Origin of the sequence: Tenacibaculum piscium (assembly GCF_021390715.1) — a bacterium.
In the GTDB taxonomy this organism is placed as follows: domain Bacteria; phylum Bacteroidota; class Bacteroidia; order Flavobacteriales; family Flavobacteriaceae; genus Polaribacter; species Polaribacter piscius.
In genome coordinates this window covers 1-57671 of the sequence record NZ_JAJGWT010000012.1, presented here as the reverse complement: position 1 = coordinate 57671, position 57671 = coordinate 1, and the positions used below count along the sequence as shown (strand labels likewise).

Annotated in this window: 58 protein-coding genes (1 of these 58 running past the window's edge); 36 read left to right on the top strand and 22 right to left on the bottom strand. The window is 29.9% G+C overall.

Annotated features, from left to right (window positions below; all coding sequences use genetic code 11):
* Both L0U77_RS10950 and L0U77_RS10945 read right to left on the bottom strand, forming a co-directional pair.
* On the bottom strand, nt 1-212 hold the 5' portion of the coding sequence (locus tag L0U77_RS10950; protein ID WP_233901184.1) for a hybrid sensor histidine kinase/response regulator transcription factor. Its footprint begins 1516 nt before the window's first position; only the first 212 of its 1728 coding nucleotides appear in the window; it begins with the start codon at nt 210-212; its stop codon lies beyond the left edge, outside the window.
* 169 nt (nt 213-381) lie between these two features.
* Nucleotides 382-618, bottom strand: a complete 237-nt coding sequence (locus tag L0U77_RS10945; RefSeq protein WP_233901183.1) for a hypothetical protein — start codon at nt 616-618, stop codon at nt 382-384.
* Nucleotides 619-838: 220 nt separating this feature from the next.
* Between L0U77_RS10945 and L0U77_RS10940 the strand changes: the two genes are divergently transcribed.
* From L0U77_RS10940 to L0U77_RS10930, 3 genes are all read left to right on the top strand, one after another.
* Nucleotides 839-5134, top strand: a complete 4296-nt coding sequence (locus L0U77_RS10940) for a T9SS type A sorting domain-containing protein (protein WP_233901182.1) — start codon at nt 839-841, stop codon at nt 5132-5134.
* Between the two features lie 46 nt (nt 5135-5180).
* Complete coding sequence (locus L0U77_RS10935; protein ID WP_193699777.1) at nt 5181-5357, top strand: hypothetical protein; 177 nt, start codon at nt 5181-5183, stop codon at nt 5355-5357.
* Nucleotides 5358-5492: 135 nt separating this feature from the next.
* Entirely contained in the window at nt 5493-6023 is a 531-nt protein-coding gene (locus L0U77_RS10930) for a hypothetical protein (RefSeq protein ID WP_233901181.1), read from the top strand.
* A gap of 32 nt (nt 6024-6055) precedes the next feature.
* On the opposite strand, the gene L0U77_RS10925 is transcribed toward L0U77_RS10930, so the two are convergent.
* Entirely contained in the window at nt 6056-6520 is a 465-nt protein-coding gene (locus tag L0U77_RS10925) for a DUF7738 domain-containing protein (RefSeq protein ID WP_233900459.1), read from the bottom strand.
* Nucleotides 6521-6636: 116 nt separating this feature from the next.
* Between L0U77_RS10925 and L0U77_RS10920 the strand changes: the two genes are divergently transcribed.
* Nucleotides 6637-6945, top strand: coding sequence for a hypothetical protein (locus L0U77_RS10920; protein WP_101916552.1), 309 nt, complete (start codon nt 6637-6639; stop codon nt 6943-6945).
* Nucleotides 6946-6958: 13 nt separating this feature from the next.
* Nucleotides 6959-7333: a hypothetical protein gene (locus L0U77_RS10915; RefSeq protein ID WP_233883459.1), complete on the top strand. Its 375-nt coding sequence runs from the start codon at nt 6959-6961 to the stop codon at nt 7331-7333.
* A 15-nt stretch (nt 7334-7348) separates the two neighbouring features.
* On the opposite strand, the gene L0U77_RS10910 is transcribed toward L0U77_RS10915, so the two are convergent.
* Complete coding sequence (locus tag L0U77_RS10910; protein WP_233901180.1) at nt 7349-8071, bottom strand: AAA family ATPase; 723 nt, start codon at nt 8069-8071, stop codon at nt 7349-7351.
* A gap of 151 nt (nt 8072-8222) precedes the next feature.
* Between L0U77_RS10910 and L0U77_RS10905 the strand changes: the two genes are divergently transcribed.
* The 3 genes from L0U77_RS10905 to L0U77_RS10895 all read left to right on the top strand — a co-directional run bounded on the left by L0U77_RS10905 (nt 8223) and on the right by L0U77_RS10895 (nt 12651).
* Nucleotides 8223-9050 carry a 3'-5' exonuclease gene (locus L0U77_RS10905; protein ID WP_233883456.1) on the top strand — a complete coding sequence of 276 codons (828 nt, stop codon included), beginning with the start codon at nt 8223-8225 and terminating at the stop codon, nt 9048-9050.
* Nucleotides 9051-9104: 54 nt separating this feature from the next.
* Nucleotides 9105-9590 carry an ABC transporter ATPase gene (locus L0U77_RS10900; protein WP_233901179.1) on the top strand — a complete coding sequence of 162 codons (486 nt, stop codon included), beginning with the start codon at nt 9105-9107 and terminating at the stop codon, nt 9588-9590.
* A gap of 112 nt (nt 9591-9702) precedes the next feature.
* Nucleotides 9703-12651, top strand: coding sequence for a serine hydrolase domain-containing protein (locus tag L0U77_RS10895; RefSeq protein WP_233897455.1), 2949 nt, complete (start codon nt 9703-9705; stop codon nt 12649-12651).
* A gap of 44 nt (nt 12652-12695) precedes the next feature.
* On the opposite strand, the gene L0U77_RS10890 is transcribed toward L0U77_RS10895, so the two are convergent.
* The 5 genes from L0U77_RS10890 to L0U77_RS10870 all read right to left on the bottom strand — a co-directional run bounded on the left by L0U77_RS10890 (nt 12696) and on the right by L0U77_RS10870 (nt 18123).
* Entirely contained in the window at nt 12696-13346 is a 651-nt protein-coding gene (locus L0U77_RS10890) for a DUF4159 domain-containing protein (protein WP_233897456.1), read from the bottom strand.
* Between the two features lie 250 nt (nt 13347-13596).
* Nucleotides 13597-14850: a helix-turn-helix domain-containing protein gene (locus tag L0U77_RS10885; protein ID WP_233897457.1), complete on the bottom strand. Its 1254-nt coding sequence runs from the start codon at nt 14848-14850 to the stop codon at nt 13597-13599.
* Between the two features lie 27 nt (nt 14851-14877).
* A complete protein-coding gene (locus tag L0U77_RS10880) occupies nt 14878-15591 on the bottom strand; it encodes a 16S rRNA (uracil(1498)-N(3))-methyltransferase (RefSeq protein WP_233897458.1) in 714 nt (237 codons plus the stop codon).
* Complete coding sequence (locus L0U77_RS10875; protein ID WP_233897459.1) at nt 15591-16709, bottom strand: GTP cyclohydrolase; 1119 nt, start codon at nt 16707-16709, stop codon at nt 15591-15593. Before L0U77_RS10875 ends, L0U77_RS10880 begins: the two co-directional genes overlap by 1 nt.
* Before the next feature lie 22 nt (nt 16710-16731).
* On the bottom strand, nt 16732-18123 hold the full coding sequence (locus L0U77_RS10870) for a transporter (RefSeq protein WP_233901178.1): 1392 nt from the start codon (nt 18121-18123) through the stop codon (nt 16732-16734).
* Nucleotides 18124-18268: 145 nt separating this feature from the next.
* Between L0U77_RS10870 and L0U77_RS10865 the strand changes: the two genes are divergently transcribed.
* The 8 genes from L0U77_RS10865 (at nt 18269) to L0U77_RS10830 (ending at nt 30693) form a co-directional block, all read left to right on the top strand.
* A complete protein-coding gene (locus tag L0U77_RS10865; protein ID WP_233901177.1) occupies nt 18269-18598 on the top strand; it encodes a DUF4834 family protein in 330 nt (109 codons plus the stop codon).
* 42 nt (nt 18599-18640) lie between these two features.
* Nucleotides 18641-21061 carry a YfhO family protein gene (locus L0U77_RS10860; protein WP_233897462.1) on the top strand — a complete coding sequence of 807 codons (2421 nt, stop codon included), beginning with the start codon at nt 18641-18643 and terminating at the stop codon, nt 21059-21061.
* A 28-nt stretch (nt 21062-21089) separates the two neighbouring features.
* The gene (locus L0U77_RS10855; protein ID WP_233897463.1) at nt 21090-21611 is read left to right on the top strand and encodes a class I SAM-dependent methyltransferase; all 522 of its coding nucleotides are present in this window, start codon (nt 21090-21092) and stop codon (nt 21609-21611) included.
* Nucleotides 21612-21615: 4 nt separating this feature from the next.
* Nucleotides 21616-22803, top strand: a complete 1188-nt coding sequence (locus L0U77_RS10850) for a glycosyltransferase family 4 protein (RefSeq protein ID WP_233897464.1) — start codon at nt 21616-21618, stop codon at nt 22801-22803.
* A 216-nt stretch (nt 22804-23019) separates the two neighbouring features.
* Nucleotides 23020-24312: a glycosyltransferase gene (locus L0U77_RS10845; RefSeq protein ID WP_233897465.1), complete on the top strand. Its 1293-nt coding sequence runs from the start codon at nt 23020-23022 to the stop codon at nt 24310-24312.
* Nucleotides 24313-24315: 3 nt separating this feature from the next.
* On the top strand, nt 24316-25401 hold the full coding sequence (gene wecB / locus L0U77_RS10840; RefSeq protein ID WP_233901176.1) for a non-hydrolyzing UDP-N-acetylglucosamine 2-epimerase: 1086 nt from the start codon (nt 24316-24318) through the stop codon (nt 25399-25401).
* A 1-nt stretch (nt 25402) separates the two neighbouring features.
* Entirely contained in the window at nt 25403-26917 is a 1515-nt protein-coding gene (locus L0U77_RS10835) for a lipopolysaccharide biosynthesis protein (RefSeq protein WP_233881983.1), read from the top strand.
* Between the two features lie 131 nt (nt 26918-27048).
* Nucleotides 27049-30693: a type IIG restriction enzyme/methyltransferase gene (locus L0U77_RS10830; protein ID WP_233901175.1), complete on the top strand. Its 3645-nt coding sequence runs from the start codon at nt 27049-27051 to the stop codon at nt 30691-30693.
* A 53-nt stretch (nt 30694-30746) separates the two neighbouring features.
* Here L0U77_RS10830 and L0U77_RS10825 read toward each other — a convergent pair whose 3' ends face one another.
* From L0U77_RS10825 to htpG, 3 genes are all read right to left on the bottom strand, one after another.
* Nucleotides 30747-31475: a DUF2927 domain-containing protein gene (locus tag L0U77_RS10825; RefSeq protein ID WP_101916534.1), complete on the bottom strand. Its 729-nt coding sequence runs from the start codon at nt 31473-31475 to the stop codon at nt 30747-30749.
* 222 nt (nt 31476-31697) lie between these two features.
* The gene (locus L0U77_RS10820; RefSeq protein WP_233881967.1) at nt 31698-32516 is read right to left on the bottom strand and encodes a zinc metalloprotease; all 819 of its coding nucleotides are present in this window, start codon (nt 32514-32516) and stop codon (nt 31698-31700) included.
* An 89-nt stretch (nt 32517-32605) separates the two neighbouring features.
* The gene (gene htpG / locus L0U77_RS10815; protein WP_233898695.1) at nt 32606-34519 is read right to left on the bottom strand and encodes a molecular chaperone HtpG; all 1914 of its coding nucleotides are present in this window, start codon (nt 34517-34519) and stop codon (nt 32606-32608) included.
* A 184-nt stretch (nt 34520-34703) separates the two neighbouring features.
* Here htpG and L0U77_RS10810 point away from each other — a divergent pair, with 184 nt between their 5' ends.
* On the top strand, nt 34704-35711 hold the full coding sequence (locus L0U77_RS10810) for a 3-oxoacyl-ACP synthase III family protein (protein WP_233901174.1): 1008 nt from the start codon (nt 34704-34706) through the stop codon (nt 35709-35711).
* A gap of 103 nt (nt 35712-35814) precedes the next feature.
* On the opposite strand, the gene L0U77_RS10805 is transcribed toward L0U77_RS10810, so the two are convergent.
* A complete protein-coding gene (locus L0U77_RS10805; RefSeq protein ID WP_233901173.1) occupies nt 35815-38292 on the bottom strand; it encodes a TonB-dependent receptor in 2478 nt (825 codons plus the stop codon).
* A 126-nt stretch (nt 38293-38418) separates the two neighbouring features.
* On the opposite strand from L0U77_RS10805, the gene L0U77_RS10800 reads away from it, so the two are divergent.
* Entirely contained in the window at nt 38419-38781 is a 363-nt protein-coding gene (locus L0U77_RS10800; RefSeq protein ID WP_233900443.1) for a CoA-binding protein, read from the top strand.
* On the opposite strand, the gene L0U77_RS10795 is transcribed toward L0U77_RS10800, so the two are convergent.
* The 5 genes from L0U77_RS10795 to pyrR are packed head-to-tail and all read right to left on the bottom strand — an operon-like array spanning nt 38778 to nt 41990.
* Nucleotides 38778-39701 (bottom strand): ribonuclease Z, encoded by a 924-nt coding sequence (locus tag L0U77_RS10795; protein ID WP_233883427.1) that lies wholly within the window; start codon nt 39699-39701, stop codon nt 38778-38780. The genes L0U77_RS10800 and L0U77_RS10795 overlap by 4 nt on opposite strands.
* Nucleotides 39702-39739: 38 nt before the next feature.
* A complete protein-coding gene (locus tag L0U77_RS10790; RefSeq protein WP_193699792.1) occupies nt 39740-40078 on the bottom strand; it encodes a T9SS type A sorting domain-containing protein in 339 nt (112 codons plus the stop codon).
* A gap of 44 nt (nt 40079-40122) precedes the next feature.
* A complete protein-coding gene (locus L0U77_RS10785) occupies nt 40123-40455 on the bottom strand; it encodes a ribonuclease Z (RefSeq protein ID WP_233901172.1) in 333 nt (110 codons plus the stop codon).
* Nucleotides 40456-40474: 19 nt separating this feature from the next.
* Nucleotides 40475-41410 (bottom strand): aspartate carbamoyltransferase catalytic subunit, encoded by a 936-nt coding sequence (locus L0U77_RS10780; RefSeq protein WP_101916814.1) that lies wholly within the window; start codon nt 41408-41410, stop codon nt 40475-40477.
* 25 nt (nt 41411-41435) lie between these two features.
* Complete coding sequence (pyrR, locus tag L0U77_RS10775; protein WP_101916525.1) at nt 41436-41990, bottom strand: bifunctional pyr operon transcriptional regulator/uracil phosphoribosyltransferase PyrR; 555 nt, start codon at nt 41988-41990, stop codon at nt 41436-41438.
* A 173-nt stretch (nt 41991-42163) separates the two neighbouring features.
* Here pyrR and L0U77_RS10770 point away from each other — a divergent pair, with 173 nt between their 5' ends.
* Nucleotides 42164-44056: a SulP family inorganic anion transporter gene (locus L0U77_RS10770; RefSeq protein WP_193699812.1), complete on the top strand. Its 1893-nt coding sequence runs from the start codon at nt 42164-42166 to the stop codon at nt 44054-44056.
* A 60-nt stretch (nt 44057-44116) separates the two neighbouring features.
* Here the strand turns inward: L0U77_RS10770 and L0U77_RS10765 are convergent, their stop codons facing one another.
* Both L0U77_RS10765 and L0U77_RS10760 read right to left on the bottom strand, forming a co-directional pair.
* Nucleotides 44117-45064: a LysR family transcriptional regulator gene (locus L0U77_RS10765; protein ID WP_101916523.1), complete on the bottom strand. Its 948-nt coding sequence runs from the start codon at nt 45062-45064 to the stop codon at nt 44117-44119.
* An 866-nt stretch (nt 45065-45930) separates the two neighbouring features.
* On the bottom strand, nt 45931-46329 hold the full coding sequence (locus tag L0U77_RS10760; protein ID WP_233901171.1) for a helix-turn-helix domain-containing protein: 399 nt from the start codon (nt 46327-46329) through the stop codon (nt 45931-45933).
* Nucleotides 46330-46390: 61 nt separating this feature from the next.
* On the opposite strand from L0U77_RS10760, the gene L0U77_RS10755 reads away from it, so the two are divergent.
* From L0U77_RS10755 to L0U77_RS10675, 17 genes are all read left to right on the top strand, one after another.
* The gene (locus L0U77_RS10755) at nt 46391-46594 is read left to right on the top strand and encodes a hypothetical protein (protein ID WP_058884420.1); all 204 of its coding nucleotides are present in this window, start codon (nt 46391-46393) and stop codon (nt 46592-46594) included.
* Nucleotides 46595-46676: 82 nt separating this feature from the next.
* Nucleotides 46677-48698, top strand: coding sequence for a hypothetical protein (locus L0U77_RS10750; RefSeq protein WP_233901170.1), 2022 nt, complete (start codon nt 46677-46679; stop codon nt 48696-48698).
* Nucleotides 48699-48723: 25 nt separating this feature from the next.
* Nucleotides 48724-49593: an AAA family ATPase gene (locus L0U77_RS10745; RefSeq protein ID WP_144430014.1), complete on the top strand. Its 870-nt coding sequence runs from the start codon at nt 48724-48726 to the stop codon at nt 49591-49593.
* Nucleotides 49593-50243 carry an AAA family ATPase gene (locus L0U77_RS10740; protein ID WP_101917422.1) on the top strand — a complete coding sequence of 217 codons (651 nt, stop codon included), beginning with the start codon at nt 49593-49595 and terminating at the stop codon, nt 50241-50243. Before L0U77_RS10745 ends, L0U77_RS10740 begins: the two co-directional genes overlap by 1 nt.
* A 1-nt stretch (nt 50244) precedes the next feature.
* Nucleotides 50245-50556, top strand: a complete 312-nt coding sequence (locus L0U77_RS10735; protein WP_101917424.1) for a hypothetical protein — start codon at nt 50245-50247, stop codon at nt 50554-50556.
* Nucleotides 50553-50723 carry a hypothetical protein gene (locus L0U77_RS10730; protein WP_159459583.1) on the top strand — a complete coding sequence of 57 codons (171 nt, stop codon included), beginning with the start codon at nt 50553-50555 and terminating at the stop codon, nt 50721-50723. Before L0U77_RS10735 ends, L0U77_RS10730 begins: the two co-directional genes overlap by 4 nt.
* Nucleotides 50724-50728: 5 nt before the next feature.
* Nucleotides 50729-51367, top strand: coding sequence for a hypothetical protein (locus tag L0U77_RS10725; protein ID WP_193700608.1), 639 nt, complete (start codon nt 50729-50731; stop codon nt 51365-51367).
* Between the two features lie 99 nt (nt 51368-51466).
* Nucleotides 51467-51934: a hypothetical protein gene (locus L0U77_RS10720; protein ID WP_233901169.1), complete on the top strand. Its 468-nt coding sequence runs from the start codon at nt 51467-51469 to the stop codon at nt 51932-51934.
* Nucleotides 51935-52009: 75 nt separating this feature from the next.
* Nucleotides 52010-52267 carry a hypothetical protein gene (locus tag L0U77_RS10715; RefSeq protein ID WP_101903554.1) on the top strand — a complete coding sequence of 86 codons (258 nt, stop codon included), beginning with the start codon at nt 52010-52012 and terminating at the stop codon, nt 52265-52267.
* A complete protein-coding gene (locus tag L0U77_RS10710; protein WP_233901168.1) occupies nt 52267-52860 on the top strand; it encodes an N-acetylmuramidase family protein in 594 nt (197 codons plus the stop codon). Before L0U77_RS10715 ends, L0U77_RS10710 begins: the two co-directional genes overlap by 1 nt.
* 7 nt (nt 52861-52867) lie before the next feature.
* Nucleotides 52868-53401 (top strand): hypothetical protein, encoded by a 534-nt coding sequence (locus L0U77_RS10705; RefSeq protein ID WP_193707880.1) that lies wholly within the window; start codon nt 52868-52870, stop codon nt 53399-53401.
* On the top strand, nt 53304-54029 hold the full coding sequence (locus L0U77_RS10700; protein ID WP_233901167.1) for a hypothetical protein: 726 nt from the start codon (nt 53304-53306) through the stop codon (nt 54027-54029). The genes L0U77_RS10705 and L0U77_RS10700 overlap by 98 nt, the downstream gene beginning before the upstream one ends.
* A 72-nt stretch (nt 54030-54101) precedes the next feature.
* Entirely contained in the window at nt 54102-54662 is a 561-nt protein-coding gene (locus L0U77_RS10695; RefSeq protein WP_233901166.1) for a GIY-YIG nuclease family protein, read from the top strand.
* A gap of 18 nt (nt 54663-54680) precedes the next feature.
* Nucleotides 54681-55730 carry a nucleoid-associated protein gene (locus tag L0U77_RS10690; protein ID WP_233901165.1) on the top strand — a complete coding sequence of 350 codons (1050 nt, stop codon included), beginning with the start codon at nt 54681-54683 and terminating at the stop codon, nt 55728-55730.
* Between the two features lie 39 nt (nt 55731-55769).
* Entirely contained in the window at nt 55770-56003 is a 234-nt protein-coding gene (locus L0U77_RS10685) for a hypothetical protein (protein ID WP_232113477.1), read from the top strand.
* Nucleotides 56004-56057: 54 nt separating this feature from the next.
* Entirely contained in the window at nt 56058-56564 is a 507-nt protein-coding gene (locus L0U77_RS10680) for a hypothetical protein (RefSeq protein WP_193702704.1), read from the top strand.
* Between the two features lie 2 nt (nt 56565-56566).
* Nucleotides 56567-56872 (top strand): hypothetical protein, encoded by a 306-nt coding sequence (locus L0U77_RS10675; RefSeq protein WP_233901164.1) that lies wholly within the window; start codon nt 56567-56569, stop codon nt 56870-56872.
* Here the strand turns inward: L0U77_RS10675 and L0U77_RS10670 are convergent.
* Together L0U77_RS10670 and L0U77_RS10665 are read right to left on the bottom strand one after the other, a co-directional pair.
* Nucleotides 56869-57393, bottom strand: coding sequence for a hypothetical protein (locus L0U77_RS10670; RefSeq protein ID WP_193707875.1), 525 nt, complete (start codon nt 57391-57393; stop codon nt 56869-56871). The two genes, L0U77_RS10675 and L0U77_RS10670, sit on opposite strands and share 4 nt — an antisense overlap.
* Nucleotides 57390-57671 (bottom strand): phage virion morphogenesis family protein (locus L0U77_RS10665; RefSeq protein WP_233901163.1); only part of this gene is annotated, 282 nt, incomplete at its 5' end. The genes L0U77_RS10665 and L0U77_RS10670, both read right to left, overlap by 4 nt.

Genomic DNA, 57671 nt, shown 5'->3' with positions numbered 1-57671 from the left:
TCTTTTAATGCTATTTGTTGCTCTTCTAATAAAACTTTATCTTCTAAAACCTTATTTTTTTCAATTTCAAGTAATCGTTCGTTTTTGTTATTTAATTTTTTGAAAAATTGAACAATCAGAAAAACTCCCAAAAATAATACCAACGCATTTAGATAACCAAAATATTGATCAGGATATAACTTCCAATAAAGATTAGGCAGGTAAAAAGCCATTACAGATAGAATTAAGGATCCATAATGAATGTACTTATTATCAAAAAAGAAAAGTGTAAACAATGGAATTACAATATATTGATATTCGCCATAATACCCTATAAAAGCATAATTACAATGATAAAAGAGTACTGAAAAAACACTTAATGTAAAAATGATTCTGGATATTTTAGAGTATCCTTTGTGTTGAAAAAAAAACAATAGCGATATAAATTGTTATCTCAAAAAGTAACGTAATTGTTTTTTCTGTATTTAAAGAATTAGTTAAATAATCAAAAAATAAAAAGAAAATAGCATCAATAGAAGAAATATAACTAGCTAAATTAAGAACGCGTACCCGCTTTTTTTCTTTGACAGAACTAACTTTTTCAACACCAATATTTACTAAACTAGTATATAATTTCATAAAAATAAATTAAAATGCTATTTAAATATTTAATCAAATATAAAAGATAGCAACTTAAAAATATTAAAAAAAGTTGCTATTTCTGTAAGATGACACTATTAAAAGGTTTTGACACAAATAGAAGTTTAATTACTTGATTTTGATATGTATAAATTTTTTATGAGACTGCTGAAAACAACAATTAAAGTAGTTTTGTTGTAAGAATTTAAATTATTTAACTATGAAAACAAAACTATTTTTAGTATTACTCTTTATAAGTAATATTACTTTTTCACAAATTACGAACCCTGTTCAGAACAATCTTGAGCGTTCGTATGAGTTTGTAAATGGAACTTTAACAGATACTAAAAACGGAGTTGATTTAGTGCAAGGAGCACAATCAACAGTAACTTTAGTTCCAGATAGGCACGGAGTTCCAAATGATGCCGTGCAATTTAGTAACTATCCTACTACTTCGTATTCTCAATTAACAGCGACACCTGTTGGAGGAGCAAGAAAAAAATCATTTAGTTTTTGGATGAAAACAAGTACGAATGATAATACTTCTAGACATATCGTAAATAATGGAACTGCTATGGTTTTTTTAAGAGATGGTAAAATAGGAGCACATATTTCAGGGTATCATAAAGCAACAGGAAAATCAAAAACTACGGTAGCTATTTCAAAAGCATCAACAAGAACTATTGATGATGGGAATTGGCATCATATTGTTGTGAATTTAGAAGTACATGTACCTAGTATTGCATCTAACTACAGAACATTAACTTATTTATATGATTTTTATATAGACGGTGTTCATGAAACACAACAAGCACACACACAAAGTTTTTATATTGGAGGAACTCAACCACCTTATGGCTATGGGTTTAACACGGCTTCTTCTTTAAATATTGGTAGAAATTATGAAGATATTGTGGATGATATTTCTGTTTACAATGGAATTTTAACACAAGCTGAGGTTAGTACTTTATACAATCCTACAGTAACTATTCCTGATGCTAATTTTAAAAATGAATTAATAAATTTAGTAGATACTAATTTTGATGGAGAAATACAAGTTTCAGAAGCAGCAAGTTATATAGGAACAATTAATGTAAATGGTAAAAATATTGCTGATTTAACAGGAATTGAAGCTTTCAGGAAAGTAACAGTTTTAAATTGTTCAAATAATCAATTAACAAGTTTAGATTTAAGTAGAAACATCGCTTTAACAACTGTTGATTGTAGTGCAAATCAAATTACAGGAAATATAGATATAAGTGAAAATAAAGCATTAACATCATTTAATATTAGTAGTAATAATGTGATAACACTTAATGTTGCGAATACTAATAATACTAATTTAACAATATTAAATACAACAACAAATGCTAATTTAGTTTGTATCAATCCTGATGCTGGTTTTACGCCAACGGCATCTTGGTTAAAAGATGCTACGGCTTTTTATAGTGATACTTGTTTTCCAAAATTAACAACAAATGTTGTTGGTGATGGTAGTATAACGATCAATCCTATATCAGCAGATAGTACGTATACTTATGCTACAGCTGTTGCATTAACCCCAAATCCAGCATCAGCAAATCATCAATTTACAGGTTGGAGTGGCGATGCTACGGGAACTACAAATCCATTAAATATAACAATTAATTCGGATACTAATATTACGGCAAATTTTTCATTTATCCCAACAACTTTTTACGTAAATAAAAATGTAACTGGCGGAAATAACGATGGTAGTTCTTGGGCAAATGCTTTTTCTACGATTCAAGGAGCAATAAATGCTGCAGGAGCTTATGGAGATGAAATTTGGATTGCAAAAGGAACATATACACCTCACGCCTCTAATAGAAACACTTCTTTTTATATCAATAAAGATAAGTTAAAAGTTTACGGAGGTTTTACAGGAACTGAAACGCAATTATCACAAAGAGATATGACCAAAATTCATACGGATAATGCGACCATTTTATCAGGAGATTTAAACAATGATGATACTGGTCTTTCTTTTGCAGCAGCAAATAGAACGGAAAACAGTTATCATGTTGTTGAAGTATCAAAAGAAAATACCATGTTAGATGGTTTAATTATTTCTGATGGTCAGGGAGATTTCGTAGCTGCATCTGGAGATAATACTTATGGTGCTGGAATTTTTAAAGCTTTTAAAATAAGAGCCTTTACGATGAGAAATACTATTATTGAAAATAACGTAGCACCATCTGCTGCTGGGCTTATGTTAAAATATGATGCGTATCAAGAAATAATTACAGATGCTGTTTATACAATTGATAAATGTGTTTTTAAAAATAATTTAGCACAATCAGCTTCAGCGTTACATGTTTCTCCTTATATTAATACAGCAAATACTATTAATTTATCAATAACAAACTCATTATTTGATAGCAATAAAACAGTAGATTATCTTACAAAAAAAGCTATTGGAAGTAGTAATGGTTATATAGAGTCAATGACTCAAGGAACAATAAGTGTTGTTATTGTTAACAATACTTTTGTAAATAGTATGAATAATGGTACTGGAGGAGGAGAGTATGCTAGTTTAATAGTATCAAGAAGAAATCCTGGAGTTTTAAATGGCGTAGTTGCTAATAATATTTTTTGGGGAAATAAAAGTAATGGAGCAACCGCAAAAGCAATAGGAAATAAACCACATAATTCTTATGTTAGTATCGCAGGAAGTTTAATTTCTAATTCAATTGATGAAGATAATTTTTCAAACCTAACAGGAACGGTAAATACAAATAATACAAATCCTAATTTAGATGCTGATTTTAAATTACAAGCAACTTCTTTAAGTGCTTTAAATTCGGGTTCAAATAGTAAATTACCAAGCAATTTAACAAAAGATTTATCAGGAAATGACCGTGTTTATAACGGCGTTATCGATTTAGGAGCGTATGAGTTTTTATCAGGAGCAATAACTTCTACTGCTTGGACAGGAGCAACTGATACTTCTTGGAATACAGCAAGTAACTGGAATAATGGCGTTCCAACAAATACGTTAAATGCGTTTGTTTTTAATGGTGTAACAAATTATCCTGTAATTTCAAATAGTGTAAGTGCAAAAGATATTACTATTGAAAATTCAGCAAGTTTAACAATTTCGCCATCGGCAAATTTAACGGCTGAAAATATTATTACAAATGATAATTTAATCATTGAATCTGATGTAAATAATTATGGAAGTTTAAAAGTTACCAATTCTGTAACAGGAAAAGCAACCTATAAAAGTTATGTTTCTGACAAATGGAACTTAGTAGGTTCGCCAGTTGTTGGGCAAGATGTTGCATCTTTTGTAACAAATAGTTCATTGGTAAGCGGAACGGTAAACCCGAATCATAAAGGATTAGGAATTTATGAAAATGCAAATGCTGCTCCTTGGACATATTATAAAAATACGTTATCGTGGGGAAATTTTGATACTGCAAAAGCGTATGCCATCAAAAAAACTACGGCAGGAACAGTTGATTTTACAGGAACAATAACTACTGATAATGTTCAATATATCGCAACAGGAAACGCAAATAATACATTTGAAATGATTTCGAATCCATACACGGCATATCTTAATGCTAATAGTGGAGCAAATAGTATTTTATCTGAAAATTCATCAAATTTAAAAAGTACGAATGCTGCATTGTATTTTTGGAATGATACCACAAAAAATTATGATGTTGTAAATAATACAAGTTCACCAAGTCGATTAAAACCAGGACAAGGATTTTTTGTGCAAATGGCAACGACAAATGGTGTTGTTAATTTTACGCCCGCGATGTTATTACATCAACAATCATCAAGTTCAAGGCAAGCAGTTCAAACGTCGGTAGCCTTAACAATTTCTGATGAAAAATCAAAAGGAAATACTAGTAAAACTACTCAAATTAAATATTTATCAAACACAAATGATGGTTTAGATGTTGGTTACGATGCAGGATATTTTGATGGTGGACAATCAAAAGTGGGTGTTTACACTAAATTAGCAGACGGAACTTATAACGATACCGATTTTATGTTACAATGTGTAAATAAAGAAAAAATTTCAGGAACAATAATTCCAGTAGGAATTAAAACTTCGGAAGCTAGGGAAGTTGTTTTTTCAGCAAAAGCGATGAATTTACCAGAAAATTTAAACGTTTATTTAGAAGATAAAGAAACGAATAAAGTAACGGAATTAAGCAACGGTGGCGAATATAAAGCGACAGTTTTTGGAGGTTCAGGACGTTTTTATGTACACACGAAAACTTCATCAAACTTAAATCCTGATACGATTGTTTTAAAATCAAAATTGAGTGTTTATAAAGCTAATAATTCACTTGTTATAAGTGGTTTAGAAGAAAAATCAACGGTTATTTTATACAATATGATTGGAAAACAAGTATTCAGAGAAGAAATAAAAAGTACAACAAAAATAGTTTCGTTACCAAGTTTAGCATCAGGAATTTATATTGTAAAAGTGCAATCTGGAGCAACTCAAATTAGTAAAAAAATTAGTATTCAATAAAATTAAAATTAATCCAAAATAGTTGAAATTTTAAAAATAAAAAAAGATGAAAGAAATTAATAAGGAGTCAAACATAGACCGTAAAGAAGCCTTGAAAAAAATCGGTAAATACGGAAAATACACCGCATTAACGGCTTTAGGAACGTATTTAATTTTGAATCCGCAAAAAGCACAAGCTCAAAGCCCTGTAAATGCTCCTGAAAATCCAGGTTCAGGGTTTTAAAAAATAATAGTTTTTATTTTTAGTTTGTTTGAAGGGAGAATTGCTATTACTAAAACGAGTTGTCATTTTGACAACTCGTTTTTATTTTCACTTTATAGGTTCTTAAAATTAAATGACTTTGTGTATTTTTGATAAATGAAATATCATAAATTTAATTTTTTCAGATACACCTATTGTGAGTTCGAATCGAAAGAAATCACTTTTTTTGAAGGAAAATCGGCTCATTATCAAAGTAAATCGGGAAGTTTGTATTTTTATACTGATAAAGGCGTATTTCGATATTCAAATCATTGGGGAAGAGTCGCTAATTGTCGCTGGAAAATTCAAGGAATTGAACACTATAAAAGCCAAGATTATTATGTCGGTTTTGCCAATTGGAATGATTTTTATCCGCTAAATAATACCGATAAAGTTTTTTATCTAGAAGTAGATTATCCTGAAAAACAAGCTAAAATTCAACGTTTAAAAAAAGAAGAAACAAATAATTGTTTTTTAATGACTTCTGAATTTGCACATCAACGTTTAAAACAAATTCAAATCCTATTTAAAGAATATAAATGGGCAACTTATTTTGAGCAAGATATCGATATTTTAAGAGAAATTATCATCGATAAATTAAGTACAACTAATAAAACAATTCAAGAGCTAAAACAAGAATTAAAATAGATTTAAAAGAAGCGTTAAAAAAAGACTTAAAATTATTTTTTAGCATAAATTTTATTAATACCGACATTAAAACCCAACCTAAAATCAGTTTCTTTTCCTAATCGATGAATGGCAACCTTTCCTAACGAAATTTTACCAAATTCACTATAAGTAATACGTTCATCATTTAAATATAATTCACCGCTAAATAATTTTTTAGTAGCATAGATACTGTTATTTTTGATGTTATTATTCGTATATTGATAGGCGTTTATAGATAAAATATACTGGCTATTTGTATAGCTACAATAAATGCCATGAACATCCCAAAACATATAGTAATTTGTCTTTTTTATTTCTCTATCAGGCTTGCCTAAAATGTGTACTAAAGTCGTATAATTGGTAGGAAAAACAAGGAGTGTTTCGTTTATGGTAATAAAATCAATATCACATTTAATGATTATTTTTTCAGCTTTTTTCTTTTTAAAGAAATCAAGTAACTTAGAAGTTTTTATCAAGCTAATAAAGTTGTTTAGTTAAGTAATTTGCGAATTTAAAGAATAAATTTTAACTTTTAATTAAATTTATTCTTCAGATATAAAATCATTCAAAATCATTTAAAAATAGTTGAAAAATGAGTATTACAAGAAACATTAAATGCCCTAATTGTGGCGTATTTAATACAAATAAAGAGTATTGTGAAAATTGTAATACTTTAATTTCTTATCAAAAAAAGAGAGCTTTAAAAGAAGAGGAATTTGTTGCCAATCAGGTTAAAGAAGCAAAAAAAGCATTGGAAAATCCGAATTTAGCAACACGTTTAAAAAAACATCCATTCTTTTTATACAGAGTTGCAGGCTGGATTTTATATGCCGCTTTTTTAGTCGTCAGTTTAATAGGAGCAGGCTTGGCTTGGGCAATCGCAATGCTCGCCGCAGGATAATTATGAAAAAAACATGAAAAATCTACTTGAAATATATGTAATATTTTCTGCAATTCTTGGAAGTAGTATTTATATTGCTCAAAAAAAAGCCGTTAAATTACCCGAAATTATTAATTTTTATGTCAATGATTTTTTAATAATTCCTATCGTTTTAATGATTAGTTTATATGTTTTACGTTGGAGTAAAAATGATAAAAAATATCAACTTCCTCTTTGGATTATACTGTATTGTAGTGGTTTATATGCCGTTATTTTTGAATATTTTTTACCCAAAACACATCCACGATATACAGCAGATAGCGTAGATGTGTTATTGTATTTTTTAAGTGGATTTTTGTTTTTTATGCTTCAAAAAATAGACGAAAATAATCAGAAAAAAAATAATTAAAAAACACGTGCTTTTTTAAATTTGAAGCTTCTTTTTTTCTTTTTCTAAACGAATAATATTTCTTTTTATTTGCTGATAAATAACATCTTTAACTTCAGCATACGAAATATTGTAACGACGTTTTACAGTGTTAATATTCGAAGGGAAATTAGCTAAAATACTATCATAATACGCGTTTAATTTCTGTTTTGAAGGAAGTTTATAGTGCAATCGAATTTGAAAACGACGCAATAAAGCAGTGTCAATAATATCAATATGATTGGTCGCTCCAAGCAACATTGCGCTGTCCGATAAATTATCAATTTGTTGAATTAACGTATTAACCAAACGCTTCATTTCTCCCGAATCTTTGGTGTCGTAATCGCGAGTTTTACCAATGAAATCAAATTCATCAATAAATAAAATAGCATTTTCGTAAGAGGCATTTTTGAAAACATCAGCAATGTTTTTTGCCGTTTCTCCTAATTTAGAAGATACAAATCCGCCTAAATTTAACGTAATGACTTTTTTATCTAATGCCTTTCCGATAGCATTCGCCGTAGCTGTTTTTCCACATCCTGTATGTCCGTGTAATATGATTTTATTATCAACAGGAATATTAAACTTTTGAAGTGCATCAATATAACTAAACTCTTCTATTAATTGATCAATCTTACTTCTTGTTTTCTTGGTTAAATGAAGTTCTTCCAAGGATAAAACGTCATTTTTAGTTTTTAACGTTGTTTTTTGATACGCCATTTTATTACTTTTTTGTAAAGATAATCTCTTGATTTTTAATTTTAAGGATTCTAAAGAAAAACAGTCCTAAAATAGGATATTTTTGTATTTTTATCCCGAAGGAAAATAGCAATATACGTTATTTGAATATTTAAAAACATTGCCTTAAAAAATGGAATTAAACTTAACAAAACCAATTATATTTTTTGATTTAGAAACCACAGGAATCAATATTGCAAAGGATAGAGTCGTAGAAATTGCTATTTTAAAAGTATTTCCAAACGGAACTAAAGAAAGTAAAACATGGTTAGTAAATCCTGAAATGGAAATTCCTTTAGCATCGTCAGAAATCCATGGAATTACCAATGAAAAAATAGCCAATGAACCTACCTTTAAACAGTTAGCGCCAACCATTAATGAAATGATTGCTGATGCTGATTTAGCAGGATTCAACTCTAATAGATTCGATATTCCTGTATTAGCCGAAGAATTAATGAGAGCTGGCATCGATTTTGATATGACAAATAGAAAAGCGATTGATGTTCAAGTAATTTATCATAAAAAAGAACAGCGAACTTTAAGTGCTGGATATCAATTTTATTGCGGAAAAGAACTCGTAGGAGCACACGGAGCAGAGGCGGATACAAATGCAACCTACGAAATTTTATTAGCACAATTAGATAAATATAATGATATCGAAAATACGGTATCGGCTTTAAGTGATTATTCAAGTCATGGAAAACGTGCCGATTTTGCAGGTTTTATTTTGATGAATGATAACGATGAAGAAATTTTTTCATTCGGTAAATATAAAGGACGTACCGTTGTGGAAGTTTTTAAAGAAAATCCAGGATATAATGCTTGGATTCAAAATGCTGATTTCCCACTTTATACCAAAAAAGTATTGCGTGACATCAAAAAAAGAATGGTTGTGCCAAAAAAGAAAATGAGCGATACTGAAAAATTACAAGCCTTACAGCAAAAATTTAATTTAAGATAATATCCTAAAAAATAATACTTTCTAAATAGGAAGTTTATATAAAAAAAATAAAAAATGTTTACAGAATACAGTAATTTACCAGAAGATTCAAGAGTTTGGGTATACCAAGCCGATAGAGCATTTAGCATCGAAGAAGTAGAATATATTTGTGCAAAAGCGATTCTTTTTATTGATAGTTGGACACGTCATGGCGAAGATTTAAAAGGATCATTTACCTTAAAATACAATCAGTTTTTTGTGCTCGGTGTTGATGAAAGCTTTAATGCTGTTTCTGGTTGTGCTATTGATGCTTCAGTTCGTTTTATCAAAGAATTAGAAGACGAATTAAGAATCGATTTAATGAATAAAATGAATGTATCTTTTAAAAAGAAAGACAGCATTAAAGTTGTTAAATTACCAACATTTCAAGAATTAGCAAAAGCAGCAAAAGTTACCGCAGAAACAGTTGTTTTCAATAATATGGTGGCAACTAAAAAAGATTTTGAAACCAATTGGGAAGTTACTGCCGATAAAAGTTGGCATCAACGATTTTTAGTATAAGATAAATACTTAAAATTCACAAAAAATAAGAAAGCACAGGTTTTACAAAAATATAAAATTTATAAAATTTTGTAAAAAGTGTAAAAAAGTGTAAAAAGTACGCAGAAAGATTATGAAAAAGATACTTACAATACTTGTTTTTACTTGTATTCAGTTTATACAAGCACAGCAAACAGGTATTTCAAAAACGCCAATACTTAACGATCCATTATCTGTAAAAGATGTTGAGAGTCAACAAAAATGGGTAGATGCTATTTTAAATTCCATGTCTATTGATGAAAAAATAGGACAGTTATTTATGATACAAGCCTATTCTAATAAGGGTGAAAAACATCAAAATTTTATTACCAATATGATAAAAAAGTATCATGTTGGTAATTTAATTTTTATGCAAGGTACTCCAGACAAACAAGTTGCGTTGAATAACAAATATCAGGCAGTTTCAAAAGTGCCGTTATTAATTGGTTTTGACGGAGAATGGGGATTGGATATGCGTTTAAAAAATACGTATCGTTTTCCTTGGAACATGACTTTGGGAGCAATTCAAGATGATAAATTACTCATAGAAACAGGGAAAAGAATTGGTGAACACTGTAAAAGAGTAGGGATTCATATTAATTTTGCTCCAGTGGTCGATATTAATACAAATCCGAAAAATCCGATTATTGGAAACCGTTCTTTTGGTGAAAATAAAGAAAATGTAACCCGAAAAGCCATCGCTTTTACCAAAGGAATGCAAAGCGTTGGTGTATTGGCAAATGCAAAACATTTTCCAGGTCATGGTGATACCGCTACCGATTCGCACCTAACATTGCCTACTATTCATTTTGATGAACAACGCTTAGATTCTATTGAATTATATCCGTTTAAAAAAATGTTTGAAAAAGGTGTAGCCAGCGTTATGACGGCACATTTAAGCATTCCAGCATTAGAACCGAATGTGAAATTACCTTCATCATTATCAAAAAATGTTGTAACTGATTTATTACAAGAAAAATTAGGATTTAAAGGCTTAATAATTACCGATGGCTTAAATATGAAAGGAGCTGCAAATTATTCATCGCCAGCAGCTATCAATGTTGCCGCAATTTTAGCAGGTAACGATCTGTTATTAATTCCTCAAGATATTCCAGAAACAATTCGTTTACTAAAAGATGCTGTATTAACAGGAAAAATTACCGAAAATCGCTTAAATCATTCCGTAGAAAAAATATTAAAAGCAAAGTATTTAGTAGGGCTTGATACGTATAAACCTATTGAAACTCAAAATATAATTTCGGATATTAATTCGCCTTATGATGAAGTATTACATCGGAAATTAATAAAAAATGCCATCACCGTTGTGAAAAATAACGATACTATTTTACCTATCAGAAATCTGAAAAATAAAAAAATAGCTTACGTATCTTTAGGTGATGATAGCGGAAAACCATTTGTGAATATGTTGAAAAATTACACGAAAGTAGATGTTGTTTCAGCAGATAATTTAAGCCTATTATTGCAAAAACTTCAACAATATAATTTAGTAATTGTTGGGTTCCATAAATCGAATAAAAATCCGTGGAAAGGATATCAATTTTCACATAAAGAAGTTACTTGGTTGCAAGAAATCAGTAAAAATAATAAGGTTATTTTAAACGTATTTGCAAATCCGTATAGTTTATTGAAGGTTAACTCTTTTGAAAATATAGAAAGTGTCGTTGTTTCATATCAAAATAGTGTTTTATCGCAAGAATTATCGGCACAAGGATTGTTCGGAGCCTTCGATTTAAAAGGAAAACTACCCGTTTCAATTCATCAAAATATAAAAGAAGGAACAGGTATTTTTATAAAAGGAATGAATGTTTTTCAATATACAATTCCTGAAGAAGCAGGCGTATCATCAGAAAAATTAGCCATAATAGATAAAAGAATTGATACTATTTTGATGAAAAAAATGGCACCTGGAGGACAAATTTTTGTCGCTAAAAATGGAAAAGTAATCTATCATAAAAGCTTCGGATTTCATACTTTTTCAAAAAAAAAAGCTGTTAAGAAATCAGATATTTATGATTTAGCTTCTCTAACCAAAATTTTAGCTTCTCTGCCGATGATAATGAAAGCCGAGGAAGAAAAAAAAATAAGTTTATACGCTAGTTTAGGCGATATTTTACCTAGATATAAAGATTCAAATAAAGATACTATTTTATTAAAAGAAATACTATCGCATTATGGACGTTTGCGTTCTTGGATTCCTTTCTACTTACGTACGAAAGATGAAAAAACAGGTAGAAATGATACTAAATATTATCGAAATAAACGCTCAAAAGATTTTAATATCAAAATAGCGAATCATCTTTATATGAAAAATAGTTATAAAGATTCGATTTATAAACAGATTGTAGATGCCAAACAACGTAAAAAAAGAGGCTATAAATATAGCGATTTAGGTTATTATATGTTTAAAGAAATTATCGAATTAAAGTATAAAGAACCTTTAAATATTTTAGTAGATGATTTTTTTTACAGTGGATTAGGAGCTGATAGAACTACATATTTACCACTCGAAAAATTTTCTAAATCTGAAATTGTACCTACCGAAAGAGATACGTATTACCGAAATCAATTAGTCCACGGCTATGTGCATGACATGGGAGCCGCCATGATTGGAGGTGTTGGAGGACATGCAGGCTTATTTTCAAATGCCAATGATGTGGGGAAAATTATGCAATTATATTTGCAAGGTGGAAATTATGGCGATAAAAAATATTTAGCCTCTGAAACGATTGATAAGTTTAATAAACGCTATTATCAAGATAGAAAAGTACGTAGAGGTTTAGGGTTCGATAAACCACAATTAAACCCTAAAATCAAGGCAACTTGTGGCTGTGTTTCCGATACCAGTTTTGGACATAGTGGTTTTACAGGGACTTATACTTGGGTAGATCCTGCCACTGATATTGTGTATGTTTTTCTATCAAATAGAGTGTATCCAACGATGAGAAATAGAGGACTTATTAAAAGTAATATCCGAACAAAAATTCAAGAAGATATTCAGAATGCTATTTTGATGCAAGACTAAATATTTAAGAATATTTAAGAATATTTAAAATAATTGCAAAATTATTAATGCGTAAAAGCGTATGTTATAATATTTGCTCCCATTTTTAATGCTTTTAATCGTATTTCTTCAGGATCATGATGAATTACTTCATCTTCCCAACCATTACTTAAATCACTTTGATAATCGTAAAAAACAACCAAACGTCCCTTGTGAAAAAGTCCAAATCCTTGTGCTGGTTTTGCATCATGTTCATGAATTTTAGGGAGTCCATTATCAAAAGAAAAATTTTGATGATAAATAGGATGTTTATTCGGTATTTCTTTAAAATCGAGGGAAGGAAACACTTTTTTCATTGCCTTTCGGATATATGGATTTAAACCATAATTATCAGAAATATGTAAAAATCCTCCAGCAATTAAATAATTTTTAAGATTGATAGCTTCTTGTTCAGAAAAAAATATATTTCCGTGTCCTGTAATAAAAATAATTGGATAATTTTGGATTGTATCATCTTCAAGTGTTGCAGTCTCAATTTTTGAATCAATAGCAGTATTGCTATTCGAATTGCAAAATCTAATTAAGTTAGGTAAAGCTGTTGGGTTTGCGTACCAATCACCGCCTCCTTTATATTTTAAAACGGCTACTTGTTGTCCAAAAATACTAATGCAATGTATAAAAAATAAAAAAAGTAAGATGTTTTTTGTGTTTTTCATGTAGAATATACGTTTATAGTTTCTAAATGTAAGCTATAAAAAGAATAAAAAAAAACATCAATAGTATCACTATTGATGTTTTTAAAATATAACACTCCTCTTTTTCATTATTAAGAAAACTTAATAACTTTTTTAAAATTGTAAAAAACCCTTTCAAAGTTTCTGATACAAATTTACTAGAATAAATACAAAAAGAGTGTTAAATCATCCAGATTGGGTGATTTCGAACCATTTTTAGCTAAAAATTTAACTATTTTTTTAAAAGTTGTTCCTTTTTAAATTGAACAGGAGTATATCCTGATAGTTTTTTGAAAACAGTAAAAAAAGTCGATTTTGAATTAAAACCAGATTCTAAACCAATTGAGGTAATTGTATAATTTGAATAATTAGCATCAAGTAAAAATATTTTTGCTTGTGCAACTTTCTTTTCATTAATATAATCGGTAAAAGATTTGTTCGCCACATTATTGATAATCAATGAAAGTGTACTTGAACTCAATTTAATATCTTTTGATAAATTTTGTAAGGTATATTTAGCTAATAAGAATTTTTTATGATTATTAATAAAAGTATCAATTTCTAAGAATTGTTCTTTTTGTTTGGCTAAAGAATTTTTTTCAGTATTTGAAGCAACCGTTTCAGCAGGTGCGCTGGTGGTTATTGGTTGATGATTTACAGTAGAAATGGGGAGAATTAGAGGTATTTCTTTTAATGTCTCCTTTAATTCTGATTTTTTTAATTCTTCTAACTTTAAGTTTATTAATAATGATTTTCTAATTTGTTTACGTTCTTTAGAAATTCTTAATTGTCTTAATCCCTGATAACCGACCCAGTAAATAAGTAATGTTGTGTAAACTCTAAGTGGATAATAGGAGAAAATAAAGCTTGTAAAGTTTAATTTAATTTTGATACCAAGGGCAAATAACCATAATACATAACCGACAGCGGTTAGTTTAAAAAAAGTATGTAGCCATTTTAGACTATCAAAAGTAAGTATTTTAGACCTAATTTTTTCTTTTCTATTAAGGACAAAAAAGGAATATGAAAAAATAATTAAAGAAACCAATAGGCTGATTCCTTCTTCGAAAGAACTATATTGTTCGTATATGCGATTTAATTTTTCAGGAGCATCATCAACATTGTAATTATACATAAAAATAACTTGTGTAATTACAATTACTAAAAACATGGGAAGTATTATTTTTAATAAATTGTACGATTTTTTAGCGATTTTTAAATAATGAATTAAAAACATATATAAAAAGGGCATCGCTAAAAAGTGCCAAGGAATTTGCAGATAATTTAAGGTAAATTTATGTTGTAATAAATTTCGTTCTAATCCCCATGATTGAATATTATTTAAAGAAATAACAAAAATTAATAAATTTAAATAAAGCATGCTTTTTTCTCTTCCGTTCTTAGAACAAAGAAGAATGATATTAAACGCAAAACCATGTAAAGCACTAACAATTAAGAATAAATCGAATATATCTTTCGTATTCACTAGGAAATTTTGGGTTCAAATATACAGTTACTGATGCATAAAACCAATAGTCTGCACTACATTTAAACCAGCAGTTTCGGTACGTAATCGATTTTGTCCTAAAGAAATAGGTTGAAAATTAAGGTTTAAACATTTTTCTATCTCTTTTGATGAGAAATCACCTTCAGGACCGATTAAAATTGTATAGTTCGCATTTTTATCGGTACTATTTTTTAATAATTTTTTTTCAATATTTTCTTCACAATGTGCAATAAATAGTTGTTCTGAAGTAAAATCTTGTTTTAAAAATTCTGATAATTTTATAGGATTATTCAGTTTTGGCAAGGTAAACTGTAAGGATTGTTTCATTGCTGATTGTACAATTTTATTCAATCGTTCAATTTTAATTATTTTTCTTTCAGAATTATCACAAATAATCGGCGTAATTTCATCAATTCCGATTTCAGTTGCTTTTTCTAAAAACCATTCCAATCGATCATTATTTTTGGTTGGTGCAATGGCAACGTGCAGATAATAATTACGATTATTTGGTTTTTCCTGATAGTTAACAACAGTTGTAAGACATCTTTTATCATTAGCAATTGTTATTGATACCGAAAATAAAAAACCAGCGCCGTTTGTTATGTGTAAAATATCGCCTTCTTTTTTTCTTAAAACGCGTACAATATGTCTACTTTCTTCTTTATCAAAAGTAATTTGTTTGGTTGCTGTGGTAATATCAGGATTAAAAAATAACTGCATTATAAATCAAGTTTATAGGTTCTTCTTCTTTTGTGCGTTGTCGGATCAAAGTCTTTCCAAATTTGATGGATTGCGGTATTATCTTCTAATTCAGGCGTTCTGATACAATTTATGATGCCTTTTTTAGCAAAAGTTTCACAATATTGTTTAAAAATAATAGCAATAACGCCTTTATTTTGATATTCAGGAGCAACACCTATTAGGTAAAAAGTAACATCTTTAGAATTTTTACGAGCATTGAGTAGGTGAAAAATTCCGAAGGGAAAAAGTTTTCCATTTGCTTTTTGTAATGCTTTTGAAAAAGAGGGCATTACAATAGCAAAGGCGACTAATTTATCATTTTTATCGACTACGAATTTTATATATTCAGGATTGATAAAACTGATGTATTTCTCTTTAAAATGTTGAATTTGTGCGTCGGAAATAGGCACATACGTTGATAATTTCGAATAAGATTTACTAAACAATTCAAACATTTCATCAACATAAGGCATTATTTTTTTTGTAGAAGTAAAATCGAGTGGTTTTAAGCCGTAACGTCTTTGAATTAAGCGACTTGCTTTTCCATATTTTACGTCATCTACATTTTTAAAAAGGAATTTACTTTCTAGATATTCTTTTTCTTTTAGGAAGCCTAATTGTTCAAAATGTTTGGCATAATACGGATGATTATACCAAGTAATCATGGTTCCGATATGGTCAAAACCTTCGACTAATACGCCTGTTTTATCTAAATTATTAAATCCAACAGGACCTTCAATAAATTTTAAATTGTGTTTTCGTCCAATTTCTTTTACTTTTTCAAGTAATGCTTGGGTAACTTTTAGATTATCAATAGCATCAAACCAACCGAAGCGTATTTTTTTGATGCCTTGTTTTTCAATTTCATACGTATTGATAATAGCAACGACACGTCCGACAATTTTATTATTTATCAAAGCGATAAAAAAATGTGCTTTAGCGTATTCAAAAACGGGATTTTTATCTTTGTCAAAGATATCAACTTCATCATTAATAATAGGCGGCACCCAGTTTTTGTTATCTTTATAAAGAGAAAAAGGAAACTTTACAAATTGTTTCATTTCCTTTTTAGAAAATATTTCTTTAATTTCAATCATGAAACAAAGGTAGTATTTTTAATTATTTCTCTTCTGATTTTTTTGCGTCTTCTTGTTTCTCTTCTTGCTTTTCGTCTTGCTTATCTTCTTGTTCTTGTTTCTGATTTTCTTCTTCTTCTTTAAGTAAATCTTCTTCTAAGTCTTTGATTTCTTTTTCAAGTTTCAGGCGTTCTTTTTCCTTTTCTTTGGCTTGTTTTTCTTGAGCTTTTATGAATTCTTTTTCTTGTTTCAGGCGTTCTTTTTCTTTGTTTTTGCTTTCTTTTTTAGCTTTCTTTTTGGCTTTTTTATCAGCTTTTCGTTGTGCTTTACTAGTTTTTTTCTTTGCTTTTTTGTCCTCTTTGGTAATTACATCAATTAATGATTTTGAACGTTCTCTTCTTGGTTTTTCGATGGTTATTTCTTCTTCATTTTCACCATCTTTTACGATTACTTTTAGAGTATCTTTCTTTTTAAAGAGTCCTTTAATTTTGGCGATAAAACGTCCGAAGAATCCTTTATTTTCATCATATTTTATATCTTCTTGTTCTTCAATTTTATTACCAAATTCATCAACTTCAATAAATTTATCTTTGTGTTTATTTATTCGATAGGATGCTCCAATAGCGGTGTATAATCCTAGTTCTTTCTGTTCTAAAATCCCTCTAACTGAAGCATTAAATTGTAAGTTTTCGCTAAATAGATAGGCGGCACCAATTCCTACATTTGTTTTATTTTTCTTTGGATTAAAAACTCCTTGGATTTCTGCAAATCCCGACCAATAATCGTTAAAATTTCGGGTAGCGGTAACAATGTAGGAGTATTCTGAAAAATCAGTACCAATATTATCGTAATATAAATTGGTGATTACGTATAATTGGTCTGAAAATTCATTTTGAAGTAAAATTCCAGCCTTCGGACTAATACTTTCTTGTTGATGATAGCCGTTTAAAACACTTCCAAAATTAGCTCCTGCATAGATTCCAACATGTGGAATCCATCTTTTAAAATCGAAGGCGTATCTTTTTCTCCAGCTTCTAATTTCTTCTTTTTTATTTTCGTATTTTGGAGCGTATACTAAATATTTAGCTCCTAGCGTCAATTTGCTTAATCCTATTTGATTATAAGAGGATTCAAAAATATTTTTAAATGCAATTTTATCTCTTTGGAAGGAGGTATTTACATTTAATTCTAATTTTTCGGTAAAAAAACTGGTTCTAAATAATAAATTTAGTCCTAAGGCTTCAGGATTACTAAAAAGTGGAATTGGATTTGTTTTTTTTAAAAAAATGCTAGATTCAAATTGATATACGCCTAAACCAACACTGTATGGGCTTTGCGAAAATCCTGGGCGATTTGAGTTTATAACCGTTGTATATTGAGCGTTTACAGCTATGGAAGTACAAAAAACAAAAAGTAAAAGGAGTTTTTTTATCATGTTATAAAATCAATTTATACAAAAATTATACAATTACTACAAACATACATAAAATACAATTTACAATTAAATATAAGTTTTGTAAAGTCTTAACGCTTCCTTTTAGTTCAAATTGTTATTTTTGATTAATTTTTTATTAAAATTTATGATGATACATTTAAATGAAGCTGGACCTATGAATTTTTTAAGAACAATATTAATACTAGTACTAATTTATTATACGGGTAAATTTCTAATGAAATTATTTGGACCTTATCTCCTTAAAAAGGCGGTTGATAAAGTTCAGAAAAAAGCGAAACAACAGTTTAACAATCAGCAACAAAATCAGCAAAACCGATCATATAATCAACAACAAAACGATGTTGAAATAGGAAAAACGGTGGTTGATAAAAAGCCAGAAAATTCCTCAAAAAACATCAGAAAAAGTAATGATTCGGTGGGTGAATATGTTGATTTCGAAGAAATAGATTCGTAAAACACTAAAATAACACGACAAAAAAATAAGCATTCATATCTTATGAATTATAAAAAATTGATTCCCTATGCAATAACATTGGTTGTTTTTGCGATTATATCGTTGTTGTATTTCAATCCTGTTTTAAGCGGAAAACAGCTCAAACAAGGCGATATTACGCAGTTTATAGGAATGTCTAAACAGGTAAAAGAGTATCGAATTGAAAAAAATGAAGAACCATATTGGCTAGGAAATGCGTTTAGCGGAATGCCTGCATATCAGGTTAGTGCGTATTATCCGAACGATTTTGTGCGTTATATTGATAAAGTAATTCGTTTTTTACCACGCCCGGCCGATTATTTGTTTTTATATTTCTTCGGATTTTTTATCTTATTAACGGCTTTAAAAGTAGATTGGAAATTAGCCATTTTAGGAAGTTTATCCTTTGGTTTTTCTACGTATTTAATTATTATTTTTGGTGCGGGACACAATGCAAAAGCCCATGCAATCGGTTATATGCCGATGGTAATTGCAGGTGTTTTATACATCTTTAGAAAAAAATATTTGTTAGGATTTGTCTTAACTTCTTTGGCGATGGCGTTAGAAGTGTACACAAATCATCCACAAATGACCTATTATTTAGGTTTTTGCTTATTAATTTTGGCAATTGTTGAATTTATTGAAGCATTTAAAACCAAAAATTTATCGGTATTTGCAAAACAAGCCGTTATTTTAATTGTAGCGATGGCGATTGGTTTGGGCGTAAATTCGACTCGATTATTATCGATGAAACAATACAGCGATTTTAGTACGCGTGGAAAATCGGCATTAACGATTAATCCAGATGGTTCTTCAAAAGAAAAATCAACGGGATTAGATAAATCGTATATCACAGAATATAGTTACGGAATTGCTGAAACTTTTAATTTGATAATTCCTCGTTTTATGGGCGGTGGAACTGTTGAAGAATTGAATTCAGATTCTAATTTTTATCAAACTTTAGAAAAAAATGCAGGTAGAAATGTTGCTAAAGAATATTCAAAACAAGTTTTAACCTATTGGGGAACACAACCAATTGTAGAAGCTCCCGCATATATTGGAGCAATTTTATTTTTCTTGTTCTTTTTAGGTGTTTTCTTGGTAAAAGGACGTTTAAAATATTGGTTAGTATCGGCAACTATTTTTTCAATAGTATTAAGTTGGGGGAAAAATTTTGCAGGAATCACTAATTTTTTTATTGATTATGTGCCATTGTATAATAAGTTTAGAGCAGTTTCATCGATTCAAGTAATTGCAGAATTATGCGTTCCTTTATTAGGTATTATTGCTTTACGTGATTTGTTTTCATCAAAAGTGACATCCGAAGAAAAAGAAAATGCTTTAAAAAATGCTTTTTATGTTTTAGGAGGAATTACTTTATTATTTGCACTTTTCGGATCTAGTTTATTTGCTTTTGAAGGATTAAGAGATGCGCAATATCAAGAATTACCAACTTTAATTGATGCCTTAATTGCTGATAGAAAAGCCATGTTATTTAATGACAGTGTTCGTTCTTTTTTATTGATTTTAGCTTCAGCTGTATTGTTGTGGTTTTATCTGAAAGGAAAATTAAAACAAGTACCTGTTATACTAATTTTAGGAGCTTTAATTATTTTTGATTTAGTTTCTGTTGATATTAAATACGTAAATAAAGAAGATTTTACATCGGCAAGAAAAGTTTTAAAACCATTTACAGCAACCCAAACTGATAAAGAAATTTTAAAAGATACGAGCCATTATCGTGTAGCAAATTTTAGCGTAAATCCTATGCAAGATGGAAGAACATCGTATTTTCATAATTCGATAGGAGGATATCATGCTGCTAAAATGAAGCGATATCAAGAATTATTTGATTATCAAATTTCTAAAAATAATATCGAAGTATTAAATATGTTAAATGCAAAATACTTTATTGTTGGCGATGATAAATTACAAGAAAATACTGACGCAAATGGAAATGCATGGTTTGTAAATAGTTTAAAAATTGTTACATCGGCAGATGAAGAAATAGTTGCTTTAGATAGTTTAAATACTAAAACATCAGCTGTAATTAATGGACGAGAATTAAAAAGAAGTCCACAAGGATATATGGATTATAATAATCTATTTAAAAAAGATTCAACAGCTACAATTTCATTAATTAAAAATGATGTTACAACGTTGGTTTATAAAACTGATACACAAGAAAATCAGTTTGCGGTGTTTTCAGAAATTTATTATAAAGATGGTTGGAATGCTTATTTAGATGGCGTTAAAACTGAACATTATCAAGTTAATTATGTACTTCGAGGTATGGAAATACCAAAAGGAAACCATGAAATTATCTTTAAATACGAGCCGAAAATAATACAAACAGGAAATAAAATTACGTTATTTTCATACGCTTTATTATTATTGATTCCGATGGGTTGGTTTTTTATCCGAAAGAAAAAAACTAAAAACTAAACTTAAAATTGTTGTTTAAATATTAAAAATGTACAAAAAACTTCCTAAAAAAAGATATCATCATACGCTAGAATTTTTAAAGAAAAATGTGCCTGCACCCGCAGTTATTTTAGATTTAGGTGTTCGGAATCCTTTTTCTGAAATAATGGAAGAAAATGGTTATACGGTTTATAACACCGAAGGCGATGATTTAGATTTGTTGCCAGAAATTGTTAAAAATTATAAAGTTGATGTTGTAACGGCTTTTGAAATTTTTGAACATTTAATAGCACCTTTTAATGTTTTAAGAGCTATTGAAACTACGAAAATTGTAACAACTGTACCTTTAAAATTGTGGTTTGTTGATGCATACAGAAGTAAAGATGATATGTGGGACAGACATTATCACGAGTTTGAAGATTGGCAATATGATTGGTTATTAGAAAAATCGGGTTGGAAAATTTTAGATACTAATAAATGGACAAGCCCTATAAATCAAATAGGAATTAGACCTTTTTTAAGAAAATTTACGCCTAGATATTACGCTGTGTACGCAGAAAAAGAGTCGTAAAAATATGAAAAAAGACATCAAAATAGGCAAGAGGATAGGAATGATTTTAGATAAAACATTTCCCCCTGATCCTAGAGTTGAAAACGAAGCAATTGAGTTATTAAAACAAGGACATCAAGTGTTTTTGTTTTGCTTAACTTACGGAAATCAAAAAAAAAATGAGTTTATAAGTGGCATTGAAGTAGTCAGATATTCATCAAATAAAATAGAATACAAATTATCGGCTTTAGCCTATACAATTCCGTTTTATTCTTATTTGATGAAAAATAAAATTGCTGATTTTTTAGAGCTTTATAAAATCGATGTAATTCATGTACACGATATAGTAGTTGCCGAAGCTGTCTTTTTAGCGAATAAAAAGCAACTTCCTGTAGTGTTAGATTTGCACGAAAATCGTCCGCAGATAATGAAGTTTTATCCGCATTTAAAAAAGTTTCCTGCTAATATTTTAATATCAGTAAAAAAATGGCAACGTAAAGAGGTTGAATTAATAAATAAAGCATCAAAACTGATTGTTGTAACCGAAGAAGCTAAAAAAGAGGTGTTAACCAGAACTCAAATAAAAGCTGAAAATATAGCGGTTGTTCCTAATACGGTTCGAAAATCTTTTTATCAAAATATTGAAACATCAGCTAAAAAAGATACAAATTTCAATCTATTATATATCGGGGATACGGGCGAAAGAAGAGGTTTGAAAACAGTTATAGAAAGTTTACCAGAATTACAAAAAAGTATTAAAAATATACGATTTATAATTGTTGGAAAAGTAAGTTCAGAACTTGAAAATATTGTAAATAAGTTAGCGTTAAATAAGGTAGTTGTTTTTGAAGGATGGCAAAACGAAAGTACTTTTCAACAATATATTATTGATAGCGATGTTTGTTTATCGCCTTTACATAGAAATATTCATCACGATACAACCTACGCAAATAAATTGTTTCAATATATGAGTTTAGGAATACCTTTGTTGGTTAGCAATGCAACAGCTCAAGAAAATTTAGTAAAACGTGTAAATTCTGGCTTGGTACATGAAGCCGAAAATATAGCCGATTTTACAGCAAAAATTTTAGAATTGTACAATAATACTTCTTTAAGAAAAACGTTAGCAATTAATGGAAAAGAGTTTGTAAATAACTCTTTTACTTGGGATAAAACATCAGAAGAATTAATTAATTTATATGCTAATTTATGAGTCTGTTTAAATTTAATTTGAAAAAAAAAATATCAGATAAAAAATAAAGAACCGCATCCGTCAACCTGAATTTATTTCAGGTTCGCATCCTAATTTGCCGAAGAAGTTCTCTTGTTGATGCGATGCTGAAATAAATTCAGCATGACGAGAAGTTAGTCTTTATTTTTAAACAGACTTTATAATTAATTTTATATATCATTTTTAATCTTTTATAATTTGAAAGTACTAATTATTACTTATTATTGGGTGCCTGCAGGAGGTTCAGGTGTACAACGTTGGTTGAAATTTGTAAAATATTTGCGAGATTTTAATATCGAACCTGTTGTTTACACTGTTGATGATGCGAAATACCCAATTATGGATGCATCTTTAAAAAGTGATGTTCCTGATAATTTAGAAGTTATTAAAAAAGGCATTTATGAACCGAACGATTTTTTAGCAATATTTAAAAAAAAGGAAACTAAAACAAGTGCTGGTTTTTTAAATCCGAATCCAACTTTTTTTGGAAAAATAGTACAATATATTAGAGCAAATTATTTTATTCCTGATGCTCGTAAATTTTGGATTAAACCATCAGTAAAATATTTAGAAAAATATTTATCAGAAAATAAAATTGATGCCATTATTACTACGGGCCCTCCGCATAGTTTGCATTTAATCGGCTTAAAATTAAAGAAAAAATTAAACATAAAATGGATTGCAGACTTTCGTGACCCGTGGACGGATATTGATTATTTTCATCAATTGCCATTAACTAAAAAAGCTATTAAAAAACATCATCAATTAGAACAGCAAGTTTTAAAAAATGCGGATGTAACGCTAGTAGTTGGCGAAACTATGAAAGAAAATTATAAAAAGTTTTCAAAAAATATTCATGTAATAACCAACGGATACGATTCATCAGAAAATGAAAAAAATAAGGTTGTTTTAGATGAAAAATTCTCGATAACGCATATCGGATTAATGAATTCAGATAGAAATCCGACTATTTTATGGAAGGCTTTAGCTGAATTATCCGAAGAAAATAACACTTTTAAAAACGATTTAGAGATAAAACTAATCGGTAAATTATCTGATGATGTAGTTGCTGATTTAGAAAAATATCAATTTAAAAATGTTCAAAAAATAAATTACGTTCCACATAAAGAAGTACAAAAATATCAACGTAATTCACAAGTTTTATTACTCGCTGTAAATAAAGTTCCTAGTGCTAAAGGAATTATAACAGGTAAAATTTTCGAATATTTACAAGCAAAACGCCCTATCTTAGCAATTGGACCTGAAGATGGCGATTTAGCAGAAATCTTAAAAAAGACCAATTCAGGAACTATTGTTGATTTTGATGATAAAGAAGCGATTAAAAAATCAGTTTTAAATTTGTATAATAGTTACAAAGAAAATAGGTTGCAAGTTTCTTCAAAAAATATCGAACAATACCATCGCAAAGCTTTAACTAAACAATTATCCGAAGTACTTAAACAATTAAATAAGCCCTTAAAAAATTCGTAATTCTTGAAAAAAATAGTCACTATATTAGGAGCCAGACCTCAGTTTGTAAAAGGTGCGGTGTTAAGCAGAGTCATAAAAAATCATCAAGAAATTGAAGAAATAATTGTGCATACAGGGCAACATTTTGATGCCAATATGAGCGCAGTTTTTTTTGATGAAATGCAAATTCCGAAGCCAAAATATAATTTAAATATTAATGGTTTAAATCATGGTGCGATGACAGGGCAAATGCTAGAAAAAATTGAAGAAATTTTAATCGCTGAAAAACCTGATGCAATTGTGGTTTATGGCGATACAAATTCTACTGTTGCAGGGGCTTTATCAGCAAAGAAATTACATATAAAAGTAGTGCATATTGAAGCAGGATTACGTTCGTATAATATGCAAATGCCCGAAGAAATAAATCGAATTATAACCGATAGAATTGCCGATTTATTAAGTTGCCCAACACAAGTTGCTATTGATAATTTAAAGCAAGAAGGTTTTGATAATTTAGCTATTAAAATTGAGCAACATGGCGATATTATGAAAGATGCTGTAGCGTTTTACGGCACTTTTTCCGAAGAAAAATCAACAGTTATTGCTGATTTAAACTTGACAAAAAATGAGTTTGTATTAGCAACTATTCATCGTCAAGAAAATACGGATGATAAACAAAAATTGACCAATGTTTTCTTAGGATTAGAAGAAATCAATAAATCAAAAAAAGTGGTAATGCCGTTGCATCCTCGGACAAAAAAAATGCTCGATTTATATGGTTTAAAACCGAATATCACTTTTATAAATCCTGTTGGTTATTTTGATATGCTCGAACTTTTAAAAAATTGTAATTTGGTCGTTACCGATAGCGGCGGACTTCAAAAAGAAGCCTTTTTTAATAAAAAATATTGCATCATCGCTAGAGAAGAAACCGAATGGACAGAGCTTGTAAGCAACGGATATGCTAAAATTACAGCTACAAATCCAAAGAAAATAACGACTGCTTATACCGAATTTTTAAAAGCAACAAAAGATTTTAAAGAAGAATTATACGGGAATAATGTTGGCGAAAAAATATATCAATCAATCATCAAATTAATAAATTCATAAATTGGGAATCGTATTAAGACAATCAATTAAAAACACCATAATTATCTATTTAGGATTTTTAATCGGTGGAATAAATACCATATTTTTATATGCTCGTTTTTTAAAAGATGAATATTATGGATTGGCAACCTATGTATTTGCCGCATCCAATTTATTAATGCCCGTTATGGCGTTAGGAATTCAATTTACGATTGTTAAATTTTTTTCCGCCTATAAAACTAAAAAAGAAAAAGATAGCTTTTTAAGTTCCATACTTTTTTTACCCTTATTAATAGCCTTGCCGATCGGTTTTTGTTGGGATGTTTTTCATAATTTAATTATGAGTTACATATCAAAAAGTAATATTGAAGGTAATTTAATTATCGAAAATTATACCATTTATATTTATATAATTGCCGTTTGCTGTGCGTATTTCGAAGTTTTTTATTCGTGGGCAAAAGTACAAATGCAATCGGTTTTTGGGAATGTTTTAAAAGAACTTTACAACAGAGTCGCTATTATGACCTTATTATTTGCTGTAAATTTTGATATCATCACCAAACAAGAATTTTTATATTATATGACCATTGCATATATTATAAGAACTTTTTTGATGCTTATTTATGCGTTTAAATTATACACGCCAAGCCTAACTTTTACTTTACCTTATAACTTTAAGGAAGTGTTACGTTATTCATTTTACATTGTTTTAGCAGGAAGTGCGGGGGCATTGGTTTTGGATATCGATAAAATAATGATTCCTGGAAAAGAAGGTTTTGCAACCGCCGCATATTACGGAGTTGCGTTGTTTATTGGAAGTTTTATCGAAGCGCCAAGCCGAGCAATGGGACAAATTTTACAACCATTAACATCAAAAGCTATCAACGAAAATAACGATAAAGAAACCAATAGTTTGTATCATAAAAGTGCGATTAATTTATTATTAATTGGTGGCTTATTTTTTATTTTGGTGAATTGTAATGTTGATGAATTATTTAAAATAATGCCCAATAAAAACTATGCTGGAGGTGGTTTAGTGGTTTTATTAATTTCAGGAGCAAAATTATTTATGATGTCTTTAGGAAATAACGGAGCAATTATTCAAAATTCAAAATTTTATAGAATTACCATGCCAATCGGAATAGGAATGGCACTTATGGTTACCTACTTAAATGTATTCTTTTATAATGATATCGGAATGGGAACAGAAGGTTTGGCACTAGCAACCCTATTAGCAGTCGTAACTTTTAACGCCTTTAAACTTTGGTTTGTACATCGTAAATTGAAAATGTTTCCATATACAATGAAAACATTACAAATGATTCTGATAATTATAATCCTGTTTTTAACTTTCTATTTCTGGAACTTTTCTATCCCTGAATTTTCAATAAAAAGTATTAGAATTGACCCAATTATTAATATCAGCCTAAAAAGTATTTTAATTATTTCTATCTATTTATTTGTAGTCGTTAAATTCTCAATATCAACACAAATGAATGATTTAATGAGCCGATTAATATCAAAAATTAATAGATAACAAAAATACACATCAAAAAAGAGGGCGAACACATAGGTTCGCCCCAACAAGAAGACATATTTTCTTATTTTTCATGTATCTTTAGCCTTAAAAAAAACTTCAAAAAAAGTTTAAAAAAGCTAAAAAAGAAGATGAATAAAATCAATACCAGAAAAGCTCTTAATCCTGCGTACAGAAAACACAAACCGCTAAGAAAAGAAGTAACCAATTTTATAACAGAATTACAAACCTGTATCAATGCCGTAAAATTAAGCGATGAAAATAACGAAAGTGAAGAACATATAAAATATCACTTTACAACGTTCTTTAAAAATACGTTCTACGCCAATAATTACATCAATACTAAAGATAGAATTGATTTAGCAATCTATACTGAAAATAACCCAAAATCGGAGGTTAGCGTACTTATTGAAGCCAAAAAACCAAGCAATAAAAACGAATTTCTAAAAGAAGATAATCTTAATAAAAAAGCATTACAAGAACTTTTATTATACTATCTGCGTGAACGAATAGACAATAATAATAACAGTATAAAACACCTTATCGCTACAAACGGATACGAATGGTATCTCTTTAAAGCAGAAGATTTTTATACCTATTTCTTCAAAAATAAAGCCTTACTAAAAGAATATCAAAACTTTAGAGACGGACTAAAAGATTCCTCGAAAAATGAACTATTCTACAACGAAATAGCTCAAAAATATATCGGCGAAATTCAAGATAAATTGCCTTTTGTATATCTGAATTTTGCTCAAACAAATTTCCAAAAGCTAAGCGATGCACACTTAAATACACTCTATAAAATATTTTCTGATGTACATATTCTTGGAAAAACATTCGGAAATGATAGCAATCAACTTAATAAAGCATTCTATAATGAATTATTACACATTATCGGATTAGAAGAAATTAAAGAAAAAGGTAAAAAAATAATCAATAGAAAAAAACAAGAAAATAGAGATTATGCCTCCCTTTTAGAAAATACAATATTCCATATTGAAGATAGAGATTATCTATCAAAAATAAAAAGTATTCCAAATAATAGCGATAAACAATTTAACGCAGGACTCGAACTTTGCTTAACTTGGATTAATCGAATATTATTCCTTAAATTATTAGAATCGCAATTAGTAACCTATCATCAAAATAATCAAAAATATCGATTCTTACATACCAAATTTATAAACGGATTTGATGACTTAAACGACCTTTTCTTTTCCGCTTTAGCAAAACCAATAGAACAAAGACACCCAAAATATAAAGACAAATATCAAGAAATTCCCTATTTAAATAGTTCCCTATTTGAAAAAAATACCCTAGAGAATGAAGCTTTTGAAATATCAGCGTTAAATAACGATGAAATTCAAATATACAATAACACCGTTTTAAAAAATTCCAAAGGAAAAAAACAACAAGGAAAATTACCAACTCTTGATTATTTATTCCAATTCCTTGACGCATACGACTTCGCAACTGACGGAAATGAAGGAATTACCGATGAAATTGAAACCAAAACATTAATTAACGCATCCGTACTTGGACTGATTTTTGAAAAAATAAACGGATACAAAGAAGGCTCATTCTATACTCCAGCATATATAACAATGTATATGTGTAAAGAAACTATCAGAAGAACCGTAGTTCAGAAGTTTAAAGAACAAGAAAAAAATAGCATTGAAACTTTTGAAGATTTACAAGCATATTGTAGCCAATTTTTTAAAGTTGATGATTTAAAACGATTAAATAATATCGTAAATAGTATCAAAATTTGCGACCCTGCCGTAGGATCAGGACACTTCTTGGTTAGTGCTTTAAATGAATTAATTGTTATCAAAAATGAACTCCGTATTTTAACCGATGCTAAAGGAATTTTATTAAATTGTGATATCGAAATTGTAAATGATGAATTGTATATCACAAACCAAAATAATGGACTCTTATTTGAATACAATCCGAAAAGTAAAGAAAGTACCAAAATACAACATACCCTATTTCATCAAAAACAAACTCTTATTGAAAATTGCTTGTTTGGCGTAGATATTAACCCAAATTCCGTTAAAATTTGCCGTTTACGTTTGTGGATTGAACTGCTCAAAAATGCCTATTATACACCAAAAAATACCTTACAAACACTACCAAATATCGACATTAATATTAAATGCGGAAACTCACTAATTAGCCGTTTTAATTTAAATGATGATTTAAAAGAGGCCTTTAATAATAAAGAACTTAACTATTCTTTTATAGATTACAAAAATGCCGTAGCCGAATACAAAGATACAAACGACAAAAATCGTAAAAAAGAAGTGCTACAAATTATTGAACAAGTTAAAAATAACTTTAAAAGTACACTCGATAACAGCTTTATTCAAAAATATCAGAAAATACAAGGAACTTTAATTAACGAACAAGAAAGACAAAAAAACTTAATCAATTTTGGCGAAAAAATTAAAAAATCCGAAAAAGACGAACTTAAAAAATTACAAATAAAAGCCCAAAAAGCATTCCAAGAAAAAGAAGAAATTACCAATAATGCAATATATCATAACGCTTTTGAATGGCGTTTTGAGTTTCCTGAAGTATTATCCGAAGATGGAAATTATATCGGTTTTGATGCCGTTATTGGGAATCCGCCGTATGGTGTTTCTATAAAAGGAAAACAAAGAGAACATCTTGTAAAAAATATTATAAAAGTACCTGATTTTGAAATATATTATTGGTTTATTGAAAGGTCTTATCAAATATTAAAAACTAAAGGAAATGTATCTTATATTGTTCCTAATACAATTTTATTTAATGTTTTTGCTCAAAATTATCGTATAAATTTATTTGAGAAATGGAGTATTAATGAAATTTTAGATTGTACAGATATAGATATTTTTGATGAAGCAACTGTGAGAACAATAATTTTTCAATTTCAAAAAGATGGAGAACATAATAATTTATTATATAAAAGAACCAATGAACTAAAAGAATTTAAAGAGTTTTACGATAGAAATATTGAAAAAATTGATAAAGAAACAACAATAGCAAATAATCAGAATTGGAGTTTAATATTTAAATTAGATAAAGAGGTTTTAAAATTAATTTCAAAAATAAAAAACGATACAACTAAATTAGATAAATTATTTCCAGATGTAAGTCAAGGACTTATAGCTTATGATAAATATAAAGGACAATCAAAAGAAGTGATACAAAATAGAGTATTTCATTCTTTAGAGAAAACTAAAGAAACTCATAAAAAATGGTTATATGGTTCTGATGTTACAAGATATTCTGTTAAATGGAATGAAAAAGAATATATAGAATATGATAGTGGTATTGCAAACCCAAGGAATCCTAAATTTTTTAAAGGTAAAAGAATTTTAATTCGTGAAATAACTAATCCTAGAATTTTTTCAAGTTTAACAGATTTAGAACTTTATAATGACCCATCAATTTTAATTATTAAAGAAAATAAAGAAAATTTTAAAATAGAAGTATTACTTGCAATTTTAAATTCTAAGTTAGCTACTTTTTATCATTTTAATTCATCACCAAAAGCAACAAAAGGAGCTTTTCCTAAAATATTGGTTTATGATATAAAAAACTTTCCAATAAAAGAAATATCAGAAAAAGAGCAAACGCCATTTATAGAAAAAGTAGATAAAATATTATCGATAAAAAAGGAAAATCCTGAATCGGATACGAGCGTTTTAGAAAAACAGATAGACCAAATGGTTTATAAATTATATGGTTTAACGGCTGATGAGGTTGCTATTGTGGAGGGTTTCTAGCTAAAATTTTTTAAAAAACCTCTTTGTTAAAATCAAAGAGGTTTTTTTTATAGTTAGAGTTGAATTTCGTTGTTTTGTAATAATTCTAAAATAATTGGTTTTATTTTATTGAAATCATCGCCTGATTTTATTTTTTGATGATATTTTATTTTAATGATTGCTTTATCGAAATCGGATAATTCATTGGCAGTTGTTACGGCACACATTACGGACTTAGGGCAATATTTTAGGCTACTATGTCCTAAACCTAAAAGGTGTCCTATTTCATGATATGTTAATTCGATATTCGTATTTTCTATCCAAATTCTACCTTTAGTAATAATTTTTTCATTTTGCGGATTTTCTTGTTTCCAAGTAGTTGTAGCGTATCCTTTGGTATTTTGGTCGGTTATATATCTTGGGATATCTTTCCATGTTTTTCCGACATTTTTTTTATTGGTTATAAGTAGGTGTACATTTGCGTTTTCAAAATCGTTTACGATTTTAATATTCATTCCATCGCTGAATAGTTTATTATAATTTCCGATTATTTTTTGTATATTTTCTTTGTATTCTTTAGTGATATTTCCGTCTAAGAAGAGTCGTATTTCTTTTTTCCATTTCAGATTTTCGGTATCAATAGCGACTTTTTGATATTCTTTTATTAGTTCGTTTTGTTTTTGGTTTAATTTATTTTGATTAATTTCATTTTCATCAATTTTACTAAAAATAGTTCCTTTATTACAAGAACTTATCAATAAAATGATTGCTATTTTGAGTATAATTTTTGTTATAATTTTCATGTTTTTGCTTGATTATTAGTTTGATATTATTGTTTTTATTTAAACAGGCTCTAATAATAAACGATTTTTTTTGATAATTGATATAATTAATTGGTGAAATTAATTGGTGAAATTAATCTATATAAATGGGAATTAAAAAAACCTCTTTGATTTTTACAAAGAGGTTTTTAAGTATTTTATTTTTGATAAGAGAAATAGTTAAATTTCGTTATAAACGAATTGTTATTTTTTGATTACAACTTCTTTTGTAAGTAATAATTTTTCAATAATAGGTTTCATTTCATCGAATGAAGTATCTGATTTTACATCAGAATGATAACGTATTTGTATCATTGCTTTATCAAAAGCGGATAATGTTTTAGCGCTTGGCACACCGCACATTACAGAAGTTGTACAATATTTTTGGCTACTATGTCCTAATCCTAAAACGTGTCCTAATTCATGAAATAATAATGAAATATCGCTACCTGTTTCTACCCAGATTCTACCTTCATTAATAATTTTTTCTCCGCCATAAGAGCTTGATGACCAAGAGGTAGTTCCGTATCCAATAGCACCGCCAACATAGCTATAAATATCTGACCAAAAAGAAGCTAATTCATTTTTCGTAGCATTGTATAAATGTACATTTGATTCCTTTGCTGTTTTTACGAGTTTAATTTTTGTTCCATCAGAAAATAATGGATTATAGGTATCTAAAACTTCATTTACGATTTTTTTGTATTCTTTGGTAATATTTCCATCTAAAAAGATTGCAATTTCTTTAGTCCATTTTAAATCATCAACAATAGTTTTATATTCTTGCATAAACTCTAGTTGTTCATTACTCAGGGTTTTATCAGTTTCAGAAGTTTCAGATTCGTCTGTTTTATCAGTTTCGGATTCGTCTGTTTTATCAGTTTCAGAAGTTTCAGATTCCTCTACTTTATTAGTTTCAGAAATTTCAGATTCCTCTGCTTTATTAATAATAGTATCTTCACTACAAGAAAATATTATTAAGATTGTTAAAGAGCTGATTAAAAGTAACAGTAATTTTTTCATAATTAGGGGGATATTTGTGTTATTTAAAGATGTAAAAACCTCTTTGTTATACAAAGAGGTTTTAAGTATTTATTTGTAGCGATTTGCGACTATTTAATAAGTTCGTACGAACGTTTGATAAAGTTTGTTAAAGCTTCACCATGTAATAGGTTTTGCGATAATTTCGCTAAATCAAAAGCTTGTGTAATGAGTTCTTTTTTCTTGTTATCATCAGCATTTAAGATTTCAGAAACTAATGGAGAATTTGTATTTACCACTAAATTATACATTTCAGGTAAATTCCCCATTCCCATCATTCCTCCGCCACCACCAGAGGCTTGCATTTCTTTCATACGTCTCATAAATTCAGGGACAGTAATTAAAAATGGCGATGAATTAGAATCCATTGCTTCTAATTGTACGGTATATGTTTGTGAAGCAATTACGCCTTCAATAACAGGTTTTAAAGTAGCAACTTCTTCTTCTGATAATTTCGAGATAACTGCATCATCTTTTTTGATTAAGTTATCGATAAAATCAGCATCTACACGAACAAACTGCACTTTTGTTTCACCTGCAGTTTCTAGTTTTTGCATTAAATGCGATACAATTGGCGAATCTAAAACGACAACTTCGTATCCTTTTGCGGTTGCTTCTTGAATATAACTGTGTTGTGCGTCTTTGTTAGAGGCGTATAAAACGATATGATTTCCGTCTTTATCAGTTTGGTTGTCTTTAGTTTTTTCGATTAATTCATCAAACGTAAAATAGCTATCGCTTACCGTTGGATATAGGGCAAATTTCTTGGCTTTATCAAAGAATTTATCTTCGGATAACATTCCGTATTCGATAATTACTTTGATATCGTTCCATTTTTGTTCAAAATCGGCTCTATCTTTTTTGAATAATGATGCTAATTTATCACCTACTTTTTTGGTGATATATCCTGATATTTTTTTAACAGCGCCATCGGCTTGTAATCCAGAACGAGAAACATTTAAAGGAATATCTGGCGAATCGATCACCCCTTTTAGCATTTGTAAAAAGTCAGGAACAATTCCTTCTACGTTATCGGTAACATACACTTGATTTTGATACAATTGGATTTTATCCTTTTGCATATCTAAGTTTTGTGTAAGTTTCGGGAAGAATAAAATACCAGTTAAGTTAAACGGATAATCTACATTTAAGTGAATATGAAATAACGATTCTTCAAATTGCATTGGATACAATTCTCTGTAAAAGTTGGTATAATCTTCATCATTTAAATCAGCAGGTGCTTTTGTCCAAGCTGGGTTTGTATTGTTGATGATATTATCAACTTCAATTTGTTTGTGTGGTTCAGTGGTTTCTTTTCCTTCTTCGTCTGTTGTTGTTTGAGGTGTAAATTCAGGGTCGTTTATTTTCTTCGTTCCAAATTTAATTGGCACTTGATTAAAACGGTTGTATTTATTCAACAAACCACCGATTTTACTTTCTTCTAAAAACTCTAAAGAATCTTCAGCGATATGCAAAATAATTTCTGTTCCTCGGTCAGTTTTGTCGTGAGGAACTAAGGTATATTCAGGAGAACCGTCGCACGTCCAATGTGCTGCTGGTTCGTCTTTAAATGATTTAGAAATTAAATCTACTTTATGAGCCACCATAAAAGCCGAATAAAAACCTAAACCAAAGTGTCCGATAACACCCGTTTCATTTTTATCGTCTTTATATTTTTCTAAAAATTCTTCGGCTCCAGAAAACGCAATTTGGTTGATATATTTTTCAACTTCATCGGCAGTCATTCCTAAACCTTGGTCTTTTATGGTGATGGTTTTTGCTTCTTTATCGATACTAATTTCAATTTTAGCATCGCCTAATTCGGTTTTTGCTTCCCCGATAGAAATTAAGTGTTTTAATTTAGTCGTTGCATCTGTTCCGTTAGAAATTAATTCACGTAAAAAAATTTCGTGATCAGAATACAAGAATTTTTTAATCAGTGGAAATATATTTTCTACCGACACATTAATACTTCCTTTGCTCATAATTATATATTTTGTTTGATTTACAGTTTATTTACTGATGTTATATAACAAAAAAAATACCAAAAGATGTTTGGAAGATATTTGGAACATATTTTATGACAAAATGACGTTTTTACTATTTTTTATGTTAAAATGGCTATTTTTGTAGGTACGCAAAACAACAGTTAAATACTAAAAAGTTAATATGTATAATTCAAAAATAACAGGATTAGGTTATTATGTGCCAGAAAATGTAGTTACAAATGATGATTTAAAGGAATTTATGGATACTTCTGATGAGTGGATTCAGGAGCGTACAGGAATTGAAGAACGTCGTTGGATAGATCCAAAATCAGGAGATACGACAGCGGTAATGGGTTTTAAGGCATCAAAAATAGCGATTGAGCGTTCGGGCTTACAAAAAGAGGACATTGATTTTATTGTTTTTGCAACGTTAAGCCCAGATATGTATTTTCCAGGTGGAGGTGTACAGGTGCAAGAAATGTTAGATTTACCAACAATTGGTGCGTTAGATATTCGCAATCAATGTTCGGGTTTTATTTATGCGATGTCAGTTGCTGATCAGTTTATTAAAACTGGTATGTACAAAAATATTTTGGTCATTGGTTCGGAAAATCATTCTGGCGGATTAGACAAATCAACCCGAGGAAGAAATGTTTCGGTAATTTTTGGAGATGGAGCAGGAGCAGCGGTTTTATCAAGAAGTGAAGAAAAGGGCAAAGGAATTTTATCGACACATTTACATTCAGAGGGGAAACACGCTAAGGAGCTGATGTTAGAAGGACCTTCAACAAGTCGTTGGGTTCCTGAACTTATCGCTAATAATAATCCTGAAGATGTTTCCTATTATCCATATATGAATGGTCAATTTGTATTTAAACATGCGATTGGTCGTTTTTCAGAAGCGATTGTAGAAGGTTTGGAAGCAAACGATTTACAAAAAGAAGATATTGATATGTTAATTCCGCATCAAGCAAATTTACGTATTGCACAATTTATCCAGCAGAAATTTCAATTATCGAATGATAAGGTGTATAATAATATTATGAAATACGGAAATACTACGGCTGCATCTGTAATTATTGCTTTAACGGAAGCGTGGGAAAAAGGCAAAATTAAAGATAATGATTTAGTTGTTTTAGCTGCTTTTGGTAGTGGATTTACTTGGGGTTCTGTTATTATTCGTTGGTAATTATCAAATAATAATCGTAGGGGCAGACCTATGTGTCTGCCCTCTATTGATTGATTAATTGATTTCTGTATGATATTTTTGATAAAAATAAAAAAGTTACGGATTACATAAAACCTCCTCCGCCATTTTTCTCGTTATTATCTCTATTTCTTCTACGTTTGGCTTTATTTTTTCCGCCACCAAATCTGTAATTAAAACCGATATAAGCGGTTCTACTTTCCCAGTTAAAAGTTCCTGTTTGGTTGTAGGGCGCTGTAGAATCGAAACTAAATTTCATTCCTTTAAAGATATCATTTACTTTTAGTGAAATATTTCCTTTTCCTTTTAGCACTTTATAACTTGCGCCTGTGTTTAGCATCCACATTGGTTTAATATCAAATTGTAAGCTTTTATTGGCACCTCTGTACATGGCAAATAATTGGAATCTCAATTTTTTTGATGCGGTAAAACTGTTACTTAATCGAGCGTTAAAGGCATTATTTTTTACTGATTTTTCACTTCCAGCCACGATTCCTTTTAATGTTTGTGCGTATAGGTCTACACTTGCGTTTGCTCTCCACCAATTTGTGAAGCTATAATTGCTCGACATTTCAAAACCGTAACGGTTATTTCCATTAAAATTTTGGTATGATTTTATTTGTCTTGTATCGGTATTATCGGCTGGATCTTTATATAAAACAGTTGCGATTTCGTCGGTAACTTTTCTATAAAAAGAACCAAAAGTAAGCGACCCTTTTTTAATTCTTCGGCTATAATTTACTTCAAAAGAGTTGGTGAATTGAGGTTTTAAAGTAGCATTTCCCACAGATGTAATTAGGGGAGTACTCCATTCTCTAATTGGGTTTACTTGTCCTATAAAAGGTCGATCAACTCTACGGCTGTAGCTTAGTTGGTATTGATTTTTTTCTGATGGATTAAACGTGAAAAATGCCGAAGGATAGATATTAAAAAGGTTATCAGAATATGGTTTTGTTTGATTTTTATTGGTAAATGTTCCTGTTACGTCATACTGTTCTAAACGTGCTCCTAATTGCATGGTTATTTTATTAAAAGTGTGTCCGTAGTTCACATATCCTGAAATAATATCTCTTTGATACTTAAAAGAACCGTTGCCGAGAGTTTCTATGATTGGTTTATTATTTGTGTCGAGTACTAAATTTCCTGTAGCATCTGTTTTATAACCATCTTGATTGGTTTTATTCGTATTTTCTGTTTCATCAGTTCTGTATTCAACGCCAAGTTCTAGTTTTCCATTTTCTGAAATAGGATTGGTATAATCAAGATTTAATAAGGTATTATTTCTATCATTTTGAATCGTATTAAAATAATTCAGAAATTGATATTTAGGATTTGTATTGGCGATAAATGTTTCTTTATTGATTAATTTATCGGTGTTTTTGCTGTTTGAATAGGTTGCTTCAAATTCTAAATTATGTCCTTTTTTCTGAAAGTCAATTTTATAATTCATGTTATAACTTCCTGTATTATTTTCATTATCAGAAGTATTTGGAGCATTTGTGGTGAGTATATTTGTAGCGTCATATACTTTTGCGATACCATCTTTAAAAGAATCTGCTTTATTTTGTGTGGTATAAAAAGACAGGGTATTTTTATCATTGATATAAATATCGGCACCAAATTTTATTAAATAAGCGGTTTTTTCGCTATCGGATATAAATTTTTGTGAAGATGGATTATTCCCTCTTCTCGAGATTTCTCCATGATTGTGTCGTTTTCCTTTATTGTATCCTAAATTGGTATAGAAATTAACTTTTCCCGTTTTATAATTCATGTTTAAAGAACCGTTGTATCGGGTATTTTCGCCTTGTGTAATTCCTGTATTTATAGCGCCATTAAATCCGATATTTGCGCTTTTATGCAGTATTATATTGATAATTCCACTCATTCCTTCAGGGTTGTATTTTGCTGATGGATTGGTAATTAGTTCAATACTTTTAATGGATGTTGATGGAATTTGCTCTAATAATTGAGCGGTGCTCATATTGGTTGGTTTTCCATCAACTAAGACACGTACATTTGCGTTTCCACGTAGGCTTAATTCTCCTGATTGGCTATCAACACTTACCGACTGTACATTGTTTAAAAGTTCTGAAGCAGTTGCTCCTGCTGAGGTTAGGTCTTTTCCAACGTTAATTACTTTTCTATCTACTTTTTGAGTTACGGTTGATGTTTCTGCTCTAATTTCGATTTCATCTAAAGCGGTACTATCTTCAGAAAGTGTGATTGTTTTTAAATTGATGTTATTATTTTTTCTGTTAATCAGAATGGATTTAGAAATTGTTTTGTATCCGATAAATTGAATTTCTACGATATTTTTTCCAGCGGGAATACTTTTGATAAGGAAATTTCCAGCGTCATTGGTGATGCCTCCTGTTATAATTTTATTGGCAGTATTTTTGATAATAATATTTACATATGGCAAGGGTTCTTTTGATGCTTGGTCGATTATTTTTCCAGAAATAACGCCTATTTTGGGTATTTTAGTTTGATTTTTTTGAGCAAATAAAGGGTTATTAAATGCTGTAAAAATCATAAAAATCAATAGAAATAATTTTTTCATTTTGTAAGTTTTGTTAATTTTTGGTTGCTTGTTATTATTTTCTAATTTATTTTTGATACTTACTAGACTCGTAATAAGGTGTTTTTGTTACAGAGTTGAGCCTTGTTTAACAAAAGATTAACAATTATGAATAAAAAAACATTAGTATTAGGAGCTTCTTTAAATCCTGTAAGGTATTCAAATAAAGCGATTGAAAGATTGGTTGCTGCTCAAATTAAAACGGTTGCTATTGGTTTAAGAAGTGGGAGCGTAGCTGGAGTGATTATTGAAACAGAAAAAATAGCATTTACTGCTGTTGATACAGTTACTTTATATTTAAATCCCGAACGTCAAAAAGGGTATTATTCTTATATAATTTCATTAAAACCTAGGCGTGTTATTTTTAATCCAGGAACAGAGAATAAGGAGTTTTACGCCCTTTTATCAGCCAATAAAATTGACTATGAGATTGCCTGTACTTTGGTTTTATTAGCTACAAATCAATTTTAATTTTTATAGGAATATTGCTCGCCAGCTTTTGCTAATTCGACATTTTCAAAAACAGTTTGTGCTTCATCTTTAAAGTCTTGAATATTTGCATATCTGCTAGAATAATGTCCAATAATTAGTTTTTTTACATTTGCTAATTTGGCGATATTTCCTGCTTGTTCAGCAGTAGAATGTTTTGTTTTGTCGCATAAATCTTCTCTATCTTTTAAAAATGTAGCTTCATGATACAGTAAATCTACATTTTTAATAATAGGTACGATAGCTGGTTTGTACGCAGTATCGCTACAAAAAGCGTAGCTTTTTGGTTTTGGCGGATCAATTGTCAATTCCGAATTTGGCACAATTTCGCCTGTCGATAATGTAATATCTTTTCCTGCTTTTATATGATGATAATCGGCAGTATTTATTTCGCCGTCATATAATTCGATATTTCCGATATGTAATTTTCGTGGTTTTTCTTTTTCTTTGAATAAGAAACCGTTGGTATAAACCCGATGATTTAAAGGAATTGTATGTACGGTAACTTTATCATCTTCAAAAATAAGCTCACTTTCTTTGGACGTTAATTCATGAAAAACAATAGCATATCGTGTCCATGATTTTGTTAATTTTAATTGGAGAACGGTAATTTCTTTAATTCCTTTTGGTCCATAAATATGGAGTTCTTTTTCTCGATTTAAAATTCCGAAAGTTGCAATAAGTCCTATTAATCCAAAGAAATGATCGCCATGTAAATGAGAAATAAAGATATGATTGATTTTAGAAAAACCAATTTTATATTTTCGTAATTGTCTTTGCGTACCTTCGCCACAATCGATTAAAAAATGTCGATTATTGATTTCTAAATATTGAGAGGTCGGGTGTGCATTTACTCTTGGCGTTGCCGAATGACATCCTAAAACAGTTACTTGTAAACTCATTTATAATGGATAATTTATAATTTTGTTATTTTATAATTTTATTTAATTATAAATCGTTTTGAAAGCACATCTTTATTGCTTTGAATTGCATAAATATACATTCCTGATTTTAAATCGTTACGTTCAAAAGGAATGGCATTGCGTCCATTTTGCAGGTTAATTTGTTTGGAATACACTGTTTTACCGAGTATATTTCGAACGGTTAACGTACTATTTTGATTGTTTTTAGCATCGATAAAAATGGTTGTTTTATTAACAAAAGGATTTGGCGAGGCTATTAATTTATCAATAGATTTTTGTTCAAATTTCTTTTGAGAGAAACTAGAAAAACTAGAAAATGTTGTTAATAAGAATATAAAAAGTAGTTTTTTTACCATAGATGTTCCTTTTAAAGTGTTAATAAAAGCATTAAATTTTTAGGTTAAAAACCTAATTCACGTTGCATATTTTCCATATCGATTATATCTTGTGCTTCCTCTAAAGTGGGAACAATGTTGAGTATTTCTGGAAAATCGTCAATAGCTATATTTTTTACTACTATCACAAAAGACGTACCATTTTGTTGATGTAATTCAGCGTATTTCAAAAATAACAAAATATTTTCTTTAGATGGGCTAAAATCAGCTAAAGTTTCAACAATAATATGATTGTTTTGATATTTAACGTATTCTTTTTCAAAAGATAAGAAAAAATCAGTACAATTATTTTCTTGAGAACTAATGAATATATAATTTGTTTTGTCTTGAATTTTCATGATAAATAATGAGGGAAATTTAGGCTCTTTTTATTTGCTGTGCTAATAAATAGATAACTGCCATACGTACGGCAACACCATTTTCTACCTGATTTAAAATAATTGCTTGTTTACTATCGGCAACATCACTGGTTAATTCTACGCCACGATTTATAGGGCCAGGGTGCATAATTACAATATCTTTATGTAGGCTGTCTAAAATTTCACGATTAATCCCAAAAAGTTGTGTATATTCTCTAGTTGATGGAAAATATTTAATATCCATTCGTTCGTGTTGCACTCGTAAAACATTGGCAACATCGCACCAAGCAAGGGCTTTTTTCAAATCGGTTTCAACTTGAACGCCTAAACTTGAAATATATCGAGGAATTAGTGTCGTTGGACCACAAACTTTTACTTCTGCACCTTGTAATTGCAACGCAAAAATATTTGATAAGGCTACTCTTGAGTGTAAAACATCGCCAACAATTACGATTTTTTTGCCTTTTAAGTTGCTATTTAATGCTTCACGCATTGAAAAACTATCTAATAATGCTTGGGTTGGATGTTCATGTGTTCCATCACCAGCATTAATAATTTTCGCATCTACATGTCTTGATAGAAAAATTCCTGCACCTACACTTGCATGACGCATCACTACAATATCCACTTTCATGGCTAAAATATTGTTTACCGTGTCAATTAATGTTTCTCCTTTTTTTACGGATGATTGTCCAGCGGAAAAATTAATAACATCGGCAGATAAACGTTTTTCTGCAAGTTCGAAAGATAATTTAGTACGGGTACTATTTTCAAAAAATAAATTTGCAATCGTAATATCTCTAAGAGAAGGAACTTTTTTTATCGGTCTATTGATAACTTCTTTAAAATGAGAAGCAGTTTCAAAAATAAGCTCTAAATCGGTTTTGTTAAGGTATTTAATACCTAGTAAATTCTCAACGCTTAACTGCTTCATTTTTAGTTGTTTTTTATAATCATAATTAAACAAGCTTTGTGGGCTTGGTTTCTATATAAATCGTGTCTTCTTTGTAATTTTCCAACCAATTAACCACTACTTTTTCTTGATTAATAGCATCTACTTGTCGTCCTCTATAATTGGGTTGTATTGGTAAATGTCGGCTAAAACGGCGGTCGATTAAAACTAATAATTCAATATTTTCGGGTCTTCCGTACGATTCAAGTGCCGTTAAAGCACTTCGCACGCTTCTTCCTGAATAAAGTACATCATCAATTAAGACTACTTTTTTTCCTTCAATTAAAAAATCAATATTCGTTGATGTTGCCTCTAAAGGTTCGTTTCTTCTACGAAAATCATCTCGATAAAAAGTAATGTCTAAAAAACCTAATTGTAAATTTTTAATCTGATATTCATCGGTTAATAGTGTTGCAAGTCGGTTGGCTAAATACGTTCCTCTTGGTTGAAGTCCTATTAAAACGGTATTCGAAAAATCAGTATGATTTTCGATTAACTGACAAGCTAAACGATGCAGAATAATTTCAATTTCCTTTGAAGTAAGTAGTGTTTTCCTGCTCATAATTTGCGCTCAAATTGGCTTGGTAAATTCGAGGGTCAAAAATAAACCAAAAAAATTAGTACGCAAAATTAAACTCTAAATAATAAATCAGAATCTTAAACTTGGATTATCCTGAAATTATATCAATAAAATTATCTTTACATTTGCCAACTTTTACCAAAATGTAATTTATGATGATGAAATACCTTAAAAATAAGAATATTAACATTAAAGATGATACGTTAGCAGGTATTACGGTTTCTTTAGCGATGATTCCTGAAGTGGTTGCTTTTGCTTTCGTGGCTCAAATCAGCCCAATTGTAGCCTTGTTTGGAGCGTTTGTAGTCGGGATTGTATCGGCTATTTTTGGCGGAAGACCAGGACTTATTTCAGGAGCTGCAGGGGCAGTTGCTGTAATTTTTGTAAACATGATTCAAGAAGGACACGCCAAAGGATTATTGTTCGAAAATCCTGTGGAAAATATGGGATATTTTTATTTGTTATCCGCTGTAGTTTTAATGGGGATTATACAAATATTTGCGGGTGTTTTTAAGCTCGGAAAATTTGTGCGATTAATCCCACATCCAGTAATGATGGGATTTGTAAACGGATTGGCGATTGTTATTTTTATGGCACAATTAGGAATGTTTACAGAAAATACCAAAGATTTTTTCGGACAAAATAAACGAAACACACAAACCAAAGAATTGGTGTATACTGTTGTTGATAATCAAGTAAAAGATGTGTTATCAGGAACTGTTTTATATACAATTAATGAAAAATCAGTAATTAATCATCAAACGAAATCAGCAGATTTTATTATTTCTGATGGGCAAGTTTTTAATCCGATAACTAAAAAAGTTATTTTCAATGTAAAAGAAGACGGTTTTTATTCGGTAAAAGATGTTGGTGTTGTAAAATCGGCAATGCAAGGCGAAAAACTTTATATAATGATTGGTTTGGTTTTATTAACCATGCTTATCGTTTGGGGATTGCCAAAAATAACCACCAAAATTCCTGCGGCTTTAACCGCTATTTTGATTGTTACCTTAATTTCGATTTTTAGTGGAATTTCATCAATAAACGTTGGTGATTTTATTCGAGATGGAGGCGGTGCAGGTTTAAATGGAATTGATGAATTATCAAAAAAACTAAACGTTTTAGAACTTTGGAGTAATCTACCATTCAATTTAGATACCCTAAAATTCATTGCTCCGTATGCGTTTTTAGCGGCTTCGGTTGGTTTAATCGAAACCTTAATGACCATGAATTTAGTCGATGAATTAACCGATACCAGAGGAAACGGAAATAAAGAATGTATCGCACAAGGTGCTGGAAATATGTTAAGTGGATTTTTTGGAGGAACTGGAGGTTGCGGTATGATTGGACAAACGGTAATTAATATCAACGCTGGAGGACGTGGACGTTTATCAGGCGTAATGATGTCATTAACGTTATTAACCTTTATTTTATTTGCTGATAAATACATCGAACAAGTGCCAATTGCCGCCTTAGTTGGCGTTATGTTTATGATGGTTATTGAAACTTTTGCATGGTCGAGTTTTCGAATTATGAAAAAAATTCCAGCCTCAGATGCCTTTGTTTTAATTATTGTATCGGCGGTAACCGTGTTTTTTGATTTAGCAATTGCCGTATTTGTTGGAGTTATTATCTCTGCATTATCATTTGCTTGGTCGAGCGCTAAGAAAATTAGAGCCAGAAAACGTGTAAAATCAGACGGTACGAAAGTTTATGAAATTTGGGGTCCTTTATTCTTTGGAAGTATCACCGAATTTAATGATAAATTTGATATTAAAAACGATCCTCAAAATGTAGAAATTGATTTTGTTGAATCTCGAATTTCAGATCATTCGGCGTTAGAAGCCGTGTTTTTATTGGTTGAAAAATATCAAACAGCAGGAAAAACAATTAAACTAAAACACCTAAGCCAAGATTGTAAAGTGTTGATGTACAAAGCAAGTGATACCTTTAAAAATGTAATCATTGAAGATGTTGATGATCCTCGCTATCATTTAGCTGAAAATCCTGAAGCATTTCCAAAACCGTTATCAGAATATAAGTTTTAAGTGTTTACTAAAAATAAAGCTAAAAAATCCCGCAAGTAATTGCGGGATTTTTTTATCAAATTAGATGTTATTTTTTTGTATCGGACTGATAACTTTAATATCATTAAAAGTAATTGCACCTCGTATTACGCTATCAATCGTTGTTTTTAAAGCGTTTATTAACTGCATTTTAAGTTGCGATTTATGATAAATTAAACTCACCTCTCTAGCAGGTGAAGGTGTTTCAAATTCTCTTAAATTTTGTTTATCAGCATCATTTAAATCAAGCGTGTTTAAATAAGGCAATAATGTCATTCCTAAACCATCTTTTGATAATTTTATCAACGTATCAAAACTGCCACTTTCTAATTGAAAACGATGTGTCGAACTCTTTTTTGATGTTTTACATAAATTCAAAATACTGTTTTTAAAACAATGACCATCCTCCAATAATAAAATATCGTCAAGCTCTAAATCATCAACTTTAATTTTGTTTTTTTGAAATAAACGATGCTTATCAGGAATTAATCCTACAAAAGGTTCGTAATACAAAACACGCTCTTTTATAAAATCATTTTCTAAAGGAGTCGCTGCCAAACCTGCATCAATATGACCATCAGTTAGTTTTCTGATGATTTCTTCCGTGGTTAATTCTTCAATAATTAATTGAACTTTTGGATACTTTTTGTTAAAAGTTTTTAAAAACATCGGTAAAAGCGTGGGCATCACCGTAGGGATAATTCCAAGTTTAAATTCACCACCAATAAAACCTTTTTGCTGATGTACAATATCTAAAAGACGATTGCTTTCATCAACAATAACTTTCGCTTGTTCCAAGATTTTTTTGCCAATTTCCGTTAATTGAATTGGCTTTTTAGAACGATTAAATATTTTAGCCTCTAATTCATCTTCTAATTTTTGAATTTGCATACTCAAAGTAGGTTGTGTAACAAAACAATGTTCAGCAGCGATGGTGAAATTTTGATGCTCAGCAACCGCTAACGTATATTTTAATTGTGTAATGGTCATGGTATCAGTTTTTTTGATAAAGATATTAAAACTATCAATAACAATTATAGTTTTTATCAGTTATTTGAACGTACTTTTGATATATAACCCATAAAACAAAAGATACAAACGAACTTATCATCATTTAGCATTAATTAGACCTTAATTAATTTACTTATTAATTAATATTTAAAATAAGAAGATCTTTATTATTTAGCTAAAAACGTAATTATTTTTTAACTTCACATACATTAAAACCCTACTATTTACCTTATATGTGGGGTTTTTGTTGTTTTTATAACGACTAACACCTCTGGACTAAATTAAGCGCTTACAGCTAATATTTAATATGTTAATTTTTATTTAAAACCTTAGCTATTTACAAAAACCTTAAAAATAGTTGAAAAGTACAAAATTAACCAAAATAGCTGTTTTTAAGACTTTCTCTATTTTTAAGAAAAATTTAAAACTTTCTTGTACTTCTTTACATTGTAAAAACCTCTTAAAACCAATATTAACAAGCTATACAGGCATTTTATAATTAACAAAACAACTAAATTAATAAGCCCAAAAACAACTAAATTAAAAATGGTACTAAATAGGCTGTTTTAGTTTAGGAGGACAGTTAGAAAGACAGTTAGGTGGACAGAAAACAAGAAAAAACAACTTTGAAAACCTGCTATAATGTCGTTTTTTAAGGCTTTAAAGGTGTAAAAACGATTTATAACAGGGGTGTAACGACATAATTAATTACGTTAATTAAAGTTTAACTACCTGTCTATTAGGTTTTTACGTGTTTTCTATGTATTTACACCTATTGTTACTCTTATAGCAATGGTTCTTAGTATGTACTTTATAGCTTACGCCAAACTAGCTTCATACTACTATTATCCGACACTCCTGTTCATGTTATCCTCCATATTTGAAGCGCTGTCTAATAACTTTTGTTGTAAAGCATCTATTCTTTCATGTAATTCTGTATTTTTTTCTAATGCTTTATAATATTTCTCTTTATAATCAATATTAGCAACCTCTTGTTTTGGCTGTTCTTGCTTTAATATTTCGCCTTTTCCAGTTAGAAGCCAACGGGCATTAATATCATCATTTGTTGATATTATAGCATTTAAAACGTCAAAACTTGGTTTTGATTTTCTTCCAGAAACTATATTTGATACAACTTGAGGTGAAAAACCAATACTTTCTGCAAATTTTTTTTGATTTTCATTGTATTGATTATCAATTATATACTGTATTCTTTCCGTGATACTAATAAATTCAATCATCATTTGTTGTTTTTAATAAACATTTGTTTATATATTTGTACTCGAACAAAGAACAATGTAAACAATGGACAAACCTACGAAAAAAAGAAACATCCTAAACAGAGATGTTGTGGATAAGCTAATAGAAGACTACGGAGTAAGTCGCCGTTTTATAACAATGAGTATCCGTGGCGATAGAACCAGTACAACTTCTGATAAAATAGTAAAAGACTATAAAAGGCTGGAAAATCAAGTGAAAGAAGCAGTTAAAGCGGCTGTAAATCAATAGAAAATCTCACAGTATTAATCATTCCTGAAAGGCATACACTCAAGTTCGAGTCTTGGGCAGGGTCTAAAAAATAATCTAATTCATGTATCAATACCAAAACAACATATTATCAATACCCGCAAGGTTACTGTATAAGGATTGGGCGTTGATGTCTTATGACTCTTACTTAAAGAATTGTATCAGAGGAAAGTTAGTTCGTACAAAAGAAGGTAGAGGAAAAGATAATGAAGCTTGGGTTTCTTTTCACGATTTAAGCCCTATTTACAAAGAAATTTGTTTTGCTAGAATTGGAGATCCAAAAGAAGTTTTGGTTGTTAATTTATTAGAAGAATATATAGTTCCAGATATTGAAGCAACGAAATTTTTTACAAGACACAGAACCCCTAGCGGTAAGTCATTATCTTCTGAAAAGCAACGAGAAAAAGCAACAAACTGCATGATTTTAAATGCTATTACAAGCATTTTTACAGAAAAAGGAGTTCTAGCTAAAAAGTTTGGAAAGCAGAAAACTAAAATTTGGGAACGTGTAAGCGAATCTGTTAATGCTATTGATACTGATAAATGGCAATGTAGTTTACCAAACAATCCTCGCTCGTTAAAAAGACGTTACGATAAATATTTAAAAGAAAGCTACGGGGCGTTTATACATGGCGGAGAAGGCTCAATTAACTCTAGAAGAGTTACCGCAGATGTTGAAAGCTTAATTGTAAGTTTATATTGTTTACCAAGCAAGCCCTATTCATCGGTAGTACATGATTTGTATTTGCAGTTTTTAGGCGGTGCTATTGAAGTTGTTGATTATAAAACAGGAGAGATTTTTAATAGAGAAGATTTTTATGTAAACGAATCTCCTGTTGAAATTTCAGAATCAACAATTTGGAACTACATCAATTTACCAAGAAATCAGTTACTAATTAAAAAATATCGTAACGGTGCTTATGACTTTAACCATAAACAGCGTCCACACGTTAACCGTACAGCTCCAAATTACTCTATGAGTAAAATTACTTTAGATGATAGGGATATTATGCATACCAAGTTACACAATGGTAAACGAGTTATGGCGTACTATGCTTTTGATGATTTATCTGGAGCAATGATTGGTATTTCTCACTCACTTGAAAAAAACCATGATTTATACTTGGATTGTATTCGTGATATGTTCCGATTTACAAGTAATAAAGGTTTAGGAGTTCCAATGCAAATGGAAGTAGAACATCATTTAGTAAGTGATTTTAAAGACGGCTTAATGAAAGCAGGAAACATCTTTCCATTTGTACGCTGGTGTAATCCTACAAATTCTCAAGAAAAATATGCAGAACGTTTAATTGGAACTAAAAAGTACGGTGTTGAAAAAAACAACAACCAGGGTGTTGGTCGTTTTTATGCCCGAGGCGATAGTAATAGAACTACTTCACAGAAAATATTTGATGCAGAAAACAACAATTATAAGTTTTCAAAAGCAACCTATAAAGTTATTGTTGCTAATGATTTACAAGAGCAATTAGAATATAACAATCAGTTGCATCCAAATCAAAAGAAATACCAAGGGATGAGTAGAATGGATGTTTTTATACATCATGTTAATCCTGATTTACCGCAATTAGATAGAGGGCAATTAGCCAAATACATTGGTTTTAAAACGCAAACATCTATTAGACGTAGCCAGTATGTAACTGTTCAATATGAAAAGTTTCAATTAGAAAATCCAGCAGTTTTAAACCAGTTAGCTTCTAATAATTACAACGTAGATGCCTACTATTTACCAACGGAAACCAATGAAATTAACGAAGTATTTATTTATCAGAATGATCTATTTATTTGCGAATGTCAGCCAGTACCAACTTTTAATAGAGCAAATGCAGAATGGACGGACAAAGATGTTCAAGGCTATCAAGACGCTACTAAATATATAAGTCAGTTTGATAAAATGGTAAAAACAGATACCGAGCAACAACTCCGTAGGGTTGCTATTATAAAAAATGATATGCCAATTATAGATGTTACTCCAGAAATAGTAAAAACAGTTGCCAAAATTGAAGAATTTGAATATGAAGCTTTTGATGAAGTTTCTGAAAGAAATAACGCCATTGACGATTTATAATCTAAATAAAATAATCTAAATAATTATGAAAAATAGTCTTAAAACAACAATTATTGAAGCAGTTCGCAGGGATAGAGAACTATATAAAAGCGATGTTAAACATGCAAGAGTATTAGGTATTAGCGTTTCTCAGTATTCTCGTTTTGTAAATAAAGGAGAACTTGAAGGTGTTTTATCTGATGGAGCTCTTACTTCCATAGCAAGAATTGTAAGAGTTCAGTTAAATGAAAATGCGCCCTGGGTAGTTGTAAAAACTAAAACCTTTAATTACATCACTACTCAATTAGAAACTTGCCAAAAAAAATCAATCTGCAGAATATTTTGTGATTATGCGGGTATCGGTAAAACGGTAGCAGGAAAAAACTATGCTGAAAATAATAAAAATGCAGTGTATATCGATTGTTCTCAAGTAAAAAGTAAACAAAAATTACTTAGAAAAATTGCTAGAGAATTTGGAGTTGTTCACACAGGAAGATATGCAGATGTTTATGACGATTTAGTTTTTTTATTGCGAACAGCAGAACTACCATTAATCATTTTAGACGAAGCTGGTGATTTAGATTATACCGCATTTTTAGAGTTAAAAGCGCTAGAAAATGCAACCACCCACCTTTGCGGTTGGTATATGATGGGGGCTGATGGTTTAGAGCAAAAAATGACAAGACAAAAAGATTTGAAAAAAGTCGGTTTTGCTGAAATATTTGACAGATATGGTAATGCTTATAAAAAAGTTACACCTATTGGTGAGAGCGATTTAAAACAATTTCATATAAATCAAATAGCACTTGTAGCCAAGGCAAACGGAGCTACAATTACACCCTTACAAATGTATGCTAAAACAAAAGGCTCATTAAGAGCGGTACGTGTTGAAATCTTAAAACATGAGGTAAAATAATGGCGGTAAAAGTAAAAAAAGCGTACAGCTATGCAGATATAGTTAAAAAGAGTTTTAAAACTATGGCGTTAACAGGCGAATGGTTACGGCATCAAGGAGTTGTGGAACAGTCAGGTTCTATTTTAATATATGGAGATTCTGGGCATGGAAAAACCACATACGCAATGCAGTTTATGAAAGAATTAACCAAATCAGGCAAAGTACTATATAATACTGCTGAGGAAGGTATGCGAATGAGTTTTATGAGATCATTACGATTAAATAATATGAAAGTAGTGAGCTCTAAATTTACATTTCAAAAAGAAAAATATGACGATATGGTATTGCGATTACGCCGAAAACGCCAACCAAAAATTGTTATTGTAGATAGTGTTCAATATGTGTTTAGAGGCAAAAAAGCCGCAGATTATTTCAATTTAATAGAAGAATTTGACACAACCCTATTCATTTTTATATCTCATGTATCAAAAGGACATCCAGAAGGTGCCGTAGCAAATGAAATATACTGGGACTGCCAAAATAGAATCTTAATCCAAGATTTTAAAGCAATAGTTGAAAAAAGCAGATGCGGTGCAGATGAAATAACGCCTTTAATTATCAATCAAGAAAGAGCAGATGCCCGAGATCTTAAATTATTAAAAAAAGGATAGCATGAAAAAAGAAGTACAACGATTATTGAGCCTAACACCAAGCCAGTATAACAGAATGGTATTTAATATATGGTTTGAATGGTGTAACCAAAAAACAACAACATCAAAAGAGTTACAAAAGGCTTTGATATGTAAACCGCTTTTTAATTGGTGGCAAAAGGAATTATTGAATTTAGAAGCTCTTTTTTTAAAAGAAATAGCTCCTTTTTATAAGATAGTTTCCAAAGATGTGGCTCAAGATATATACGATAGTTATACAAGCGAAATATTTAAAAAGCTTTCAAAATCAACTATAAAAAAAGCAAATCTATGAATATTATAAAATCAGCTTTAGAAGTAAAAGTAACCACGCAAAATAAATGGTTAGAAAATCACCCAGACACGCATTTTGCATATCGACAAAATAAGCAAAAACGAGATTATTATATCAGTAAACTTTGCACAATGGACGACTTAGGATTAACAACAATTAAAATATAAAAACAATGGCATTATCACCAGAAGAACAGGAACAACTTAAAAAATTACAACAAAAGCAAAAATCAGAAAAGCAGAAGTATAAAGAAGATATTAAAACTTTTAAAGAGCTATCTGCCGAGTTTGTTACCAATAATATTGACGGGCTTGTAGATCATCAAAAAAATACGGAAGCAATAATAACAATGCTTTTTCAGGATTACAAACCGCTAAAAGAATTGAAGCAATTAGTGTATGGTAGAAAATCACAAGACAGCCACACATCTACTTTAAAAGATGGCTCTGCAAGTATCACAATTGGGCATAATGTATCTATAAAATTTGACGGAACTGAAACTTCAGGTGTTGAAATGATAAAAGATTACTTAGCAAGTTTGGTAGATGACAACGCAAAAGCATTGAAACTAACAAAAATAGTGAACATCGCTTTAAAAAGAAATGCGAAAACAGGCTTTTTAAATCCAGCAAAAATAGTTGAGTTAAACAGTTTACGTGATGATTTTGATTCGCCAGAGTTCGACAAAGGTTTAGATATAATTATCGCCGCTCAAATTAGAACTCAAAATAGTATGTACGTAAGTGGCTGGAAATACATTAAACAAGAAGACGGCAGAACCTCTAAGTTAGAATTTAGATTTACCGTATAAAATTAATCTTTTCCCTTGCACTACTGGAGTGAATTATTTAAAAATAATAGCAAGTTCGAATCTTGCCAAGGGAACAAATAAAACTTGAAAATAATAATTATGAAACCTGATGAAATGATTGAAGAATTACACTCAAAATTCAGCATATCGAGTTTAGAGTATCCTGTTTTTGAGCAAAGCAATAGGAGAACTTTCGATATTGAAGAACTTACAGAAAGTGAATTAAAAGCCCTGTATTATCTGTTTTTTCCAAGTGAAAAACCAATAACAATAGAAGAAGAATTACAACGTATGCAAACGCAACAGGAATTAAAAAGATTGCGATCTATTATTTTAAATGATGCACAAAATATCGGTTTGTATAAACCCGATGATTGGCAAAAGTTCAATGTGTTTATGAAAAATAAAAGCGTTTTAAAAAAGCCTTTAAATAGCTATGAAATTTGTGAGTTTCCTGCTTTAATTCTTCAATTTAAAAGTATGCGACACAAATTCAAAAATAACAAAACAAAAGTAGGCTCTAGTGCTTGGTACACTTTTATCGGAATAAAACCTTCCGTAAATTAAAAAAAGTTCCAAAGCCATACCAGACTAAAGAACTTATTTGCAATGTGAGAAATGCAAATATAATAAAACTTTGGTATGGCTTATAATAATAAAAACCTTTATACGAGAATAATTGAAATTCAAACGCTTGTACTTTATTTAAGAGAACAAGACGAAGATATTTCTTACAAAGAAATGTACTGGCAACATATTTATCCACGGTGGAAAATATGTTACCGTACCTACCACACGTATTTAGGAACGCCTGCCAAAAGAGAGCTTAAAAAATTGCTTTCTGCAGAAAAAGAAAAAATTGAATTAGAAAATAAATCACAATATAAATTATTCAACTAATGAGAAAAATAAACGAAAAAGATTTTAAAGAAGCTGCTAAAACTTTAGGCGTTGAAGTCGCTATCATTAAAGCAGTATGTGAAGTTGAGGCGCCTATGGGTGGCTTCTTACGAACTGGCGAACCAGTTATTTTATTTGAACGTCATAAATTTCATCAATTTACCGATGGCGTTTTTTCGGAAAAATATCCTAATATTTCAAACCCCAGAGCTGGCGGTTATATAAGTGGCAGACGAGAGCATTTTAGACTTCAAGAAGCGGAGAAATTAAACCGAGAAGCTGCCTTAAAATCGGCATCATGGGGGAAGTTTCAAATTATGGGCTTTAATTATAAATTATGTGGGTTTTCAAATATTCAAACCTTTATTAATGCCATGTATAACAGCGAAAAGGCACAGTTAAAAGCGTTTGTGAATTTTATTAAATCGGTTGGTTTAAGCGATGAACTTCGCCGTAAAGATTGGAAGGGTTTTGCAAGAGGTTATAACGGCAGAGCCTACTACAAAAATGCCTACGATAAAAAGCTAAAACGAGCTTATATAAATCAAATACAGAAAAGTTATGACAAAAAACTATCTAATCAATGTAGTTAAATCAAAAATGACATTGAAGGTAACCTATCGTAATGGGCGGTTTTTAAGAATCGCCTATTTATCAGGAAAATTTGATGCGTTTGTAATACTTCATTTAGGGGCAATTTTACCCGCTTATGAAAAGGAAATTCCAAATAAACAATCCGAATACACAGGCAAAGTTTCTTACAGTTTAGAGGTAAAAGAAGTAAAACAAAAGAGCCTGTACACTCAATTTGTAGAAGAATGGACGCTTTTTTATGAAGATTATTTAGGGATAGCTCCAAAATTTACAGGAGCAGACGGAAACGCATTAAAACAAATTATCACGTATTTAAAAAGTATAAATACAGACGATGAAATTGCCACTTTAAACCTTTGGAAACTGATATTATCAAAATGGAAAGATGTTAATGAATTTCATCAAAAAAACACCGATTTAAAATATATAAATTCCCGATTAAATGTCATCATTAAAGAAATTAGAGAACAAAATAGCAGTACCGCAAACCCAATTAGCGTTGCAACGAGTGAAACCGCAAGAAGTTTTAAGTTTGGCTAAAAAAATGGTAGCAGATTCAGGTTATTTATTAAACGTAGAGCGTACTTTAACCGTTGAAAAAGCATTAAAATATCCAATTTTAAAAGAAGTTTTTAGAGGTGATAACGGCGTTTTAGCATATACATTTATGTCCGTTTTGGTAACTCGATTTTTAGATGCTTTTACCTTTACTACCAAACTTTCAAATTTGCAAAGAGATATATTAATTTCAGATAGTTTAGAGCGTTTTGAAAATGAAACATTAATAGATGTGGTTATCTTCTTTAAAAAAGCCAGAAAAGGTGAATACGGTGTCGCAAAAAAAGGAATTGATGCCAATATTATTTTTGGCGATTGGCTTCCGCAGTATTTTGAAGAAAAAGCAATTGTTAGAGAAAACGATACAAAAAACAGGCAGAATATTCAAAACTCAAATGTTGATGCCAGTAAAGTTGCACACAGCTATAAGCTACTTGCCGAAAAAAAAGCGAAAGAAATTAAGCTAGCCAATGTTAAAGCACACATCAGCGCAATAACAGTAAATGCAGATAAGCAAATATTAGAAGATTTAATTTTTGACTGGGAACGATGCCCGAAAAGAAAACCTTTTGTGCATTTATTAAAGCTCAAAAGAAAAGTAATTAAATAGTGTTTAAAAGCAATTTAAACCGCTTTTAAATTTTGATTAATTTAAGAATGTGATAATTTAAAAAAAGAGTGAATGAGTAATATAAAAATATATCCAAACGAAACAATACTTAACAAGTCTTGTGTAGTTTATCAGATAGAGAATGATATAACACAAGACGCTTATGTTGGTTACACTAAAGGAAAATTAAAAGTACGGTATAGTTCTCATAATGGGTGTCATAGTAGTAGTGTACACTCTAATTGTGACAATAGAACATCTCTTTATAGGGATTTCAAAAAGTATGGAAAAAGTAATTTCACAATGAGAATACTAAATACGGCTACAAATAAAACGCAATTATTAGAATTGGAAAAAACCTACCAAGTTATGCCTAAGTATAAAAAGTATAACGAGCAGTCTAAAAATAGAAATACATCTTCAGGAAAAAACAAAGACATGATTATTCTTCTCATTGACGAAAAGGGTAATAAGTCTTATTACGAAAATCCAATAGATGTAGCAAGAAGTTTTAATGTTCACGGGTCAAGTATAATAAAAGCTATTAATAACGCCTATAAATTCAAGAGGAAGTACGTGGCTTTATTTGTGCCTAGATACTCTGTAAATAAAGAGCAATTGAGCCTTTTTTAATAAAAAAAATAAATAAAAATGATAAAAAGAACCCGTGCCGAAATTAGTAAATGTATTATTCATAAAGTAGCAAATAAATTTAACAGTGGTCAAAATTCATTTTCTGAAGAATTAGTTCGTTTTGATGAAGAAAGCTATGAGTTATTAATGCCTTTTTTATTAAAGTCTTTTCAAACGCTTACACAAAGTTACCGATTTAGCCATCAAGCCGATGTTCGTTTAAATGAAATTAATAAATACACCGATGCTATTTTTGATGATGAAGATGTATTTATTGAAAACTCAATAAATATTGTAAATCATTTATTTGAACAATCAAATTCAGCTCAAATAAAAACAGGCGATGTATTGGTTGTATATTTTGAAAATATCGAATATAAAAATATTTTAACCAATGCAGTTGGTGTTTTTAAAATAGAAAGTAAAGTTGATTTTTTTCAAACCTATAAAGAAGAAGAAAGTTTTGATGTAGTTGTTCAAAAAGGAATATCAACAAAAAAACTAGACAAAGGTTGTTTAATTTTAAATACAACCGATGCCGAAGGAACGGTGGTATTATCCGTAGATAACAATAATTACGATGCACAGTATTGGATTAAAAACTTCTTAAACGTGCAGTTTGCAAATGATGGTAATTTACACACCCAAAATTATTTAGAAATGTGTAAAGAGTTTTCTGAAGAAATTATAAAACCTGAATTTGGTAAACAAGAACAAAGTAAGTTTTTAGCCAACACAGTTGATTATTTTAAAGAGCAAGAAAATGTAAATTATCATAATTTTAAAGAAGAGGTTTTTGAAGATGAAAAACACCAAGAAATGTTTGAAGATTACAAAAAACATTTTGAAAAGCTAAACGATGTTTTAATTCGCAACAATTTTGAAGTATCAGAAGCCGTACTAAAAAAGGAAAAAAGCAAGTTTAAATCTGAAATTAAACTAGATACTAATATTCATATAAAAATTGATATTGATGCCCCAGATGCTGCTTCTGAATATTTAGAGCTAGGGTATGATGAAGATAAAAAGATGAAGTATTATAAAGTGTTTTTTAACGCCGAAAAATAGTTAATACCAAGTAGAATAATAATTTTTAAAACAAAAAAGATGAGTAAAGAAATTGGTTTTATTAGAGAATTTCCAAACGGAAGAAAGTATGAATTAACCTATCAAGGTGTTATTACCGAGTTAGGCGAAAAAGTAAAAGAAAGTCGATGGATGTCGTTAGATAAAAATCCAGATGGTAAATTTGATATAAAAGATTATATCTGTGCTATTCCTTCAGGAGAAGAAGATATTAGCCTGACTACTTTAAGTATGCAATGCTTCACGGAAAAATAATTTTTAAAACCGCTTCATTTTTGGAGCGGTTTTTTTTTGTTTATATTTGAAACTATGATAAAACTTATAAAAAAAATTAGGGATTCTATTTTAGATAAAGCTATTGCTTATACACAAGATAAGGTTGATAAAATGGAAGCGGAAAAGGATATACTCGAAAATAACGAGGAAATAATCGAAAAACAAACTACATCATACAATAAAGAGGATATTGGAATGTTTTTTATGGAGCTTTCACAATCCTCTATAAATAAGGGTTCTTTAAAAAAAGAATATTATTTTCTATTAGGTTGCGCATCTCAAGGTAGAATTGAAGATATTAATAATTATTATAGCCAGTTAATTAGTACAGACTTTGAGGAAGATTATATAACTTTTTTAAATATTGAAAAAAAACGTATTTATAAAATGGCTAAAATAGCTGAGAAAATTGAAAATGCAGATATAACAGATTTAAAAGTAGGCGAATCAATTGGAGAATATACAAATCGAAAATTACTAAAACGTAAGCTGTTTATGAATGAATACGATTATTTCAGAAAATTAAAGCCTACATTTTAACTATGAAAAACCTACTATTAATACTACTGCTACTTCCTTTTTTAAGCATTGCACAAATACGCCAGAGCGAAGTTTTTAAAAAGCATCCAACAACGCCAACAGAAAACATTAAACTAACTGGAGTTATTGAAGTATCAAAAACAATGTATGGCATCACTTTTAAGGATACTACTATTTCAGAAGAATATAAAAACGCTGTTAAAACATTCTTTAAAAAGCGTTTAAATAGTTATACCGATTTAAAAAAATACCGCCTGCAGGTAGAAAAACGTACAGACGGTTTGTATATAGAAAATACTAAAATTTAATCAATTAAAAGTTTAGTATGTAAGTTACCCGATAAATTAACATCATCAATAACGCCCTGTTTAAACGCTGTTTTCAGGGTGTTTTTTTTGCCTGAATACGTACAATTATATACCAGCGTATATACATCTACAATAGTATCTTCAATATTAAAATCTTCAGATAACAACGTAATTTTACCTGTATTTGGTGTTTCTATGGATTTAATAACGTCATCTACTACCGTAATAAAGTCGAGAAATTGCAGGCTCTTTTCCGAAGCTCTGCTGATGCTACTGGTATCCCGAAGCTGTTCGTAAGCCAATCGAAAAGTAATGGTAGCTATGGGCGTTTTTGACTTATAATCAATACCCCACTTTACAAAAACAGCAGGAAATAAATGAGCCTCAAAACCTTTTTCATTATAATCTTGCCCTGCATATAAATCTACAAATTTAACGGGTGGTAAATTGTTACTTGTAAACTTATTTTTAATATCAGAATCTTTAAATTTTCGGATTAATTCGGTATAAAATGCTTTCATTTCTTATAAATTTCGTCTGTTACTTTATCATACATATGATTTTCCAACCGCAACGCCAAAACTGCTGATTCTCCTAAAAATTGACGCTTCGGAATTTTAGCATTCATTTGTCTTGTATGTGCTTTTACCTTAATAGGCTGGTTCCGTCCTTTTCTAGTTCTACTATGCGCTCTTACTCTTGCGGTTGCTTTTATTGTGCCACCTTCATTGTGTATTTGAGCATAAGGAACATCCGTACCAATAAGTACATAATATTTACCCTCGCTAATTTTACGAAT

Bases quoted from the DNA above. Each gene is read 5' to 3' on its own strand.
- L0U77_RS10720 (WP_233901169.1), top strand. From the start codon at position 51,467: ATGAAACCTGATGAAATGATTGAAGAATTACACTCAAAATTCAGCATA.
- L0U77_RS10795 (WP_233883427.1), bottom strand. From the start codon at position 39,701: ATGAGTTTACAAGTAACTGTTTTAGGATGTCATTCGGCAACGCCAAGA.
- L0U77_RS10780 (WP_101916814.1), bottom strand. From the start codon at position 41,410: ATGAAGCAGTTAAGCGTTGAGAATTTACTAGGTATTAAATACCTTAAC.
- L0U77_RS10810 (WP_233901174.1), top strand. From the start codon at position 34,704: ATGTATAATTCAAAAATAACAGGATTAGGTTATTATGTGCCAGAAAAT.
- L0U77_RS10865 (WP_233901177.1), top strand. From the start codon at position 18,269: ATGATGATACATTTAAATGAAGCTGGACCTATGAATTTTTTAAGAACA.
- L0U77_RS10710 (WP_233901168.1), top strand. From the start codon at position 52,267: ATGAGAAAAATAAACGAAAAAGATTTTAAAGAAGCTGCTAAAACTTTA.
- L0U77_RS10755 (WP_058884420.1), top strand. From the start codon at position 46,391: ATGGACAAACCTACGAAAAAAAGAAACATCCTAAACAGAGATGTTGTG.
- L0U77_RS10920 (WP_101916552.1), top strand. From the start codon at position 6,637: ATGAGTATTACAAGAAACATTAAATGCCCTAATTGTGGCGTATTTAAT.
- L0U77_RS10830 (WP_233901175.1), top strand. From the start codon at position 27,049: ATGAATAAAATCAATACCAGAAAAGCTCTTAATCCTGCGTACAGAAAA.
- L0U77_RS10750 (WP_233901170.1), top strand. From the start codon at position 46,677: ATGTATCAATACCAAAACAACATATTATCAATACCCGCAAGGTTACTG.
- L0U77_RS10790 (WP_193699792.1), bottom strand. From the start codon at position 40,078: ATGGTAAAAAAACTACTTTTTATATTCTTATTAACAACATTTTCTAGT.
- pyrR (WP_101916525.1), bottom strand. From the start codon at position 41,990: ATGAGCAGGAAAACACTACTTACTTCAAAGGAAATTGAAATTATTCTG.
- L0U77_RS10855 (WP_233897463.1), top strand. From the start codon at position 21,090: ATGTACAAAAAACTTCCTAAAAAAAGATATCATCATACGCTAGAATTT.
- L0U77_RS10940 (WP_233901182.1), top strand. From the start codon at position 839: ATGAAAACAAAACTATTTTTAGTATTACTCTTTATAAGTAATATTACT.
- L0U77_RS10900 (WP_233901179.1), top strand. From the start codon at position 9,105: ATGTTTACAGAATACAGTAATTTACCAGAAGATTCAAGAGTTTGGGTA.
- L0U77_RS10735 (WP_101917424.1), top strand. From the start codon at position 50,245: ATGAAAAAAGAAGTACAACGATTATTGAGCCTAACACCAAGCCAGTAT.
- L0U77_RS10870 (WP_233901178.1), bottom strand. From the start codon at position 18,123: ATGATAAAAAAACTCCTTTTACTTTTTGTTTTTTGTACTTCCATAGCT.
- L0U77_RS10785 (WP_233901172.1), bottom strand. From the start codon at position 40,455: ATGAAAATTCAAGACAAAACAAATTATATATTCATTAGTTCTCAAGAA.
- L0U77_RS10675 (WP_233901164.1), top strand. From the start codon at position 56,567: ATGAAAAACCTACTATTAATACTACTGCTACTTCCTTTTTTAAGCATT.
- L0U77_RS10680 (WP_193702704.1), top strand. From the start codon at position 56,058: ATGATAAAACTTATAAAAAAAATTAGGGATTCTATTTTAGATAAAGCT.
- L0U77_RS10690 (WP_233901165.1), top strand. From the start codon at position 54,681: ATGATAAAAAGAACCCGTGCCGAAATTAGTAAATGTATTATTCATAAA.
- L0U77_RS10740 (WP_101917422.1), top strand. From the start codon at position 49,593: ATGGCGGTAAAAGTAAAAAAAGCGTACAGCTATGCAGATATAGTTAAA.
- L0U77_RS10695 (WP_233901166.1), top strand. From the start codon at position 54,102: ATGAGTAATATAAAAATATATCCAAACGAAACAATACTTAACAAGTCT.
- L0U77_RS10685 (WP_232113477.1), top strand. From the start codon at position 55,770: ATGAGTAAAGAAATTGGTTTTATTAGAGAATTTCCAAACGGAAGAAAG.
- L0U77_RS10805 (WP_233901173.1), bottom strand. From the start codon at position 38,292: ATGAAAAAATTATTTCTATTGATTTTTATGATTTTTACAGCATTTAAT.
- L0U77_RS10850 (WP_233897464.1), top strand. From the start codon at position 21,616: ATGAAAAAAGACATCAAAATAGGCAAGAGGATAGGAATGATTTTAGAT.
- L0U77_RS10935 (WP_193699777.1), top strand. From the start codon at position 5,181: ATGAAAGAAATTAATAAGGAGTCAAACATAGACCGTAAAGAAGCCTTG.
- L0U77_RS10800 (WP_233900443.1), top strand. From the start codon at position 38,419: ATGAATAAAAAAACATTAGTATTAGGAGCTTCTTTAAATCCTGTAAGG.
- L0U77_RS10895 (WP_233897455.1), top strand. From the start codon at position 9,703: ATGAAAAAGATACTTACAATACTTGTTTTTACTTGTATTCAGTTTATA.
- L0U77_RS10880 (WP_233897458.1), bottom strand. From the start codon at position 15,591: ATGCAGTTATTTTTTAATCCTGATATTACCACAGCAACCAAACAAATT.
- L0U77_RS10730 (WP_159459583.1), top strand. From the start codon at position 50,553: ATGAATATTATAAAATCAGCTTTAGAAGTAAAAGTAACCACGCAAAAT.
- L0U77_RS10670 (WP_193707875.1), bottom strand. From the start codon at position 57,393: ATGAAAGCATTTTATACCGAATTAATCCGAAAATTTAAAGATTCTGAT.
- L0U77_RS10905 (WP_233883456.1), top strand. From the start codon at position 8,223: ATGGAATTAAACTTAACAAAACCAATTATATTTTTTGATTTAGAAACC.
- L0U77_RS10745 (WP_144430014.1), top strand. From the start codon at position 48,724: ATGAAAAATAGTCTTAAAACAACAATTATTGAAGCAGTTCGCAGGGAT.
- L0U77_RS10770 (WP_193699812.1), top strand. From the start codon at position 42,164: ATGATGAAATACCTTAAAAATAAGAATATTAACATTAAAGATGATACG.
- L0U77_RS10765 (WP_101916523.1), bottom strand. From the start codon at position 45,064: ATGACCATTACACAATTAAAATATACGTTAGCGGTTGCTGAGCATCAA.
- htpG (WP_233898695.1), bottom strand. From the start codon at position 34,519: ATGAGCAAAGGAAGTATTAATGTGTCGGTAGAAAATATATTTCCACTG.
- L0U77_RS10860 (WP_233897462.1), top strand. From the start codon at position 18,641: ATGAATTATAAAAAATTGATTCCCTATGCAATAACATTGGTTGTTTTT.
- L0U77_RS10825 (WP_101916534.1), bottom strand. From the start codon at position 31,475: ATGAAAATTATAACAAAAATTATACTCAAAATAGCAATCATTTTATTG.
- L0U77_RS10875 (WP_233897459.1), bottom strand. From the start codon at position 16,709: ATGATTGAAATTAAAGAAATATTTTCTAAAAAGGAAATGAAACAATTT.
- L0U77_RS10700 (WP_233901167.1), top strand. From the start codon at position 53,304: ATGTCATCATTAAAGAAATTAGAGAACAAAATAGCAGTACCGCAAACC.
- L0U77_RS10910 (WP_233901180.1), bottom strand. From the start codon at position 8,071: ATGGCGTATCAAAAAACAACGTTAAAAACTAAAAATGACGTTTTATCC.
- L0U77_RS10945 (WP_233901183.1), bottom strand. From the start codon at position 618: ATGAAATTATATACTAGTTTAGTAAATATTGGTGTTGAAAAAGTTAGT.
- L0U77_RS10930 (WP_233901181.1), top strand. From the start codon at position 5,493: ATGAAATATCATAAATTTAATTTTTTCAGATACACCTATTGTGAGTTC.
- L0U77_RS10705 (WP_193707880.1), top strand. From the start codon at position 52,868: ATGACATTGAAGGTAACCTATCGTAATGGGCGGTTTTTAAGAATCGCC.
- L0U77_RS10725 (WP_193700608.1), top strand. From the start codon at position 50,729: ATGGCATTATCACCAGAAGAACAGGAACAACTTAAAAAATTACAACAA.
- L0U77_RS10820 (WP_233881967.1), bottom strand. From the start codon at position 32,516: ATGAAAAAATTACTGTTACTTTTAATCAGCTCTTTAACAATCTTAATA.
- L0U77_RS10760 (WP_233901171.1), bottom strand. From the start codon at position 46,329: ATGATGATTGAATTTATTAGTATCACGGAAAGAATACAGTATATAATT.
- L0U77_RS10715 (WP_101903554.1), top strand. From the start codon at position 52,010: ATGGCTTATAATAATAAAAACCTTTATACGAGAATAATTGAAATTCAA.
- L0U77_RS10890 (WP_233897456.1), bottom strand. From the start codon at position 13,346: ATGAAAAACACAAAAAACATCTTACTTTTTTTATTTTTTATACATTGC.
- L0U77_RS10915 (WP_233883459.1), top strand. From the start codon at position 6,959: ATGAAAAATCTACTTGAAATATATGTAATATTTTCTGCAATTCTTGGA.